We start from the raw sequence: 57,671 nt of genomic DNA, 5'->3' as shown, positions 1-57,671 counted from the left end.
AATTTCTTGGCGTAGGAACTGCTGTCGGGATGGGGTGCGCCATTGGCATCACCCTCAAGGGTAATGGTCGGCACTGTGATCACGGGAGCTTCGGCCAGCCGGTTTTCCAGACCGTCATATTCCGGCTCGCCCTGTGCCAGGCCGAGCCTCCAGCGGTAATTGTGAATGACGATGCTGACGTGATCCGGGTTGTCCAAGGCTGCGGCGCTGCGCTGGAAGATTTCATCGTCGAAATTCCACTGCGGCGAAGCGAGTTGCCAGATGAGTTTGGCGAAATCGCGCGTGTATTTCTCGTAGCCGGCGCGGCCGCGATCCGTGGGGAAGTAATACTGATACCACCATTGAAGCTCCGCCTCCGGTGCCAGCGGCACCATGCCGACCTGCTGATTTCCGATGAGATAGCCGCTCACCGAGACGATCGCCTTGCAACGCTCAGGCCAGAGCGCGGCAACGACATTGGCCGTTCGGGCGCCCCAGTCGCAGCCGGCGATCGTGGCCTTTTCGATCCCCAGCGCATCCATCAGGGCGATCGTATCCGCGGCGAGCGCCGACTGCTGGCCATTGCGCATCGTCTCGTCCGACAGGAATCGCGTAGTGCCGTAGCCGCGCAGGTAGGGCACAATCACGCGGTACCCCTTTGCGGCAAGCAGAGGAGCGACGTCGGTGTAGGTGTGAATGTCATAGGGCCAGCCATGAAGCAGGATCACTGGAGCACCTTCGGCAGGCCCCAGCTCCGCATATCCGACGCTCAGTTTTTCGGCATTGACCTGTCTGAGCGAGCCGAATGATTCCGGCCTGGCTTGCGTCGCGGACGCCCTCGCCTCGACCATCCAAGTGGCTGCCGGCGCGCTCAAGCCGAGTTCGGTGGCGGAGAACATCATTGCTGTCGCACCGACAATGCGCCGGCGGCGATGATCGACCGTGTCGGGAGCCTTACTCGCATTCATGATGAAGCCTCTATGATGACCAACAAGCGGGAACAACTAGACCGGCCGCTGCATCGGCCGACAGGAAATATTGCGCTTATTTCGACGGTGACTGCGGCGAATCCAGTATTGCAACCACTCGGCCAGGGGGCAGTGCGGCGAGCTCTGACTGAACGTCGGTAAGGTCCAGCGTTTCCTCGATTTCCCTCCGGAGAAATTCGAGACGTAGGCCATCCCCGCGCTTGGAAGCGGCTGGATGTAGCATCCGCAGGAACGGCAGCATGAGAATGACTCCTGATCTTCTGTTTGGGCGAGAGGATATGTTGCATCTGATCTTATGCTCGAAGTCGCCCTCGGCTTCAGACGAGGCCCTCACGATCCATTGCGATGCGCACGGCCGGTCGGGCAGCCATTCGGACGCGAAGGGCTTGCAAAGGCGCGGGAACAGGGACGTGGAAGCGGGCCGCCCAAAGCAGCATCACGAAAAGATAAAAATCCGCGACGCTGGGTTTGTCGCCGAACAGATAGTCGGTCTCGAGCCCGTCAGCGAAGAACTCGAGTTGGCTCGTAATCGTCGCGCTCGCCTTGGCCTTTTCGGCATCGCTGCTTTGGTGCCACATCGGCTTGAAGCTTCGGTGTATTTCAGTTGAGACGTAGGTCAGCGCTTCGAGAAGGCGGGTACGGCCCAACGGCCCCGCCACTCCCAGTGGCGGGTATTGCGACGCAATCCAGTCGAGGACGGCGATATTTTCCGTCAGCGTTTCGCCGCTATCCAGCACGAGGGCTGGAACGTAGCCCTTGCGCGTGACGGTAGTGAAATCATCCCCGGAGCCTGTCCGTTTGGTCTTGAGGTTCACACTTTCGCGCTCGAAGGGAACACCGGCCTCTTCCAGAGCGATGTGGTCCGCCAGGCTGCAGGCGAGAGGGCTGTAGTAGAGTTTCACCGCTTTTCCCTTTTCTAAACCCGATTGAATCCCGCAATTGGTCGTCGCCCGGCGGAAAACCTGCCCCGCGCCACGCGAGACAACCGCTCCAGAAACTCGCACTTGGCGGAGACGACGACTACGACACCGACAGCCAGGCGTGCCTATGCCGAGGTATGGTCGGGCTGAAGTTCGGGATCGCCGTGCGCAATGCCGGGGCGTATGCCAGCTCAGTGGCCAACGTTTATCTGGAGGAATCCAGAACCTTCCATGATGGCATCATCGCCAGCCCTGCCAGTCCTTCGCTCAGGAAATCCTAAACGAAAGTATTGGACGCACGTGCCGTTGGCACGATGGCTCACACCCGGCCACGGCCGGCATATTTCACGCGACGTGAGCAGACTGGAAAGGCGAAAGCCGTGGCCTGCTTTTGCTCGATTGCCACCAACGCGATGACGCAGCTTCCAACAATAGGAGTCGCCATCATGGCCGACCTTTCCGAAACCCCCACAGCCGAGCACACATTGCGCGTCGAAGCGCCCGCCGCGATCGAGGTCGACGTCTCCTCGCTGACGCCGGGAACGTCGCTGATCGTCGACTGGCACGGCAAGCCGGTGGTCGTGCGCAACCGCACCGAAAAAGAGAGGAAGGACGGCCAGGCAGTCAGTCTCGCCGAGCTCAAGGATCCAATTGCCCGCAACGCCAACCTGCCGGCCGATGCGCCGGCAACCGACGCCAATCGAACTATGCCGGGCAAGGAAGCCTGGGTGGTGATGATCCAGGTCTGCACCCATCTCGGCTGCATCCCGCATGGTCAGGAAGGCGATTTCGACGGCTGGTTCTGCCCCTGCCATGGTTCGCAATACGACACCGCCGGCCGCGTCCGGAAGGGGCCGGCGCCGGAGAACATGGCGGTGCCGGTGTTCCAGTTCATTTCCGACACCAAGATCCGTATCGGCTGAGGCAGGGGGCATTTCGATGAGCGGCGACAAACACTCGACCTATACGCCCAAAACCAGAATCGAACGTTGGTTCGATGCCCGCCTGCCGCTGCCGCGGCTGGTCTATGACAGCTTCATCGTCTATCCGGTGCCGCGCAACCTGAACTACGCCTATACGTTCGGCGGTATTCTCACGATCATGCTGGTTTCACAGATCCTGACCGGCATCGTGCTGGCGATGCATTACGCCCCTGATACGGGGCTGGCCTTCAACTCGGTCGAGCAGATCATGCGCGACGTGAATTCGGGCTGGCTGCTGCGCTACCTCCATTCCAACGGCGCGTCGTTCTTCTTCATTGCCGTCTACCTCCACATCTGCCGCGGGCTCTACTATGGTTCGTACAAGGCGCCGCGTGAGCTGCTGTGGGTGCTCGGTTGCACCAACCTCCTGCTGATGATGGCGACGGCCTTCATGGGCTACGTGCTGCCTTGGGGACAGATGTCGTTCTGGGGCGCTACTGTCATCACCAACTTCTTCACCGCCGTCCCACTGATCGGCGACTGGCTCCAGCAGCTTTTGCTCGGCGGGTTCGCGGTCGACAATCCGACGCTGAACCGCTTCTTTGCGCTGCATTACCTGCTGCCATTTGTGCTTGCGGGCGTGGTGACCTTGCATATCTGGGCGCTTCACGTCGTCGGCCAGAACAATCCGACCGGCATCGAGGTCAAATCGAAAACTGATGTCGTGGACTTCACGCCCTATGCCACCGTCAAAGATGCCTTCGGCATCCTCGTGTTCCTGTTCTTCTTCGCCTATTTCGTTTTCTACCTGCCGAACTACCTCGGCCATCCCGACAATAGCAGCATCGCCAATCCGCTGAAGACGCCGGCCCACATCGTCCCGGAATGGTACTTCCTGCCGTTTTACGCGATCCTGCGGGCCATCACCTTCAATATCGGGCCCATCGATTCCAAGCTCGGCGGCGTGCTCGCGATGTTCGGCTCGATCGCGGTGCTGTTCCTGGTGCCGTGGCTCGACACCTCGAAGGTGCGCTCGGCGGTCTATCGGCCCTGGTACAGGGTGCTCTTCTGGCTGTTCGTTGCCAATGCCCTCTTTCTCGGCTGGCTCGGCTCCCGGCCGGCGGAAGGCGCATACGTCGTCATGTCCCAACTGGCGACGCTTTACTATTTTGCGTTCTTCATTATCGCCATGCCGGTGCTCGGGCTGATCGAAAAGCCGCGACGGCTGCCGAATTCGATCACCGAAGCAGTTCTCGAAAAAGACAAGGCCAGCGGCAGAGGCCCGATCGCCGGGCCGGAGACCAAACATTGAACTTGGCATCGGGATCGTTCATGAGCTGGTGGAACTCTCCTCTGGTCTACATCGTGTTGCTCGGCCTCGCCGGGATCGTCGTTTGGTCCCTCATCCCCAGACGCTTCGCCAATGCGAAGCTGGTCGTCCAACTCGGCTTTTTCCTCGCCATGTCGGCCATGGTTCTCGACCTGCGCGTCGTGCCATACGAGACCGCAGGGGACAACGAGACAACCGGAGGAGCGATCCTCATCGGCTCGGTCAAGCTGCTCTGGTGGGTTCACCTTGCCTGGGCGCTAATCGGATTTGTCCGTATCTATCTCGTCTTCGAGCGAAAGCCGCGCGAGGCACGTCTCCTGCAGGACGTCGTGGTCGGTGTCGTCTACGCTGGAATGTTCCTGTCGATCCTGGCGTTTGTCTTTGCAGTGCCGGTCGGAACGCTCATTGCCACGTCGGGCGTGTTTGCCGTCATCCTGGGACTGGCGCTCCAGAATACGCTTGGTGACGTATTTTCGGCGATCGCGCTTAACCTCGGCCGCCCTTACGTGCTTGGAAACTGGATCATTCTAGGCGACGGAACCGAAGGCCGCGTTGTCGAGACCAACTGGCGGTCGACCCAACTTCTGACCCCGACCCACAATGTCGTGGCGCTGCCAAACAGCCTTCTCGCCAAGATCGGGGTAACAAATCTAAGCGGTCCGGACGAGAGCCATGGACTTGCCGTAACCGTCAAGGTGGCGCCAACGAAGACGCCGGCGATCATCGTAGAGCTCATGCGCACTGTCTTGCTGAGCTGCAATTCAATCCTCCAGGAGCCTTCGCCTTCGGTCACCATCAGAAGCCTGGATGCCGCAGCTATCGAGATCGAGTTGTTTTTTCGCGTCGCAAGTATCGACCAGCGAAGTGCCGCTCGGAACGAAATCTTCGATCTCATTTATCGCCATTCAAAGTCGACCGGCATGCTGCTGGCGGAGCCATTTTCGGGCTCGATTGCCATGACCAACCGGCCGGGCCACGAGATGGCGGCCTCCCATGGCTTCACCCCGATCGAACTCATCAATTCCATACCGGTATTCTCGGCGCTAACGGATACCGAGCAGGAGTCGCTCGCCAAAGCGGCCTCGGTTCGCACCTACCATAAGGGCGAAATCATCGCACGACAGGGAGAGATGCTGCCGTCGCTTATGATCGTACGGACGGGAGTCATCGTCCGGCAAATTGGCGAGGGCGATGATCAACTGCAGGAGATCGGCCGGCTTGCACCTGGCGATTTCTTCGGCGAGACCGGCTTGCTCGCCGGCATTGGCGAGATGTCAAGTTTGCGGGCAATGACCCCCATCACGGTTTACGAGATAGACCAGGAAAACTTTGCGCCGCTGCTGCACGACAGGCCCGAAATGGCCGAAGATCTTGCCGCGATCCTGTCGATGAGGGTGTCGGCTCTTAATGAAAGCGGCATCGCCGGACAGCACCACGCGGGCTCCAAATTCGCGCTCCTCAAAGCCATTCAGACAGTCTTTCGCGCCGCTCCGTTCAAGCGCGTTCGAGCACCTGGCTGATAAGGCATGCAGAAGGACAGAGATCCATGACCATCCGCCAAAGCGATATCACAGGCATCGATACACTCATCCAGCCGGCTATCCGTGATTTTGCGGACGGACTGAAGATAAGGCGCGTATTGCCGTCCTCGAATCGCCTGATGATCGGGCCCTTCATCCTGTTCGACCATTTCGGCCCGCTATGTTCGACGCAGGTCACGGTTTCGATACGGGACCGCATCCGCATATCGGCGTTGCGGCCGTGACCTACCTGATCGATGGCGAGATCGTCCATCGCGACAATTTGGGTAAAGTGCAGACCATCCGTCCTGGCGAGGCCAACTGGATGACGGCCGGGTCGGGCATCGTTCATTCCGAGCGCACGCCACCGGACGTTCTCCGACATGGTCTATGCCGAAATTGTGCTCACGAGCGGTGCGCGCTACCAGGTGAAACCCGAACACCGTGAGCGTGCGATCTACATCGTCGCCGGTGAGGTTGGAATTGTCGGCCATCTCGGTACGTTTCATGAGCCGAATTAGTAGCTCTGGCGCGCGGCGTTGAGATTGTGCTCCAGGCGCCTGCCTTCCATGCGGCGAGACTGATGCTGATAGGAGGTGAGCCCCTGGCCGAGCCACGTCATATCTATTGTAACTTCGTCTCCTCTTCAGCCGAACGGATCGAGCAGGCAAAGGCGGATTGGCGCGAACGCCGCTTCCCCGGCGTGCCGGGAGAGCACGAGCTCATGCCTCTGCCGGATGGCAGCATGTGAGGGATAAGGCAGCGGATGGTGACCTCAGCGCCGCGACAGCTTGACGCCGGGTGGCGCAGGCAGACCACTACGACATCAAGTAGAGATCGTTCATCGTTTCCTCATCGAGCAAACCGTCGAACCAGACGTCGAAGATTGTCTCGAGGAGGAACTCGTCGTTGCTTGCTTCGGAAAACAGCGTCAGGGACGCGTGCAACTTCTTCGCATCAACGTCACCGAAGACAGCGCGAGCGCTTAGGCCGGAGAGCCGCTGCAGGGTGCCAACGCATTCCCGATAACGGCCTCCAAGGATCGGAAATGACAGATAGGCGCTGGCTTCGTCGAGCGATGTGATTGCATATGGCTCAGGCGCAGTACCGCTTCGCCTGGTGGCCAACCTTGGGAAGATGAACTCCATATAGGGAGTGCACATCATCCCTCGACGTAGAATGGCCAGCGCGTCGTCGTAGACCGGATCCTGTGCGCTGACGAACCTCTGCAAATCATACTGGTCAGGCATTTGGATAGATCCTTGGGAAACCCTCAACATTGGTGCCCTGACTAGCCGTCGACGACATCTGCATAGTCCGGGTGCTTGGCGAAAAAGCGGCTCATGAAGGGACATTTCAAGATCGCTTTACGGCCGGTTTTGCGGAGCAGTTCGAAGGTCCCTTGGGCCAATCGCGACGCGATCCCTTGTCCGGAAAATTCCGACGGGACTTCGGTGTGTATCAGCGCGACCTGCCCGCCCTCGAGCCGATAGTAGGCCGCCGCAAACATATCGCCGGCGATCGGCAACTCGAAACGGTGCTGTTGGACGTTTTCAACGACTTGTGCATCCATCTCTATCTCTCGATTGTATGTCACGTCTGTCACCGGGGGGAGATTGGCCGGCCGCTATCGCACCGCAGGCAACCGCAGAGTGACGGTCGTGCCTGCCCCGAGCGTGCTCTGAAGGTCGATGCTTCCGCCTGACTGCTCGACAAAGCGCTTCACCATCGGCAAACCGACGCCGCCGAGGCCTTCGCTTTTGGTGGTGAAGAACGGATCGAAGGCGCAGACCATTGTCTCGCTGGTCATCCCGATACCGTTATCCGCGACACGGATATCTACCTGACCGGCGGTAGAGCTTTCAGAGGCCAAGCCGGCATCGATCGAGATGAAACCGCCGTCAGGCATTGCATCGCGCGCGTTGAACAGAAGGTTCAGAACCGCATTTTGCAACCCAAAGCGATCGCATCTCACCAAAGGCAGGTCGGACCCAACCCGAAGCTCAAGACCGAAATTGGCATCCAAGGCGCTCCGCACGAGGGTTTCGATCTCAGCCAGGCAAGCATCTACGTTTGTGTATTCGATTTCCGCGTGGCTCTCTCGAGCCAGGCTGATGGTTTGCCGGACAAGGTCCCCAGCCCGTTCCAAAGCCGTTTTGGCGCCGGCAATTACAGGCCCAAGCGCCGGAGTCGCTTGGATGCTCGGATCGCGGGCCAGGTGGTTCAACGCCGACGAGGCGACCTGAATGAGATTGCCGAGGTCATGGACGATGCCGGCCGTCGACATTTGCACGGACATACCACTTCCAAGACCATCGGGCGGGCCGTCGAAGACATCTTCTTTTATGTCCGGACGAAACATTTCATAACCCCGTTGGCTCAGTCGACACCCATTTGCTTCAATACGCTATAATTTACGGCATTTATTGTCAATTATATCTAAGACGCCTCCGATACATACTTATGTATATCCAAACGATAGACCAAGCTCTATTGATAGCCGATCCCGCTGATGTAGTTGGCAAGCAGCCGTTCCTGCAGTTCCTCTTGTTTGAAAAGCGCCTTCATCGCATCACGGATATCGAGGACGCCTAGCGGTTTCGAGTCAGCCCCTAGCACCGGCACATTCTGAAGGCCTTGCGCGGCCATGGTCTGCCAGACTGAATGAAGGTCGTCATCGGGACCACAGGACACGATGGACGTGCTCATCAATGCCGCAATCGGCGCTTCTGTTGGCCCTGAATTCGCCAGATGGCGGACAAGGTCGGACTTGCTCAGCACGCCTGCCGCCTCCCCACTGCCGTGGCACACCACGACCAGGCCTATTGCGGGCCCGGAAAGTGAGAGTGCTGCACTGCGGAGTGGAGCGTCGACATCAATCACCATGAGACGGGCCGATATTACTGGATGCAGACTGTCAATGCGCATGACGCCCTCCTGAGAGCGCCTCGCGGCCGCGGCCGGGAGGCTGAGATCGGTTCCAGTGTTGGTCGCCGAGCTCGGCGCCTTCGCCTGGCCGGTCAGAATGGCGCGCAAACAAGCGCCATTCTGACCCGTTCCAAAGATTAGCTCAGTGCTGCTTTGCTCAGGCCAAACTTCGCATCCCCCGAGCCCGGGACGGGTTTGAAGCCGATGTTCAGACGGTTCCAAGAATTGACCGCCATGACAACGAAGGTCAGATCGGAAATTTCCTTCTCGGAAAGCTGTGACCTGACCCGATCGTAGATCTCGTCGGGGACACCCTGCTCGGGCAGCTTGGTCAAGACTTCCGTCCATGCCAGGGCTGCACGCTCGCGAGGAACGAACAAGGTCGAATCCCGCCAGGCTGCCAGGTGGTAAAGGCGCAGTTCGCGCTCGCCATGAATCTTCGCCTGTTTGACGTGCATATCAAGGCAGAAGGTGCACCCGTTCACCTGCGCGGCTCGGACTGCAACAAGGTCGCGGATCGGTTCTTCGATCGACCCCTCTCGCGTCGCACCAAGAAATTCAATAAATTTCTTCAGAAGTTCCGGCGACTGCTCGGCATAACTCGCGCGTTGGGCGACGGCTTTTCCTTTCGGAGCGACCGGTGACGCTGCAATATTCATTACTTATCTCCTTGAGGTGTTTGCAATCCATTGCAGCGTAAGGATGACCGGTGAGACGAACTGTTGCTATCGTGCCGATGATATGTATTGCCACTCGATTGGGTTGGGGCGCCTAAACCGAAGTATAGGAGGTGGAAATTGGCACCTGACCGCTGCCCTCGGCAATTCGCTTTGGCGCAGGCATGCGACGGGCGCACAGCGTTTGGGTCACTTGAAGGGCGAGGCTGAACCGACCGGTGTCGATAGAACCTGGATCGAAACTGCGTTCACTCTTCGAAGGGAGCGTTCATCACAAGATCAACTGCCGAAGTCGCCTTGTAGCCTGAAACAAAGCGCTCGCCGAAGTCCCGGGCAAAGTTGTCGTAGGTGGTTTCCGGCCTGACCTCGGCGATATGGCAAAAGCATCGCGTCATCCGTCGCTTCATTTGGAGGCGTGGAAACTCACCGATGATCTTTGCAATCTCGGCTGACGAAATGAGGCTGTATTGCAAGCCGACGACATCGAGACAGATGCCGGCTGTGCAAAGCGCCACCTCAGCCTCCTTGTAGAGGCCGATTGACGGCGTCGAGTTGAGGGCGACGCTGTCCCAGATCAATTGGGCGCGCCGCTCGTCGAAGCCGCCCTCCCGAACGAAGGTGCGGGCAAGATCGGCGCCTTCCACTTCGAAACGGCGCGGCCCGGCGAAGTCCTCATTGAGCGTGACGTCATGCAACAGGGTTGCAACGGCAACAACCTCCGCGTCGTGCTGGATATTCTGAATCTGTCCGATCCGGGCCGCGAAAAGCCAGGATCGGACCACGTGGTTGAACAGGTAGGGTTCACATCGCTGGCGGGCATGTTCGATCGCTCGGCCAACAAGCGGAGTATCGGGGACCAAAATCCCCGCAAGTGTGCGGATGGCGATCGAATTCATGTCACTGACCGTCCCTTCGCGTACGCCCCGATGGTCCCGGGGGCTACGATTTCATTTCGCGTTCGTCGTAAGTTCCGTCTCGCTGGTGTCGACGACGAAAATAGCAAGCAGACGAGCGCCTTCCGTCTTGCTGGCGTTTTCGCTGACGGCATGACGGTCGCCAGGGAATTCCGAGAAACTCTCGCCGGCGCGATAAGTCTTCACCGGCCCGTCGTTGACCTGGCTTCGGATCGCCCCCTCCAGGACCGTGGCATAGATGAACGCGGATTTGGGATGGGTATGAGCCGGCGACGTACCCCCAGGCGCGTACTCGACGAGCACGGCTTTCATGCTCTTGCCGGGCACGTTTGGAAGAGCCTGGTCGTAGACAAGCTTTACGTTGGCGGCGTCATTGGCCATTGCTGCGGTGACGGAAGCGGAGGTGAGCGCGGCGCAGAGAAGTGTTTTGATCATGTCTGGTCTCCTTGTTGTGCGAATGGCGGGCCTATCCGATGATTACTTACTTCGGTGGTGTGTATCGGCTGAGCCAATCATCGAAACGCACGGCGCCGATGCGCGCGTTCTCGCCGGGCACCAGCGTTCGATCGTCGATTGCCACTTGGCCGTAGTAGAGCGCGCCGGGATCCGGGACGACTTTGCGCGGGTCGTTGGTGGCCTTCAGGAAGCGCTCGACAAGTTCGCTCATGCGAACACGCTCCGGGCCGGCAATTTCGATCATGCCGTTCAACGGCGCGGCAAGCGCGACGTCCGCCATCGCATCGGCAACATTATCAGCCGCCATGGGTTGGAAGTAGGCCGGCGACATATGAATGGTATCCCCGACGGCGCCCGTGTTTGCGATGGCGGCGGTGAATTCGAAGAATTGAGTGGCGTGAACGATGGTGTAGGGAATTCCGGACTCCCTGATCAGCTTTTCCTGAAGCAACTTGCCGCGGAAATAGCCCATGCCCTGCAGCCGGTCGGTACCGACGACCGACAGCGCCACGTGATGACGGACGCCGGCGGCCGTTTCGGCGGCAAAAAGATTACGCCCGGATGCCTCGAAGAACTCCAGGGCAGCCTTTTCCTCGAACGACGGCGAGTTCGCGAGGTCGACGACGACCTGCGCACCGGCAAGCGCGGCCGCCAGACCCTCTCCCGTAACGGTGTTGACGCCCGAATTCGGCGACGCCGCAAGCACGTCGTGTCCTTTGTTTCGCAGTCTCTCCACGGTCTTTGAACCGATCAGCCCGGTTCCGCCGATGACGACGATCTTCATGTCTGGTCTCCTGGTGTTGCGTGTCTATTTTTCGTTGCTCGATCGGATGCTGGGCGTTTCCGGCCTGCTACTGACTGACCGATGCAGCAGCATCCTCGATGAGTGACGTGACCTCGTCGGGATGCGAAACCATGAGCGCATGGGACGCACCCTCGATGACGACGGTCTTTACCGCATGCGCACGCTTGGCCATGAAGCTCATGACGGCTGCCGGGATGTTCCGGTCATCCGAGCCGTAGATCATGTAGGACGGCAGCGTCTTCCATGAGGCGACGCCCGAGGCTTCAGCCAGAGCCGCCTGCGCAACAGGGCGTTGAGTGGCAGCCATCAGCAAAGTCTGCTCTTGCGGAACGTCGGCGGCGAACTGGGCGCGGAACTTGGCCGGCTCGATGAAGAGGTCTTGTCCGCCGTCCGGCAACGCGACTGGAGCAAGCGCGCTCCCCAAGGTGCTGCCGGGAAACATGCTGGACAACGTAAGGCTCGATTCGCCGGTATCCGGCGCGAAACCTGCCACGTAGACCAATGCCTTCACATTGGGATTGCCATTGGCGGCCTCGGTGATGACAGGCCCGCCGTAGGAATGCCCCACCAGCACGACCGGCCCGGAAACCGACCGGACGATGGCTGAGACTGCTTTCGCATCGCTGGCAACGCCGCGGAGCGGATTAGCTGCGGCTATCGCTACATAACCGTCTTTGCTGAGCTTGGTGATGACTGCATCCCAGCTCGACGATTCCGCGAAGGCGCCGTGCACCAGTACGATCGTCGGCTTGGGCTGAGAATTCGCGGCCTGCGCCATCCCGCCGCCCGACGCGGCAAGCGCTGCGGTGAGGGCCAGGACTCGAGTTATGTTTCGCATTTGCTTTCTCCCGTGTGGCCTGTGGTGACCAATGCTCAGGAGAATGCGCCGACGCGGCCCGCCAACCTATTGTGCGGAAGGGTCTGTCATACAATGCCAAGGTGCAGGGTAGGTCACCAGGGAGATCAGGTGCCCTGCAGCATGATTGAGGTATCTATGCGGGGTGTGCATTGGCGGCGGTCGCCGGAACAGACACTGAGGGCGCGCGGCCAGAGAGTTGTGTTTGCAAGACGCCGCTGCCGCCGTGGCGAGAGCCTGGCGCGGTCGATCCGTTGAGCGCTGGTGAGCCGGCCGGATCGAACACGGCGGCAAAGCCTCCTCTCGTCAACGACATAGTTCCTGGCCTTCGGCCCGCATCGCCAAATGCCTTGGTATGGGTCAAACAGCCGGACCGGCCGTTATTCGCCAGTCTATTGGCGCGACATCGCAGTCGTGGCTCAGAGCACTGCCATCCCGCCGTCGACCCGCAGATTGATGCCCGTGACGAAACTGCTCGCGTCCGAGGCAAGGAACAGGGCGGCTTTTGCCAGCTCTTCCGGCTGCCCCATCCGGCCCAGGGGTATTGCCTCCGCCATCGCCTTTTCAAACAGCCCGCGCTGCTCAAACGGTATGCCTAGCTTATCGAGAATAGCCGTATCCACCGGACCTGGGCTGAGCACGTTGACCCGGATGCCGCGAGACTTCAGTTCGATCGCCCAAGCGCGCGCAAAGGCATTTATGGCCGCCTTCGAGCCCGCGTAAACAGCATGACCGTCCAGAACCTTCTCGCTGGCCAGCGAGCCTGTGAGGATGATTGCGCCGCCATTCCGCATGATCGGAATCAGCTTCTGGACGCGAAGAAGACGCCTCGCGTATTGACGGCAAATTGCGCATCATATTCTGCCTCGGAGACGTCGGCCGAGTGCGTGATGGTGTTTATGCCGGCGTTCGCCATATAGATGTCGAGCGCCCCGAACCTCTGGCGGATCTGTTGCGCTACCTCGTCAGGGTGCGACACGTCGGCCACATTTCCCTGAATGCCCAGCGCGCCTGCCCCGATCTGTGCGACCGCTTCCTCGACCGCCTGCCGCCGGCGGCCGGTAATGACGACTTGCGCGCCCTCGGCCGCAAAGATTTTTGCAGCCGATAGTCCGATCCCGCTGTTTCCGCCGGTGACCACCCCGAGAGTACGCCCATGTCGTTCCTGCCTTCGAAAAATAGTGCCGGTGCTGCTGCGATAGTCGCAACTGCTGGCCAAGAAAATTTCACGCCGAATTGAGACCGCCAAAATGAGCGGCAATCGCAAACGGCTACCGATTGATAAACTCCGGGCGCTTAGCCAGTTTGACGTCTTGCAGAGCGCTTTGGCCTTCAAGGCAGAACAAGCGCGCGGCGGCGACCCCCGACAGCGCGACGTAGTGTCGAACGCCGGCGATCGCCTCCGCGCTGCACAGGCGCAGTTGCCCGAGCGGCAGCCGTGGCGCAGCATATGTTTCGCGCCTCTGCCAGCGCTCCAGCTCGATGGCGCAGTGGTTCGGTTCCACAATCCGGGACATGAGCCGACAGAACCAGCATTCAGGCCACCGCTCGGCTATGCGAGCGCACAAGGTTTGACCTGGCGCGCCACCCGAAATGCGGTTCAGGGCGCGCGAAATATTGCCAAAGGTGGTCATCGGCGGCTCCAAGGAATTGCGGACAACATGCGGTCGTGACTGAGGGCGTGCTATCCTTTGATGAAGGCGAGCAGATCAGCATTGACCTGATCCTGGTGTGTGGCCGTGATCCCGTGGGGCGCGCCGGGGTAATAGATATCCTTTGCGCCTTTGATCAATCGGGCCGACTTGACTGCCGAGTCCTTGACGGGGACGATCTGATCGTCTTCGCCATGCAGGACGAGGGTTGGTACGTCGAACTTCTTGAGGTCCTCGGTAAAATCGGTCTCGGAGAACGCCTTGACGCTTTCGTACGCGTTCACGAGACCCGCCTGCATGCTCCAGAGCCAGAACTGATCCAGAGTCCCCTGGGAAACCTTGGCGCCCGGCCTGTTCGCGCCATAAAACAACGGTGCGAGGTCCCGGTAGTACTGCGAACGATCCTTGACGAGGCCAGCCCTTATGCCGTCGAATACCTCGATTGGCAGACCTTCCGGATTGGCCGGCGTTTTCACCATGATCGGCGGAACAGCGGCGATAAGAACAGCCTTGGCCACCCGCTTCGTCCCGTGCCGTCCGATATAGCGAGCAACCTCGCCTCCTCCGGTGGAATGGCCGACCAGCGTGGCGTCCCGGAGATCCAGCGCCTCGATCACGGCTGCAAGATCGTCCGCATAGCCGTTCATGTCGTTGCCGGACGTGGCCTGGCTCGATCGGCCATGGCCGCGCCGGTCATGCGCAACGACGCGAAAGCCGTTATGGGCAAGAAAGAGCATCTGGCCGTCCCAGGCGTCGGAATTCAGCGGCCAGCCGTGCGAGAACGTGACGACAGGACCCTTGCCCCAATCCTTGTAGTAGATTTCGGTGCCATCCTTGGTCGTGATGGTGCTCATCGTCTTGGTTCCTTTGATTGAGGGGGAAGAGGGAAGGTTTTGTTTTCGGCTCGTTGCCGAAGCAGCGCGGGGCAGTCCGGCGGCAACCGTAGAGATCAGGCCTGCCAACAAGACATCGCGGCGAGATCCGCCGACGGAGAAAAGTCCGTCTTTGTTCATCATGTCCATCCATGTGCTTTGAACATCCTGCTCACCATCACGACCGTCGAGTCGGCCTGTGCGGTCGCGTTCGGGGAGGAGCGAGCGAGGAGCGGTAGAAACGCGACGGTCGTGATGGCTTGCGAGGAACAGGATGCACCGATCCGGGCCGCGAACCTACTCTACGGAAGCATCTGTCATACGATGCCAAAGTGCAGGGCAGGCACGCCGAAGATAGGGCCGGGCTAAGGCAAGCTCTTATAGACACACGTCAATTTAGGCTTGGGTAGCGGCGCGGGGACCGACGCGGCACGGCCGGCGTCAGTTGCTGTTGCATGAAATGTTGCGAGTTTGTCGGTCAGACTGGCGCTGCCAAAGAGCGCCGCTCAGTGGTAACCGATGTTTGGCGCGGGCCTTGCCGCGAAACACCCAACAGGACCACCGATGTACATCAGGATCACCCGCAGCAGCACGAGCGTACCAACAGGCAGGAAGGCCTGGGCGCGCTGAGAAAGCACCTGAAATGGCCGGGCGGGCCGGGCGATCCTATTGGATGGGCATGGATCGGCTTGTGCCAAATTCTAGACCTCGCGCATCGGCGCGGGCAGCGTTTCCCACGCCCGGATCAGCTCACCGATGGAAGCGGCTTCCATCTTGCGCATGACATTGCCGCGGTGAAGCTTGACCGTCACTTCACTGATGCCGAGGTCGAAGGCGATCTGCTTGTTGAGGCGTCCGCGCGCCACTTCACGCAGGACCTCGCGCTCGCGCGGCGTCAGCGTCTCGACGCGCTCGATATTGCGCTTGACGATCACGGCATCCGCCCGCCGTTTGGCATCCACCGCAATGCCGGCGATCACAGCGTCAAGCAGCGTCTGATCCCGCACCGGTTTGGTGAGAAAGTCCACGGCGCCGGCCTTCATCGCCTGGACAGTCATCGGGATGTCGCCATGCCCGGTCAGGAAGATGATGGGTTTGGGGTTGCCGTTTTTCGCAAGATGGTGCTGCAGATCGAGACCGCTCGTGCCCGGCATGCGCACGTCGAGGATCAAGCAGCCGGGGCTCTCCAACACGTCGGCGTCAAGCAATTCACGGGTTGAGGTAAAGCACACCGGCAGGAAACCCGCCGACAGGATCAATTCAGACAGCGCCTCCCGAACAGAGGCATCATCATCGACAATAATGACCAGCGGCTGCTCGGCTTCAGCCCTTCGCTGCTGTGATGATGGCGTCGATCTCGGTAAGGGCAATTGGTCAACTCTCATGTTTAGCCTCCGTTTCTGGGTTGCGTAAAGCGTCGCCGATCGCCGCAAGCAGTGCCTGGCCATCGAACGGCTTGCGGAAAAGCCCGCCAATGCCCTTGGCGCGGTGCTGATCCACTATCTCGTGGCGGCCCGTGATCAGGAACACAGGCAGGTCCGGACGCGCCTTCTTGACCAAGTCACGAAGTTCAAAGCCGTCCATGCCGGGCATCCCGATGTCGGTGATAAGCATGTCCAATCCAGACAGGCCGCTGACCAGCAACGCCCCCGCCGACGAGAAGCTGCGGGCCACATACCCGGCGGACTCCAGAAGGTCCTCCAGCGACTCGAGCAGTCTTGGGTCATCGTCGACAATCGCCACGACAGGCCTCCGCTTGCTCACCCTCAGTTACCCCCTGCCCGGCGCGAGTGCGTGATCGGTATTCCCAATCGCTCGGCGATGCGCACTAGGTCGGCGAGCGACGCCGCGACCATCTTCTGCATGACGTTCCTTCTATGAATTTCCAGCGTAACTTCGCTGATCCCCAGTTCAGCGGCGGCCTGCTTGTTGAGCAAGCCGCTGACCACCAGCGGTAGCACCTCACGTTCGCGCGGCGTCAGCTCGAGATAACGTTGCTTCAACACACCCAGCTCGGCGCGCTCCGATCGCTGTACCCGATCCTGGGCAATCGCCGCATGGATTGCGGCCATGAGGTCTGCATCGCTGAAGGGCTTGGTCAGGAAATCCACGGCGCCGTGCTTGATCGCACGCACCGAGGACGGGATATCGCCATGTCCCGTCAGGAAAACGATCGGCGGATGATCGCCCTCGGCAATCTGCCGCTGCAGATCGAGGCCGTTAATATCCGGCAACTCGATATCGAGGATGAGGCAGGCAGGGACGTCCGGCTTGTCAGCGCGGATATAATCGCCCGCCGATCCGAACGCTACGGCACGCATGCCATGTGCGGCCAGCAGCTCACTGAGCGCCTCCCGGATGCGTTCATCGTCATCTACGATGAAGACAATTTGGCCGTCCGTCGTCATCACGCCGCTTTCGCTTCAATCGGCAACGTGAAGATAAACGTCGCTCCACGTGGTTCGTTCTTCTCGACCCATAAACGCCCGCTGTGCGACTCGATGATCGAACGGCAGATCGCCAGTCCCATGCCCATCCCTTGCTCTTTCGTGGTAAAGAACGGTTCGAATATCCGGTCGGGAAACTCGACGCCCCGGCCGCGATCTCTGACTTCGGTCCGGACAATATCCCCGATATGGCGCACGCGGATGCTGATAACTCCGTCATCCGCACCAGAGTCCATCGCCTCCATGCCGTTGCGGATGAGATTGACCAGAACCTGCTGGATTTGGACGCGATCGAACGCGACTAGCGGAATGTCGCTTCCGACATCAACGCTGATGCGAACGCCCCGCCGCATCGCTTCCTCGGTCACGAGGTCGCGTGCCTCTGCGATGACACTGCTGAGCGTCGCATTGGTCCTCGTCTCGGTGGATTGCTTGAACAGCGCGCGAATGCGGCCGACGACGTCCGCCGCCGAATTGGCGTCCCGGATTATGCGCTCGGCCGTAATCTTCGCGCGTTCGACGTTCGGAGGGGCGGCGGACAGCCAACGGTGGCATGCATGGGAATTGGCGACGATCGCGGCCAGCGGCTGATTCACCTCGTGCGCGATCGAAGCGGAAAGCTCGGCGAGACTTGCAGCCTGAGTGGCTTGCGCGAGTTTGTCGGAGGCTTGTCGCAGCGCTTCCTGGGCGCGCACCTCTTCGTCGATGTCGAGGGAAACCCCGTACCATTGCACAACCGCGCCGTCTTCATCACGCCGCGGCTCGACCCTGCACTCCGCCCAGCGATAGCCATCTGTTTCGCGCCAGCGAAACCGCATCGCGGAACCGCCGCCTGTTTCGAAACAGCTCAGCAACGTGCGCAGCACCTCGGGAGCATCTTCGGGATGAACCAGTTCTTGCAGCAATTCCTCGATGCGCGGCTCTCCGAGTGTTTCGAAATTGGCGATGACGGCGCGGAAATGGTCCTGGTATCGCTTGTTGAAGTAGACCGGCCCGCCGGTCGGCATCGCGCTCCAAATGCGGACCGGCACAGCGTCGATCATCTGCTGAAGCTGCAATTCGCTCCGCCGCAGCGCCTCTTCGGCTTGCATCTGATCGTCTATGTCGTGACAGAGGCCGTACCACTGCACGATCAGGCCAGCGTGATCGCGCATCGGCTCTGCCCGGCTCGACATCCAGTGATAGACGCCATCGGCGCGGCGCAGGCGATACCTCATGGAGAAGCGCTCGCCGGTAGCAAGGCAGTGACTGAGCGTATCGCCGAATGCTGCTGCGTCGTCCGGATGGACGGTGGCCGCTATCATCGCCGCCAGCCGGCCGATGCCCTGTTTGTCCAAATCCGTTACGTCAAGGCCGAGAAAGTCGACCATTCGCTTGTTGAAAAAGGTCGGCTCGCCGTCCGGCGTCAGGCGCCAAACGTGGCTCGGAACCATGTCGACAAGCTGCGAGAGCTCCCGCTCCCGGTCGCGTAATGCCTCCTGCGCGCGCACCTCATCGTCGATGTCGATGCTGGCCGTGTACCATTGCACGATCGCCCCACTCTGGTTCCGCAGCGGCTCGGCGCGGCCCTCCCTCCAGCGGTAGACACCGTCAGCGCGACGCAGGCGATACCTTATGGGATAGGGTTCGCCGGTGGCGAGGGAGCGGCTGAGCCATTCTCTCATCCTGGGTCCATCGTCGGGATGGACGGCTGCCGCGACTACGGTCGCCAGGCGGCTCGTGCCCGGCTTGTCCCAGCCCGCGATGTCGTTGAGGCCGATATAGTCTGTCGTGCGCTTGCTGAAGAAGGTTGGTTCGCCGTTGGGCGCCATACGGGCGATGTGAGCGGGGATCATTTCGACCAGCAACGAGAGTTCTCGCTCCCGCTCCCGCAAGGTCTCCACACTTTGGCGCAAAATGAGCACCGCCGCCTGATGCTGCCTGGAAATGGCGGCCACGACGAGCGCCGAAAATGCCGAGATGGCCAGAAAAAGCTGCAGCATGATCTGGTTGTGCTTCTGGGACTCGGGATCGCCGGCAAATTGGCTGGCGCCGGATATCGTGAATACCGCCGTGATCAGAGCGAGAACGGTCAATGCTACGGCGGCGCCTCGGAACTCAAAGCGCACCGCGGCCCAAAGAAGAGGCGGCATGATGATGTAGGCGAAGGGCAGATAGCCGCTCAAGGAAAGGGCGGCGATACCAAGAAAGATCAGCCTCAGGACGCAAGCTTCCATCCATCGCGCTGCCGAGAGCTGCGCCTTGCCGCGCCAGTTCTGGAACACGACCAGCGCCAGTGGCGCTACGATCAGGACTCCCGTCGCGTCTCCGATCCACCACAGCGGCCAAGCCGTCGCAAAGGTTTGCGATTGTATGCCAAACCACGAAAGCGCCGCACTTCCCACCGTCGCGCTTGCAACTGGCGCAACTCCAGCGGCCAGTGCGACGAATGCGAGAACGTCCCGCAACGTTTCCAGCCGAACTGGGCGCTTGCAGGTCTGGTTCACAAGCCATGCGCCGGCCACCGCTTCAAGAGCGTTGCCGGCAAAGATCAGGAAGGCCGCGGGCAGCGGAGTGTGGAACCACAAGAAGTTGCTGAACAGTTCTGCCAGACAGCCCCCCAGCACCCACCACGGCCAGCTATACCTGGAGGCGAAGACAAGCGTAGCGATGAAAAGCCCGCTCGGAGGCCAAATGGAAATCCCTGTTCCAGGTATGATTGCGAGCGACTGGGCGAAGCCGCAGCCCAGGACATAGGCCGTAATAAAAAGCCCCAGATGCAAGAATTGGGGACGGTGCGACCAGACGCGCGACAACCCGCCTCTTTCAAGATCGCTAATCAGGTTGCCGCGAATCAGGCCCGGTTCATTCGTCGCGAAAGGTCGGCCACTTCCCGGTCCGGATCGGTCCAAGTCATGCGTTAACGCGAGCGTTGCGCTGGAATCGGTCTCGCCAAGTAAGTCGGGCGCTGTCGTCATCGGGTGCCCCTGACGGACAAACAAACTCTGGAGATTGTCGGCGCTTCGTGTGGCACTTGCTCTTGATAGCTGGACTGGGCTGACGGACTCACGTCGCCACCCTAATCCCGCCACGCCCCAACCGCACCTCATGGAAATCCATGCATTGCACGGGGCGGCGGCGCCCCTTCACCGAGAGCCGAAAAAACCAAGCGCTTACTGAGCGCCGCCAGTTATTGCGCAGCTTTCGCTTCAACCGGGAGGGTGAAGATGAATGTCGCCCCACGCGGCACGCTATTCTCCGCCCAAAGGCGTCCGCCGTGAGACTCGATGATCGAACGGGAGATCGCGAGCCCCATGCCCATTCCGTTCCCTTTCGTTGTAAAGAACGGCTCGAATATCTTGTTAGGACGTTCGATACCCGGGCCTCGGTCGCGGACCTCGGTCTGGATCGTGTCCTCTATCCGGCGCACGCGCATTCCGAGAACCTTGTCGCCCGCCGTGGTGTCCATCGCCTCCATGCCGTTGCGAATGAGATTGACCAGGACCTGCTGGATCTGGACGCGATCGAACGCAACCAGCGGAAGGTTGCTTTCGACGTCGATGTCCATGCGAACGCGACGCCGCATGGCTTCCTCGGCCATAAGGTCACGTGCTTCGGCAACGACGCTGGGGATCGGTGTGCTGGTTCTCATTTCAAGCGAAGGTCTGAACAAGGCACGGATGCGGCTGACGACATCCGCCGCCGAGTTGGCATCGCGGATGATACGCTCGGCCGTGATCTTCGCGCGCTCGACGTTCGGGGGCTCGGCGGACAGCCAACGGTGGCATGCGTTGGAGTTGGCGACGATGGCGGCCAGCGGCTGGTTCACCTCATGAGCGATGGATGCGGAGAGTTCGGCAAGGCTCGCCGCCTGGCTCGCACGCGCAAGTCTCTCTTGTGCCAGCCGAAGCTCCTCTTGTGTCCGCATCTCATTTTCGATGTCGAGGCAGATAACGTTCCACTGCACGATGGCGCCTTCAGCGTTGCGCATCGGCGCGGCGCGCGTCTCGACCCAGCGATATTCACCATCGAAGCGCCGCAGACGGTGCCGTCGCGCATACGGCTCGCCTGTGGACAGACAATCGGCATATCTCTCTTTGACACCTGTCAGGTCGTCGGGATGAACACCGGCGTCGAGTGTGCCAGCCAGCCGGGACTTTCCCGCTTCGTCCAATTCCTCAAGATTGTATCCGAGGAATTCGCGGAGCTGCTGGCTACGATATATCGGTTCGCCATCCGGCGCGGCGCAATCGATCATTGCCGGCAGCGTTTCAACTAGCTGCCAGAGAGCCCGTTCTCTCTCGCGCAGCGCCTCTTCGACGCGCAGCTGATCGTCGATGTCGTGCGTAAGGCCGTACCATTGGACGATGCGTCCACCCTGGTCCCGCAGTGGCTCCGCACGGCCCTCCATCCAACGATAAACGCCATCGGCGCGGCGCAGGCGATACTTCATGAAGAATCGCTCGCCGGTGGCAAAGCAGCTGTCGAGTGCTTCCCTCAGGCTGGCTGCATCGTCGGGATGGACGACGGTGGCAATGAAGGCCGCCAGCCGGCTCGTGTCCGGCTTTTCCGCGTCCGCTATGTCCAGGCCGAGAAAATCTATCAGGCGCTTGTTGAAGAAGGTCGGCTCACCGTTGGGAGACAACCGCCAGAGGTAGCTCGGAACCATGTTGACGAGTTGCGAGAGCTCTCGTTCCCGGTCGTGCAACGCGGCTTGCGTGGTCACCAGGTCATGGATGTCGACGCTCACGCCGTACCATTGGAGAATGCTGCCATCTTCGTCGCGCAGCGGCTCGGCGCGAGTCTCGGTCCAGCGATAGCCGCCGTCGGCCCGCCTCTGGCGATATCTCTGAACGTAAGGCACGCCCGTTGCGAATGAATGGCGGATCGCCTGCCGTGCGGTGTCGATATCGTCTGGATGGATCACGCTCAGCGACGGCGAGCCGTCCGGGGCGGTGATGTCGTGGAGCGTGGCCCCGGTTACATCGGTGAACCGTTTGTTGACGTAGGAAGGCGTCCCTTCCCGTGTCGTACTCCAGATCAAAGCGGGCACGGTGTCGATCAGCTGCTGAAGGCGCCGCTCACTTTTGCGCAACGCCGCCTGCGCGCGCACCTCATCGTCGATGTCGAGAGAAACCCCGTACCACTGCACTACCGTTCCGTCGTCATCGCGTCGCGGCTCGACCCTACACTCAGCCCAGCGATAGGTGCCGTCTTTTTCGCGCCAGCGAAACCGCATCGCGGAGCCGCCGCCAGTTTCGAAACACCTCAACAACGTGCGCTGCACCTCGGGCGCATCTTCGGGATGAATCACCTCGTGCAGCAACGTTTCGATGCCCGGCTCGCCGAGCACATCAAAGTTCGCGATAACGGAGCGGAAATGGTCCTGGTATCGCTTGTTGAAGTAGACCGGCCCGCCGGTCGGCATCACACTCCAGATGCGGACCGGCACCGCGTCGATCATGTGCTGAAGTTGCTGCTCGCTCTGCCGCAACGCCGCTTCGGTGTGCATCTGATCGTCTATGTCGTGACAGAGGCCGTACCACTGGACGATGCGGCCAGCGTCATCGCGCATCGGCTCCGCCCGGCTCGACATCCAGCGATAGACGCCATCGGCACGGCGCAGGCGATAGCGCATCGCGAAGCTCGCACCGGTAGCGAAGCAACCACGGAGTGCATCGCCGAATGCTGCCGCGTCGTCCGGATGAACGGCGGCCTGTATCATCACCGCCAGCCGGCTCATGCCCGGTCGGTCCAGATCCGCTACATCGAGGCCGAGAAAGTCGACCATGCGCCCATTGAAGAAGATCGGCTCGCCGTCGGGATCGAGCCGCCAGATGTGACTCGGGACCATGTCCACGAGCTGCGAGAGTTCCCGCTCCCGGTCACGCGATGCTGACTCGGCCCGCTTCTGGTCCTCAATGTCTATTGTCGTGCCGTACCATTGAACGATGCGCCCCTGGCTATCGCGAAATGGTCGTCCTGAGCTTCGAAACCAGCGATAGACGCCATCGGCGCGCCGCAGGCGATGCTCGGTATCATAGGGATCGCCGGTTTCGAGGCAATGCCGCCATCTGGCGGCTACAGGATCATAATCGTCGGGATGGACGGCTCGACGCCAGCCGAACTCATCGTCGTCTTCGGAAGTGTTGAGACCCTCATGCGTGTTGCCGAGGAACGCCAGGGTGTTTGGGCTGAGATAGGTGAATCTTCCGGCGGCATCGGCTGCCCACGCGTGGCCGGGCATGCTCTCGATGATTTGCAGCGCAAGCGTTGCTTCGGGGTCGATTTCGCCAAGTGAGTTGGACGCTGCTGTCATTGGCTTCTCCTGTCGGACAAAAAAGCCTGGGGACGGTCAGCGCTTGATATAGCACTTGTTTTCAATATCTGGACAGGCGAACTCACCGCCTAAATCTAGTTCCGCCATGCCTCGGCTGCATCTCATGGAAATCCATGCATTGCGCGGAGATATCGCCGCTACGGGGGGCCCTAACGATGGCCTCGCGCGAGGAGCGACGCGGATCGATGCATCAACACCTACCACTGGGAATACGAGCCGGACAGGTAAGACGCTCGGCTGCCTCTTCGTCGGCTGCAGAGTGAAGCCGGAAAAACCTCTGCATTCGTCATCCCTGTCTCGTCCGGTTAACACGGCTCATGAGATAATCTGGATGGCTCTCCCGACCAATACATCTGTTCCAAAGTATAGGGCGTGGACGCGGTTTTAGTTCTGCGGAGCGGCTTGGCGGCCGAGCAATTGTTTGGCGACAATGAGACAGAATGAGACAGGGCGCAGCGACCGCGAACAGCAGGACGAGCGCGAAGAAAGCTTCGTCGAACGAGATCGTGGCGACCTGCTTCTCAAGCGCGCGCTGCAGCAGCGGCAGGGCGGCCTTTGTCGCCGCAGTGCTGTCGACACTGTTCGCCAGAGCGTTCGCAGTTGCTTTCAAGCGCTGGTCTACGGCTGGATCGCCATTGACGAGGTGGGACGCCAGTATCGTCCGGTTGTGGACATTCTGGTGATCAATATACGTTTGCAAGAGGGCTGTGCCGGTCAGACCGCCCACCTGCTTGCCGAAGTTGAATAGCCCGATGCCAAACGGCAGCGCATTGGCGGCAAGGCCCTGCAGCGTAACCAGCGTCAGTGCCACGAACAGAAGGCCGAGGCCGAATCCTCGCAGCAGCAGAGCAAGGGTCAGGTCCGGTGATCCGCTACCGCTCGTCGAAGCGGACAGCAGCCACATCGCGCCTGCGAAGAGCAGAATGCCAAATGGCGCAAGCGTGATCGGGCGCATCCCGGTCCTTTGGATGACGAAGCCGGACAACAGAACCTGATCGGTAGTTCGTACTGAACCTCAGCACAGGTCGTATTATCAGTCAGCCGGATTCAGGCGCGCGAACGTGCCGGCGCGAACCTCCGTATTGCCGAAGACCCTGGCAGCAATGATCGCAGAGGGCGCCCTCTTGAAGCGTTCGGTTGTCTTAACGTTCACCTATTTTGACAAGCGCGCAACGCGTTCGCTGTGCGCAGTTGCGACGGTTCATGAAAAGCAACCCGCTATCTTGCCGCCGGCTAACGCGGTGCGACACGCAGCCCGGCGGCATCGAAGAGATGCATGCGCTCCGGCGGCAGAGCGAGGTTGATCGGCGGCCCTTGCGTTTCAACGCCCTGCTGCTTGAGAACGGCGATAAGTTTGCCGTCGCCGGCAATGGTGGCGTGGACAACGGTTTCCGGTCCCAACGCCTCGGCCAGCGTTACCCGCGCTTCCACCGATCCCTTGCTGCCATTCGAAAGTTGGATGTCGTGTGGCCGGATGCCAAGCGTCGCGTCGTCTCCCGGTTTCAGCGCGACCCCGTCGGCGGCGATCGAGGCCGACAGCCCGCCTGGACCTTCGACACGCACCTCGGCGCCGCTTGCCGAACGCACCTTCACCGGCAGCAGGTTCATCCGCGGCGCGCCGATGAAGCCGGCGACGAACAGGTTGGCCGGCGCGTTGTAGAGATCGAGCGGCCGGCCGACCTGTTCGATCCGCCCCGAGCGCATGACCACGATGCGGTCCGCCAGCGTCATCGCCTCGATCTGGTCATGGGTGACGTAGACCATCGTGGTTGCCAGCCGCCGGTGCAGGCCCGCCAGTTCAGCGCGCATGGTGATGCGCAGTTCGGCATCGAGGTTGGACAGCGGTTCATCGAGCAGAAAGGCGGTCGGATTGCGCACCACCGCACGGCCGATCGCCACGCGCTGCTTCTGGCCGCCCGACAATTGACCGGGCCGGCGGTCTAGATAGGGAGCAATTTCCAGCATGCGCGTCGCTTCCGTGATCCGCGCGTCGATCTCGGCCTTCGGCATACGAATGTTTTCAAGCCCGAAGGCGAGGTTCTGGCGCACGCTCATGTGCGGGTAGAGCGCGTAAGACTGGAACACCATCGCCAGACCGCGTTGCGCGGCCGAAACGTTGGTGACGTCGACCCCGTCGATCTCGACCTTGCCGTCGGTCGGCCGATCGAGCCCGGCAATCAACCGCAGCAGCGTGGACTTGCCGCAACCCGACGGGCCGACGAGGACCAGCATCTCGCCGTCACCGACGTCGAGGTTGATACCGTGCAAGATCTTCATCTTGCCGTAAGCGCGATCAATGTTGGTCAGCGTTATCCGTCCCATGACATCCTCACTTCAGCCCGGTGCCGGCAATGCCGGAAGTGATGTAACGCTGCAGGAAGACGAAGACGAGGACGACGGGGATCATCGTCACCACGGTCATCGCCAGGATGTAGTGCCACTGCACGTTTAGCTGGCCGGCATAGGTGTTGAGGCCGACCTGGAGTGTGTAGAGTTCCTTGCGCGACAGCACCACCAGCGGCCACAGAAAGTCGTTCCAGCGCCAGACGACCGAGAAGATCGCCAGCACGGCGAGCGCCGGTGCTGCAAGCGGCAATACGATGCGCCAGTAGATCTGCCATTCGGAAGCGTTGTCCATGCGCGCCGCATCGAGCAGCTCGTCGGGGATAGTCAGCATATATTGGCGCAGCAGGAAGACGCCGGTTGGCGTCGCCACGGTCGGCAAGATCACGCCCCACAGCGAATCGAGCAGTCCGACGGCGCCCACAACCGAATAGAGCGGCACCAGGATGACCGACAGCGGCACCATCAGCGTACCGACGATCACAAGCATCGTCAGATCGCGACCGCGGAACTTGTATTTCGACAAGGCGAAGGCGGCCATCGAATTGGTGAGCAGCGTGATCAGCGTTGCCATTGCCGTCACAAAAACCGAATTGCGCAGATAGCGCAGGAAGTCGAAATGGACGAAGGGCTCGGTGTAATTCTCCGTCGCGAAGCCGATTTCGCGCACCGGCTGCCGGTCGGCGATGTTGACCTTCACGATATCGTTCGGCGCCTGCGGATCCACCATTTGCGCCACGATGCCGATGCGCCGCACCTCGGCCAGCACCTTGGTCGAACCATCCGGCAACTTCACCCTGTAGAGGGTCAGCGGCTTGTCGTAGCCTTCGACCCTCGCGTGTTGGCTGACATAAGGCATTATGGTCGGCGGGAACTCGGCGAGCTGTGCCGGCGTCTTGAATGACGAACCCACCAGCCAGACGGCCGGGCCGAACATGATGACAACGCCGCCGAGCAGCCACAGCCAGCTCACGATATCCGTCCAGTGCCAGCCGCGACCGCCGCGCCGGCGGGTCAGGAATGTCATCACGCCGCTCATTCGCGGGCTCCTTTCCGCTCACCCCGGCGTCCAACCTGCAGCTGAACCAAGGTGAGCACGACCAGCACCAACCCCATCAGGATCGAAGCCGCCGAAGCCAGCCCCGGGTTGCGCAGCAGGGAGGCGAAGCCGATCTCATAGATGTACTGCGTGATATAGAGGGTCGAGGTTCCCGGCCCTCCACCCGTCAGCACATAGACTTCGTCGAAGATCTGCACAGCGCGGATCAGCGCCAGTACGATGACGACAAGCAGATTCGGCATCAGCAGCGGCAGCGTGATGCGCCAGAACACCCGCGCCGGCTTCGTGCCGTCCATCTCGGCCGCTTCGTAAAGGTCGCGCGGGATCGCCTGCAATCCGGCAAGCAAGATCAGCGTATAGAAGCCCATATGTGCCCAAACCGAAACGCTGACCGCGGCGGTGAAAGCCCAGAAACGGTCTGTCAGCCAATTGTGCGGCTCGCCGCCCAGATCATGGACGATCAGGTTGAGCAGGCCCTGGCGCTGCAGGATCCAACGCCAGATCAGGCCGGTGACGACGGGCGACAGCAGCACCGGAAAGAAGAACACCGCGCGCCAGAAGCTGCGCCCGACGATCTCGCGGTTGAGGATCAACGCTGTCGCCATCGACACGACCGTCATCAGCGCCACCTGCACGACGACGAACAGGCCGGTATTGTGCACGGCGTTCCAGAAGAGATCCTCGTGGCAAGTGGCAGTGTCCAGGTAGTTGCCGCAATCGAGCAGGCGCTGATATTGCTCGAGCCCAACATAGGTTCGGTCCTGCAGGAAGTAGGCCGTTCCCGACGTGGCCGAATAGAAAAAGTTGATGATCATCGGCACCAGGACGAAAATGCCGAAGATCGCCATGTTTGGGGCGAGGAAGAACGCGGCCATGCCGCCGGTGCCCGTCGCTCGCTGCCAGAACTTCAGCGGCACGTTGATGATCGACGCCAGCCACACGACCGGCGCCGCGAGGGCGGCGCCAATCCATGCCTTCAGTGTCGCGGCGGCGGTCACTTCGCCTCGGCAACCTTGTCGGCGATATCCTGGTCGATCCTGCCCCAGGCATCGTCGAGGCTGAGCTCGCCGGCCATCACCTGGCTGACGCGCGTCACCAGCGCGGCGAAGTAAGCGTTGGCCCACTTCCACGGCGGCAGCGCATCGGCCGCCGGCAGGGTTTCACCGGCCGCCTTGACGAACTTGTCGAGCGCCGGACCGACGTTCTTGTCGGCCGAGACCCATTTCAGCCCGCCCTTGTCTACGACGCCCTTGTGCGCGGGCAGAAACAGTGTGCGCTCGCTGAACTCTTTTACCACGTCTTCACGGGCTAGATAATCCATGACCTTGGCGACGTCCTTGGGATTCTTCGTGTATTTGATGGCGACCAGCGCCGCGCCGCCCTTCACGCCCGAACAGCCTGCGGTACCGCAAGGCGAGCCGGTCGCCACCCAGTCGAAACTATCGCCGATCTTGGTCGATAGATTGGCGACCTGCCAGCTGCCCGAATAATAAAACGGGATCTGGGCGTTGATGAAGTCGTCGGCGGCCGCGCGATAGGTCGAGCCTGCCGCCGAAACCCAGGTATCCTTCAGCATCAGGCCCTTGGCGGTCCAGTCGACGAGCCTGCCGACGAAAGCCTTGGTGCCGTCGTCCACTTTCGCCGGCATGCCATCGGGGCCGATATAGTTCGCTCCGAAGGAGACATTCGGGCCCGAAATGCGGTGACCGGAACGGTCGATGGCGAAGGCAGCCGGAAGCTGCTGGCTCTTCGCCACCTCGGCGGCGGCGTTGATCCAGTCGTCCCAGGTCGCCTTGTCACCGGGCAGCGGCACGCCGGCCTGTTCGAACAGCGTCTTGTTGGCGAAGCCGCCGGTGAGCGTGAGCTGGGTCATGAAACCCGGGATGGCGTTGGAGCCGTCGGGGCGCATCCAGTCCAGCGTGTCAGCGAAATTGTCCTCCCAATATTTCGGATCGGCCACCAGTGGCCTGAGATCGAGCCAGTGCTGGGCAAGCTCCTTGATGTTTGTGACGCGGGCGATGTCCGGACCCTGGCCGGCTTCGAGCTGGATGGGCAACTGCTCCTGGATCACCTTGTAGGCGACGTTGTCGAGCGTGACGTGGATGTCGGGATTGTCCTTCATGAAGCGGTTCAGAATGTCCTGGATGACATCGCCCTCGACACCGTCCGAATACCACATGATGCGCACGTCGCCGGCAAACGCGCTGGTCGATGCGAGCAGGCTGACCGATAGCGCGGCCAGCAAAGTGCGGGTCTTATTCATGCTTCGTCTCCTCCTTTAGCGGGGCGGCGCCCCGATGGTTCAAGCCTGCTACGCCCTCCTCCTCTTGAGCGTCGCAGCCGATCTCCTCCCTACTCTCTGTGCTTCATGCGCATCGCCTCACCGCGCACGGTCCAGTTGGCCGGATCGAGTGTACGTCCCTCAGCCACGATCCTTGCGTCGGCGAGGAAATGCACCGTGCCGTATTCCGGATCCTCGACGATCAACTCGCCGTCGGGACCCGACCGCACCGACAGGTCCCCAAAAACGGCAGTCCAGGCGTCGAGGGCCGGCCGATTGGCATTCCGGTCACCGAGGCGAATGATCCATGTCGTCCTGCGTCCCGCCGCCCGCAACTCGTTGCCGGCCGTCGGGCCGGCCACTACCTGCGTGAGCGGAACATCCGTCTTCAGCATGACGAAGGCGTCGCCCGATTGCGCGAACGCCCGATCGCCACCCACTTGCACGGCATCGAAGGCACGTACGGGAAACCAGGCGTGCGTGAAGTCGGGCTGTTCATCCGAGCAGGAGAAGCTGACGACGGCGAGGTCGCGGTATTGGTGAAGGCGGGGCAACGTGCCTGAGCCACCCCAATATGATGGTCTGCCATATCCCGACTGCAGCACTTCGCCGGGGTGGTTGATCCAGATCTGCGCATCCGGATTCTTGCCCAGCCGGGCGTGAATGACGGTCTCCTGATAACCCCATTGGTTCCAGCGGTAGCCAGCGGCGCTGCCCATCGCATGGTCGCGCGTCTTGTAGTGGTAGAGCCGCGCGAAGCGATTTTGTCCCTGCGCAAAAGTCCATTCCCACGCCGTATCGTCGGTGAGGGAAGCAATGGCTGCCAACCCGTCCGGAACGCTCAAATCGTGATCCCGCAGGCAGAGTGCCAGCTGCGGCAGCGCGTGAAAGCGCATGCCGTAGTTGCCCTTGCCCCAAAGCATGCGGCAGATGCCGGATAATTCCAGGGAACACGCGGCGCGCAGCGTGTGCTCATAGGAGCGGCCCTGCGCCCCGGTGAGGACGCCGCGATGCGCCGAGCGGGCGACGAGTTCAAGCAGGCGTATGATTGCCTTGCCGGCACGTTCGGCGATGTCCTTGTCCGGGGCCAGCGCGTAGAGCGCGCACAGGCCCTTGAGGTCGATCGGGAAATAAGGCGCCGAGTTGAACTCGGCCATCTCCCATGCCTCGAAATGGTCGAGCCAGGCGCGTACACGCGCTGCTCCAACCGCGGACTGTTCGCGGCCAAGGCGGCCCGACCGCACGAACCGCACATCAGGCAACAGGCCCCCGGCAATATAGGCGGCGGTGTGGAAGAGCAGCGCGTGGTTCTCGGAGAAGTACCACTGCACATCATTGCCGGGCTCGTCCATCCAGTAGCGATAGCCGAGGATGGCGTTGTCGACGCGCGCGCGCAGGCTCGCTTCCAGCCGATCGCCATAGGCCTTGCGGCACCACAGCAGCGGCACCAGGATGAAGTCGGCGCAATCGTGACAATCCTCGATCGCCGGCAGCGTGCTGGAGATCATGGCGTCGGTCTCGGCGCCCTGCTGTCCGATCGCCAGGCGCGCCAGCGCGCGCACCGTATCGGCCTCGGCGTGACCGGCGACCTCGCGCAGGGCTTCATCTATACGCGCGGTAAGCGTTTCCGGCGCATCGCCCTGACGGCGCGTGTGGCATATCTCGACGCCGAAGACACGCGATACGGCATGGTCTGCGACCGTCAGCGCCACCTTGAAATGGCGAAAGTCGGCCGGCAGCTGCTCGGTATCGGCGATCGGCAGCCGCGTCTGGCCCGCCGGCAGATCGAAGGCGAAGCGCACCGGCGTCTCGATCGACATGAAATCGCCTTCGATCTCGATCTCGACTTGCGCGTCGCGCGGCAGGGCCACCCCGGTGACGAGCGCCACCTCGCCGCCGTCATAGGCGGGACGGTCGAAATGCATGTCGTCAAGGGCTGCTTCCATCGCATCGGCAACGCCGCTCTCGACTTCGATCCGCAGTGCCACCGAAGCAGCCGGACCGGATAGATAATCGAGCTGGAAATAGTAGCGGGCGTCGCGCTCGGCGAGATCGTCGAACCACACGCGAATGTCGTTACGGCCGGCCCGCAGCGCGATCTTGAAGTGCTCGGCACTTTCCAGATTGCGGCCGTAGGGCGCCATCCAGCCGGCTTCCTCGCCATTGGCAAAGAGTGTGGCGCCGCCGCATGTGCGCAGCCGCACCAGCGCCTCGCCAGTCGAGGCAGCCTCGATGGTGGTCTCGGCCCAGGTTCCAAGCACCGTCGGCCGGAACCAGAAGCCCGATAGGTCGATGCGCGGCGAGGCGAAGGGCAGCCAGATGCGCTCGGCGCCGAATTCGGCGCTGACCTGTGGTCGCTTGCCGCGTCGTTCCGCTGCGAACTGCGTGCGGCACGGATATTCGTGGGGAATGAAATTCTTGTGCTTGGTCAGGAAGAAGAAGGGATCCATCTCGCCTTGCATGGGCTGGTCGGCCACGTCGTAGCGTTGCTCGGCGATAGACCCGAGCCGCCAATAGACGATTGGCTGCCCCGCCATGAGCGGCCGGCGCAGCGTAAAATCCGTCCGAACGCTTTGCGCGGCCTCGCTCATCGCAAATCCTTCACGGCAACTGGATCGACATCGGTGTAGGCCTGGTTCTCGCCGGTCATGCCCCAGACGAAGGCATAAGGGCCGGTGCCGGCACCCATATGGATAGACCAGGCAGGCGACAGGACGACGTCGCCGTCAGCGACCATCAGGTGGCGCGTCTTGTCTGGCCGGCCCATCAGATGGATTACACGGTCGGCCTCGGCGAGGTCGAAATAGCAATAAGCTTCCATGCGCCGCTCATGCAGATGCGGCGGCATGGTGTTCCACACACTGCCCGGCGCGAGGTCGGTGATCCCCATCAGCAAGAGGCAGGACGGGGCCACTTCGGGATGGATGTACATACGCAGCGTGCGCCTGTTCGCACGGGCCTCCTCGCCGAGCACAAGCGGCCTGGCTTCGCTGCTGACGATGAGACGGTGCGCAATATCGGCGCCAGCCGGCACCGAGTTCATGTAGAAGCGTGCCGGCCTCTCCGGATCGTCGCTCTCCAGCGTCACCTCACGCGCTCCGCGTCCGACATAGACGATGTCGCGGTTAGCCACGTGAAAGCGCCGGCCGTCCACCGCGACCGTGCCATTGCCGCCGAGATTGGCGATGCCCATCTCGCGCGCGTCAAAGAAGAGCGGGGTGCCGACTTCGGCCCCGTCGCCGAATGCCAGCGGGTTGGCCAGCGGCACCGCGCCACCGACGATCATGCGGTCGACATGGGTGTAGACGAATTCGATCGCGCCAGGCCGGAACAAGCCGTCGACGAGGAACTCGGCCCTCAGCCGGTCCGTGTCCATGCCGGCAATATCGCCCGGCGACGCGCCATAGAGCGTCCGCATCATGCCGCCTCCACCTTCGACTGCAGATGACGCGCCCCTTCGGTCAGGCACAGAATGGCCAGCGCCTGCCCGTAGCCCGTCGGATGGATGGGTATATCGCGATAGAACTGCAGGTCGGCGCCCATGCGTGTGCCATAGGACACGTTCGCCACCACACCTTTGTCATCGATGTTGGCTACCACGGCTTCCAAGGCGCGGAGGCCGGCGGCACGGCACTCTGTCGAGCCGATTCCGAGCCGCGCGGCCTTCATCAACCCGTAGCCGAAGCCGGCCGTGGCGGAAATCTCCTCGTAAGATGTCGGGTCGTCGAGCAGAGTGTGCCATGCGCCCGAACCTGCCTGCACCTCGAGCAGGGCGTTGATCTGCGTGTCCAGCACGCCGAGCAGATAGGCCCGGACCGAAGGTGCAATTTCGGCGAACTCCACCAGTTCCAGGATGCCGACGGTAATCCAGGCATTGCCTCTCGCCCAACGCGCGCGGGCGAAATTGTGCCGTCCCGCGAACGTCCAGCCGTGAAACCACAGCCCTGATGCCGGGTCAGCGAGATAACGGGCGTGGACCAGGAATTGCCTTTCTGCTTCCTCGACGAAGCGACGCTGGCCGGCAGCCTGGCCGTAGGATGCGAGGAACAGCGCCACCATGAACAGCGTGTCGTCCCACAATTCGTCGTCGTTGACCCGGTCCGAAACATCATGCTGGAAACCGCCTTCGGGCGTCCGTGGCAAGGCGGTGGCCACCCGCTCGGCCCATTCGCGCAGCACCGGCTCGAAGCGCGGCTGGCGCCGGCGCCGCCACAATTCGCTTAGCGCCAAAAGGGGCGCGGTGGTGTTGACGTTCATCGCAGGGAGACCGGCAGCGATGCGTCGGTCGTACCAGGCCTCGATCGTCTGCAGCAGCCGATCGTCGCCGGTCTGCGCCCACAGCCGAATCAGCCCGTAGAGCCCGACGCCTTGCGGCCATTCCCAGCTGTCGAAGCTGACATAGTCGCCCGGCGTGCCGTCGAGATTCGGCTCATGGAACCGCCCGTCATGACGCAAGCCGGTCATGCCGGCCACAAGGCTGGCAAGCACGGAATTCAGGCGTTCGGCCGATAGCGGCATCACTCCTCCCGTTTCTCCCGCTTCATCGGAACTGTTTCACAGCCATTTTTCTTGCGCAATCTGAAAATTTTTTGCATTAATCGGATGACTTTGCCGGAGGTGACGGAGCGGATGAATATCCAGGGCAAGCGCGGCCGCCCCAGCCGCCGCATTCGACTTGAAGAGATAGCGGCGCGTTGCGGCGTGTCGGTCAGCACCGCCTCCCGTGCGCTGAGCGGCGTCGGCGGCGTGAGGGACGAGCTTCGCACCAGGATCATCGAAACGGCGAAGTCGATGAACTATGCCATTCCCGCCTCGGTTGCCGGCCGCAAGGTCATCCTGGCCGCAAGCAGCGTGGCAATGGTGGACAGTGCCCGCAATCAGTTCACCTACCATGTCCTTGATGGACTCAACGAGCGCGCCCGGTTGCTGGGCGTCGAACTCGTGACCCGGCCGGTTTCGGCGCCCGAGGACGAAATCGCGCTGCTGCGTGAATCCGAGCGCGACGACAGCGTCGCCGGCTGCCTGTTTCTGACGCTGGACGATGACGATGTGCTGACGCTGACAGCCGGATTCGCCAAGCCGATCGTGCTCGTCAACGGCGACGATCCCTCGATGCGCCATTCGAGCGTGACGCCCTGCAATCGCTCTGCCGCCATGCTTGCGGCGCAGCATCTGATCGGCCTCGGCCACCGCCGCATCCTGTTCCTGATGCGGCGTGGCCGGCGCACGATCGAGCGGCGCTACGAAGGTTGGCGCGACGCGCTGATCACAGCCGGAATTGCCGGCTTCGACGACTTCGTGGTTGAGGTGCAGGACTGGCTGCCGGAACTTGCGAGCAGGGCCGTGACCGAGCGCATCGCGGCCCGTGGCCTCGATTTCACCGCCGTGCTGACGGCCGGCGACAGCTTGGCGTTTGGTGCCATCGCCGGCGTCCAGGAGGCCGGATATTCGGTGCCTGGCGATGTGTCCGTGGTCGGTATGGACGACTTGCCGCTCGCTGCCTTCTGCAACCCGCCGCTGACGGCGATGCACATTCCCATGCGCGAGATCGGATCGGCGGCGCTTAGCCTGCTGCTCGACGATATGGCCCATTCGGGGTCGCCGCCGCGTCGCGTCGAACTTGCCTGCAATCTCGTGGTGCGCCAGTCGACGGCACCAGCCCGAAGCGGCGCCGGCGGTCATCAACTGGCCTCTTGAGCGCGCGACTTGCCGCCAGCAAAGAGCAGCGGCAAACCCTCTTGCGTCTGCAGTTCAAGGACACGTCCAAGCAGGATCATATGGTCGCCAGCCGGGAAGCGGTCGGCGACGCTGCATTCGAACCGCGCCAGTGCGCGCGGCAGCAATGGCACGCCGTGCTCGCTCCACGACAGGTCAAGATCGGCAAAGTCCGTCCCCGACTTCGAAAAACGCCAGCACAGATCGATTTGATCTTCCGCCAGCACGTGAATGGCGTAGTGCGCGGAATTGGCGAAGGCTTCGAACCGGCGCGAGTGGCGGCCGATAGACCAGAGCACCAGCGGCGGATCGAGCGACACGGATGAGAAGCTGTTGGCAGTGATTGCGACCGGGCCGTCGGCCGTGCCGGTGGTGACGACCGTGACGCCGGTGGCGAAGCGCCCGAAGGCATTGCGCAAAAGGCGTGGATCGCACACGACATGCTCCATCAGCGGCGCTCCCCCGTTCCCAATGGTGTCGCCGGGGTCCGTTCCGGCACACGGCCATAGGCGTGCGGGAGCGAGCATGTCTTGAGCTGGGGCAGCACCTTGGTGCCGAAATGACGCGCCTCGTGGAGATGCGGGTAGCCGGAAAAGATGAAGGCGCGGATCCCCATCTTCATATACGTCTCGATTTCCGACAGAACCTGATCGGCCGAGCCCACGAGCGCCGCGCCGCAACCAGAGCGCGCCCGCCCGACGCCCGTCCACAGATGCGGCTCGACATAGCCTTCGGCATCGGCGATCTGGCGGTTCCTGGCTTGGTGCGATACGCCGAGCGATCGGGCGTCGAGCGCGCGCTCGCGGATCGCCCTGCCCTGCTCGTCGTCCAGCTTCGAAACCAGCTCCCGGGCATATTCCTTTGCCTCGGCCTCGGTATCGCGCACGATCATGTGGACGCGCAGGCCGTAGTCGAGCGTCCGCCCATGGCGCTCGGCGCGTTCGTGGACGGCCTTCATGCGGCCGGCAAGTTCCTCCCTGGTTTCCGGCCACATCAGGTAGACATCGCACTGTTCGGCGCAAAGCTCGAGCGCGTCGGGCGAATAACCGCCGAAATAGAGCAGCGGGCCGCCATTTTGCTGATAGGGCTTCGCTGGCGCCGTCGAGAGTCCTTTGTAGCGATAGACCTCGCCCTCGAAATCGATGCTGTCCCTGGTCCAGGCCTGGCGCAGGATCTGCACAACCTCGCGCGAACGCTGATAACGGTAGGCGCTGTCGGCCGTCTCGCCCGGAAAGTCAGACGAGATGATGTTCACCGTCAGCCGGCCTTCCAGCATGTGATCCAGCGTCGCAATCGTGCGCGCCAGCATGATCGGCTGCATCTCGCCGCAGCGCACAGCGGCGAGCAGATTGATCTTCGAGGTGATCGGCGCGCAGCCGGCTACGAAGCTCAGCGTGTCTTGGCCGACCTGATAGGACGACGGACACAAGATGTTGCGGAAACCTAGTTCCTCGGACGTCTTCACGATCTCGGAGCAATGCGCCCAGCTCGAGCGCAACGCGCCGTGCGGCACACCGAGATAGCGATAGTCGTCCGAGCAGAGTGCGGCGAACCACGAGACTTCGGCTGCATCGAGATCCGGCGAGGTGATTGGGACGATGCTCATTGCCACTCTTCAAAAAAGAAGCCCGGGCCATTCTTCAAAGAGGTCCGGAGCTGCGAATAGGGCTTGCTTAGCATTCGTTTTGGTGTAGATCAATACTGGATCAATTTGAGCCAAACCCGAAACCGGGATGCGATTGGACACCGGATGCATTTGACAAGGGCGGACCCCGGCCACCGATCCAGCCAGATGCGCGGGCCCTTGCCTGTGCACTTGCAGACCAGCGAAATGCTGATCCGCGAAATCGCGGCCGGACGGCTGGCCGACGGGGCGCGGCTGCCGCCCGAGCGCGAGATGGCCGCGAGCCTCGGGATTGCCGTCGGCACGCTCAGGCGGGCGCTGGCAGATTTGACCGAAAAGGGCCTTCTCGACCGCATCCAGGGCTCGGGTAACTATGTGCGGGCGCGCGGCGACCTGCTCGGGGTCTATGCTTTCTTTCGCCTGGAGCGTATCGGCGGCGGCGGCCTGCCGAGCGCCGACGTGCTGTCCGTCGAGCGACTGCGCAAGCCCGCCGACATGCCGCAATTCGGCAGCGCCGGCGAAGCCCACCGTATACGCCGGCTGCGGCGGCTCGACGGCGAGCCGGCCGCGGTCGAGGAGATCTGGCTGGACGTCAGCCGCGCCGAGCGGCTCAAGCGCGAGGATTTGTCGGAATCCCTCTATCTCCACTACCGGCTCGCGCTCGGCTTTTCGATCGTTCGCGCCGAAGACCATGTTGCCGTCGCACCCGCGCCGGACTGGGCCCCGCTCGAATTCAGGCCACCGCCGGGGACGGTCGTGGGGTTCATAGAACGTATCGCCTGGGCTGGCGACGGCGCCAGCGCGGAATATTCCCGCAGCTGGTTCGATCCGGGCGCGGCGCGGTACGTCACGCGTTTCAGATAGGCCGGAGGAAGACGCAGCGTGACCAGATCATCGATCGGCTACGGCATCATCGGCTGCGGCATGATGGGCCGCGAGCATATCCGCAATATCGCTCTGTTGCCCGACGCGCATGTGGCCGCGATCGTCGAGCCGGACCCCGGCATGTTGGCGGCGTCGCTGGCGACGGCGTCGGGCGCGCGATCGGCGGCATCGATCGCCGAACTGCTGGCCATGGATGAGGTGGACTGCGTCTTGATCGCCAGCCCCAACCACCAGCACCTCGGTCAGATGGAGCAGATCGCCGCGCTTCGACCACTGCCGGTACTGGTGGAAAAGCCGCTCTTCACCGAGGGCGCCGACGAGGGGCTGATCGCGGCGTTGAAAGCTCGGCTTCCGCTCGTCTGGGTGGCTATGGAATATCGCTATATGCCCCCCGTCGCCCTATTCGTCGAGCAGGCGCGCCACGCCACCGGCGGCATCCGCATGCTGACGATCCGCGAGCACCGCTTCCCGTTTCTGGCCAAGGTCGGCGACTGGAACCGCTTCAACCGCAACACCGGCGGCACGTTCGTCGAGAAGTGCTGCCACTTCTTCGACCTGATGCGGCTGATCCTCGGATCGGACCCCGTCCGCGTGATGGCGAGCGCTGGACAGGCCGTAAACCATCTCGACGAACGCTATGGCGGTGAGAGGCCGGATATCCTTGACCATGGCTATGTGCTGGTTGATTTCGCGAGCGGCGCGCGCGCCATGCTGGAACTGTGCATGTTTGCCGAGGGCAGCCGCTACCAGGAGGAACTCTGCGCTGTCGGCGGCGACGGAAAGATCGAATGTCTGGTGCCCGGACCAGGCCGTTTCTGGCCGACCCACCTTGGCCCTGCGCCAGTGCCCCAGTTGATCGTTAGTCCGCGCAATCCGCCTGGACCACGACTGCTGGAGATTCCCGTCGACCCCCGGCTGCTCGAGGCAGGCGACCATAACGGTTCGACCTATTTCGAGCACGCCCGCTTCACCGCTGCGGTGCGCGGACAAGGCAAGGTGGAAGTGACCTTGCAAGACGGCTGGTGGGCCGTCGTCATGGGTGTTGCCGCCCAGAGATCGGCCCGCGAAGGCCGCGCCATCGAACTCGCCGGTGAATTCGCGTTGCCGACCTAGGCCGACGACGCATTACCGGACCACCGAGTCAGATGCGCCGACCGGTTGCTGCGTCGAACAGATGCGCACATGCGCGGTCGATCTCGATCCGCACCCCTTCGCCTTGCTTGAGCGCAAGCCTTTCTCGGAAGAGGCAGGAGATTTCTTCACCGGAGCAGTCGACGCTGGCGAAGATTTCCGAGCCTGTCGCCTCGAGAAGCGTGATCGTGCCCGGCACGCCCTGCCCGGTTGCCCGGATATGTTCCGGGCGAATGCCGTAGACGAGTTCGCGTCCTGCGGTATCCGCCGGCTGGGCGCCTTCCGGCAACGGCAGGACCAACCCGCCGGCGCTGCGGAACACGCCCTCCTCGATGCGGCCGGCGATGAAGTTCATGGCGGGCGAGCCGATGAAACCGGCAACGAAGAGGTTGGCCGGATGGTCGTAGAGGTCCAGCGGCGCGCCGATCTGCTCGACCAGGCCGTCATGCAGCACGACGATCTTGTCGGCCATCGTCATGGCCTCGATCTGGTCGTGCGTGACATAGATCGTCGTGGTACCCAGCCGCTGGTGCAGGGCCTTGATCTCGCCGCGCATCTGGACGCGCAATTTGGCATCGAGGTTGGAGAGCGGCTCGTCGAACAGGAAGACCTGTGGGTCGCGTACGATCGCGCGGCCCATGGCGACGCGCTGGCGCTGGCCGCCCGAAAGCTGGCGCGGATAGCGGTCAAGCAGCTTTTCCAGGCCGAGGATGCCGGCTGCCTTCCGGACCCGGCCAACGGTGTCGGCCGGATCGGCTCTCTTGATCTTGAGGGCAAAGCCCATATTGTCGGCCACAGTCATATGCGGATAGAGCGCATAATTCTGGAACACCATGGCGATGTTCCTGTCCCGTGCCCGCAGATTGTTGACCATACGCTCGCCGATGGCGATCTTCCCGCCGGAGATCGTCTCAAGGCCTGCGATCATGCGCAGCAGCGTCGATTTTCCGCATCCCGACGGGCCGACCAGGATGACGAATTCGCCGTCGGCGATGTCGACGCTGACGTCGTGAATGATCTTGGTGGCCCCGAAGGCCTTCTGCACGTTGTTGATTGTTACCGATGCCATTGGATCTTTCCTGGAAAAAGAGTGATGTCAGGACGCGCCCTCAGCCGCCCTTGACGGCGCCGGCGGTCAGCCCCGCGACGATCTGCCTTTGCGCGAACATGGTCAGGATCAGCACCGGCAACGTCACCACCAGCGCCGCCGCGGCGAGCGGCCCCCAGCTGACCTGCTCGTAGGACAGCATGTTGTAGACGGCGACCGGGAGTGTGCGCGTCTCACGGCTGGCGAGCACCACGCCGAAGACGAAATTGTTCCACGAGAAGATCACGGACAGGATGAAGGCGACGACGATGCCCGGCTTGGCGATGGGCAGGGCAACCAGCCGGAAAACCTGCCAGGAGCTGGCGCCGTCGATGTTGGCCGCCTCTTCCAGTTCCATCGGCGTGGTCTCGAAATAGCCGATCATCACCCACACCACGATCGGCACCGTCACCACCAGATGGATGATGATCTGCGGCCACAGCGTGCCGAGTATCCCGATCCATTGGAACAGCAGAAACAGCGGGATGAGATAGGATAGCCCAGGCGTCATGCGGGCGATCATGATGACGACCGCCGATCGTTCAGCCTTGAGCCGTGCGATGCCATAGCCGGCCGGTACGCCGATCAGCAGCGCCAGCAAGGTCGCCGTGCCGGTCACCAGAACCGAATTCCAGAGATAGAGCAGGAAATTGTTCTCCTCGAACACCTTTACATAGTTCGACCAGGCGAAGCGTTCGGGGATCAGGATCGGCGGATAGGCACCGTTGTCGATCTCGAATTTCAGCGACAGCGAGATCATCCAGAGGAAGAACAGGATCGCCGGCGAAACGAAAACCAGGGCAGCGAAAAACAGACCGATCTGGTTGAGCAGCCGTGAACTCATCTATTTGCCCTCCGTATCGATCCACTGCGAGCGTTGGCGCAGCATCAGCAGGACAAACGACAGGGCCACGATGACAATGAAGAACACCACGGCCATGGCCGAGCCGTAGCCGATATCGTAGTAGGAGAAGGCGGTGTTGTAGAGATAGATGTTGATGGTCTCCGACGCCGTTCCCGGCCCGCCCTGGGTCATCGCGTAGATGATGTCGAAGCTCTTCAGCGCATCGATGGTGCGGATGATGACCGCGATCATCAGGAACGGCGCGATCATCGGCAGAGTGAGATAGCGGAATTGCTGCCAGGCATTGGCGCCGTCGATCTCGGCGCTTTCGAAGGGCTCGCGCGGCACCGAGGCCAGCCCGCCAAGCACGATCAGCATGACCAGCGGCGTCCACTGCCAGGTCTCGACCCCAACCAGCGACGGGATGACCGTGTTGGCGTTGAATATCCATTCCTGAGCCGGGATGCCGACCAGCGACAGCAGGTAGTTGAGCACGCCAAGCTGAGGATGGAACATCATTGTCCAAACCAGTGCGACGGCAACGGGTGTCGCCATCATCGGCATGACGAAGACGCCGCGTAGCAAGCCGCGCAGCGGAAACCTGGCATCGAAGATCAGGGCGGCCAGAGTGCCCAGCAGCATCGGCGCTGCAACCGAGAGGAAAGTGTAGGTCAACGTATGAACAAGGGATTCCCAGAAACGTGGGTCGCTGGCCAGGCGGAGATAGTTTTCCATCCCGGCAAAGCTCCGCGACTGGCCGAGCGTCCAGCGATTGACGCTCATCCACAGGGTGAAAGCCCAGGGGAAAACGATGACGGCGCCGACGACGACGAGTGCGGGGACAACGAAAGGCCAGTAGTTGGGAGCCAGCCGGATCGTCTGGCTCCCGTCGATAACCGGCATCGTCACCCCGGTCTGTTCTGGGGTGGTGGCCGACATCAGCCCTGCTCGCTCCTGTCGAGAACCGGCTGGAACTGTTCGGTGGCCTTCTTCAGCTCCGCGGCTGGATCGGCGCCGGCAATCATGTTGGTCAACGCCACGCCATAAATGTCGCGGAATTCCGTGACGGGGATGATGACCGGCAGTGCCAGCCGACTGATATTGCCCGAGCCGACCACGGCATCAAGCCAGCTTGCCGGCATGGTGACGCCTTCACGCACCTTGGGATCCTCCAGCACGGATTTGCGGAACGGAACGCCGGCCCCGGCCTGCAACAGCCGTGCACCCATGGTTGGCGATACCGCCCACTGGCAGAACAGATAGGCAGCCTCCTTCTTCTCGCTGGCGGCGGTAACGCCAATCCCGTCGCCGAAGGTGCCCGAGGCATGCGCCTTGGGACCCTTGGGCATCACGCCGTAACCGACCTTGCCGACCACCCTCGATTTTTCCGGATTTTCCATCGGCGGGGCAAAGCCCACGCCGTCGAGCCACATGCCGATCTTGCCCTGCAGGAAGGCCGACTGTGCTTCGGCCCAGTTGAACCCGGTAACGCCCGGAGGGGCGGACTTGGTCATCAATCTTTGATAGAGCGCGGCCGCCTCGATCGCCTCGGGAGCCTCGGTGCGCAGCTTGCCCTTGTCATCTAGCGGCGTCATGTCGTAGCCGAGCATCAGCGACGTCCACACCGGCGTGTTTGCGTTCTTGAGCCCGCGGGCGACGAAGCCGTATGTATTGGTCGAGGGGTCGGTCAGCGCTTCGGCGGCTGCCACCAGTTGCTCGAAGGTCTCTGGGTATTTGAGGCCCTTGGCCTCGAACAGCTCCTTGTTCCAATACAGGATCCAGTAGTCCACCGAGAACGGTAGCGAGCGCAGCACGCCCTGGCCGTCCTTGGCAAACAGCATGCCGGCTTCGGCGAAGTCGCTTTCGACCAGCGCCGGGTCGGTGAGCGACGGATCGGCGAGATAGCCGGCGATGTCGGCCAGCCAGCCACCCTTCTCGAACTGGCGCTTCTGCACGTGGTAGCTCAGATGCACGACGTCGAAGCTCGGCTTGCCCGAGCTCAACTCGATCACCGTCTTCTGGCGCTGCTGCTGCTCGGGCGTTGCCTCGGCATTGACCTTGATGCCGGTCAGTTCCTCGAACTCGGCGAGATATTTCAGGATGGTGTCGCTGCGCGGGCTTTTCACCAGATTGACGTCAAGCGTCGTCCCGGCAAAGCGTTTCCAGTCAACGCCTGCGGCAAAGCCGGGGCGAAGCCCCACAAGGCCGGCAGCGGTTAGCGCCGCGGTTCCGGCAAGGAGTTGCCTCCTGGTTGGGTTGAACAGATTGGACGACATTTCTTCCTCCCGGTTGCTGTCGTTGTGGATGCGACGCGAACCGCGGCGCGGCTATATTTCCTCAGATCTGGAGCGCCAGCCGGCGCGCATTGTCGATATGCAGACTGATCGCTTCAACCGCTTTTTGCGGATTGCGGCTCTCCATGGCTTCGATGACCGCCAAATGTTCGCGCATCACCGGCACCACACGACCGTCGATGCGGAAACGCTCCTGGTGGATCAGCCGGATTTTCACCGAGTTGACCAGATAGGCCTTGGCGATAATCTCGTTGCCGAGCGCATTGATGAAGGTGTCGTGCATCGCCCAGTCGATGTTCTGGGCCTTGGCTTCCATTTCCGGCGTCGGCGCCTGCCCGAGAGCTTGAGCCAGCATCTCTTCATGTTCGCGCCGCATGCGGGCAAGTTCGGCATCAGAAGCGCTGGTCGTGAATAGCGCCACTGCCTCGCGTTCCATGAACAACCGAAACTGAAACGCCTCGCGGATCAGATTGATATCGATATGCGCGATCTGCATGCCGCGCTGCGGGATGGTGGTCAGCAATCCCTCGGCCTCGAGGCGCGGGACGATCTCACGAATGGCACCCAGCGGCAGCCCGGTGAAAGCGACCAGTTCGCGCTGTGACACGAACTGCCCCGGCCGCAGATCGCGGGCCAGCAAATGCCGCGTGAAGCTGGCATAGGCCTTCTCCCGGAGAGTGATCGGTTCGCTGCCGTCTTCCACTTCAGCTCGCTTCCTTGTCGGTCAGCCCGGCCTTGTCGGTCAGGCCGCCTCTGTCGCAAACAGCCTGTCGTAGGCAGCGGCAAGCTGCCGCTGTCCCTGCGGATCGATCGCCTCTAGGGGCGGGCGGACCGCCAGCCAGCGCTCGTCGCCGGTCTTGCGCGCGACCATGACCTTCACCGCCGGCGTGACCGGGTATTTGAGCAATTCGAGCACGAAGTCTTCGACGCGTGGGTCGTCGCCCCCGTTTTCGACCATTGCCCGGATTTCGCCGCTAACAAAATTAGCCATGCCGGAAATCGCGCCCTGTCCGCCGCGGCGCACGCTTCTCGCCAGATGCCGTTCGTCGCCGATGAGGATCACCAGATCGCCGTGCGCCTCAAGCAGCGCCTCACTGTAGCTCCAGTCCCCGCCGGAATCCTTCACCCCGGCCACCACAGCGGGAAAAGCGGCGCGCAGCCGGCCGATCAGCCCAAGCGGGAGCGGCACCATGGTGACTGAGGGGATGTTATAGAGCAGCACGTCGCGCGCCAGCGGACCGAGTGCGGTGAAGACGGCGGAAAACCATCCGAACAGCCCGTCCTCGCCGACATTCTTGAAGTAGCTCGGCGGAGCGAGCAGAATGTTGCGAACGCCGCGCTGCAAAGCGTGCCGGGCCTGATCGGCGGCATCTTCGGCTGCATCGACCAGCACTCCGGCGACGAGCTGATGTGGCGGAATACCGGCCGCCAGCATGGCCTCGGTGACGATCCGTCGCTCGTCGGTGCCGACCGAGGCTCCTTCGCCGGTGGTGCCGAACAGCGTCGCGCTGCTGCAGCCGGCGCCAAGGCAGGCTCGGGCATGCGCGATCATCGGCGCGAGCGCTATCTGCCCCGACGGGTCGAAGGGTGTGGTCAGGGCAACCGAAAGACCAAAGCGGGAAGCCAATGCGATCTCCGTTGAAATCCATGTGGACGTAGCGTTAGCACGCTAACATGTCAGATGTAAACGGGTGATCTTGCCAACTCGGCATCGCCGAACGGCGCTGCCGCGGCAGCGCCATCGCCGATCATTTTCCGCCGCTCGAACATCACATATGCAGCTGTCCCCGAGCCTCTGCGGGATTGGCTGGACGAGGCAGCCTAAGCTCGATCAAGTGGCGACGAGGTGGCCGTCGCCAACATCTTCGAGCTTGAGTTTCCGGGGCTCGTCACCGATGCGTCGCACAGCGCTTGGAATTTCGCTGTCCAAACGGGCGAACCTGGCGCGGCGCCGGCCTGGATCGGGAACCGGAACGGCTTCGATCAGCCGCTTTGTGTAAGGATGGCGCGGGTTGGAGAAGATCTGGTCGCGGGTGCCCATCTCGACGATCTGCCCCAGATACATTACCGCCACGCGATCGGAGATGTTCTCGACCACCGCCATGTCGTGCGAGATGAAGAGATATGCGACGCCGAATTCGCGCTGCAGCTCCTTCAGCAATCTTAGCACGCGCGCCTGCACCGACACGTCGAGAGCAGAGACGCTCTCGTCGGCAATGATCAGCTTTGGTCGCAGCGCCAGCGCCCGTGCAATGCAGATTCGCTGGCGCTGCCCGCCGGAGAATTCGTGGGGATAGCGCTCCATCTGGTCAGCGGAGAGGCCGACGCGTTCGAACAGGGCGGCGATCTGGGCATGCCGTTGCTCTCTGTCGCCGAGGCCGTGGATCAGCAGAGGCTCGGCGACGAGATCGCCGACCCGCATGCGCGGGTCGAGGGACGCGAAGGGATCCTGAAAGATCATCTGCACATTGCGGCGGACAGCCTTGCGCTCCTTGCGGCTGAGCGCCGACAGGTCGTGGCCGCCGATTGAAATGCTGCCGGTGAAAGGCACTAGTCCGGCGATCGCCTTGGCCGTCGTCGACTTGCCGCAGCCCGATTCGCCGACCAGCGACAGGGTTTCGTGCGGCGCGATCGAGAAACTCACGCCTTCGACCGCGTGCACCCTGCGGTCAACGCGGCCGAAGAAGCCGCCGTGCAGGTCGAAGCGGACGTGAAGATCGCTGACAGATACAAGCTCGGCCGGCATGTTGGCGGCATCTTGTCGGCCTTCGGCCGTCCGTCCGCCGCCGATACGCGGCACGGCGGCCAGAAGCTCGCGTGTATAGTCGGCCTGCGGGCGATTGAAGATGTCAGCCGCCCTGCCCTGCTCGATCATCCGGCCATCGCGCATGATGATGACGCGGTCCGCCATCTCGGCGACGACGCCCATGTCGTGCGTGATCAGGATGACGCTGGTGCCGTGCTCGCGCTGGAGGTCGCGCAGCAGCTCCAGCACCTCGCCCTGAACCGTAACATCGAGGGCGGTCGTCGGCTCATCGGCGATCAGCACGTCCGGGTTCAGGGCCAGAGCCATGGCAATCATCACGCGCTGGCGCATGCCGCCTGACAGTTCGTGCGGATAGTGCTCGAGCCGCCGTTCGGCATCCGGAATTCGGACTGCCTTCAGCGCCTCGAGCGCCCTCAGCCGCGAGTTGGAGCGCGACAGCGAGGTGTGTGCCTCGATCGCCTCCGTGAGCTGCCGCCCAATGGACAGAACCGGATTGAGCGATGTCATCGGTTCCTGAAAGATCATGGCAATACGGTCGCCGCGGATGCGGCGCATGCCGCTCTCGCTGAGAGCCGCGAGATCCTGATTGCCGAGCCGGATGGAGCCTGATCCGATGCGTGCCGCCGGCTGCGGCAGCAAGCCCATGATGGCCAGCGCCGTCATCGACTTGCCGGAACCGGACTCGCCGGCGATGCAAAGCGTTTCGCCGCGCATCAGGCCGAATGTCAGGTCGGAAACGACGTCGCGCTCGCCCTCCTCGCCGCGCACGGCGACGCTCAGACCTGAGACGCTGAGTACCGGTCTGACAGAGCCACTCTCCGCGGCGGCCTGCCCGGATCGTTTGATGTCCTCCACCTTCATTCAAAGACGCAGCGGGGGAAGTAGAACGAAACCACCCAGTTGGGCATGTCGACGATCTCGCTGATGCGCAGGTCACCGCAAACCGAGACGAGCATATAGGCATCTACCGGATCCATGCCGTAGCGGCCGGAGAGCAGGTCGATCATCTGGGAAACGGCGCTCCTGGCGCCGTCCATCAGATCCGGCCCGATACCGGTTGTCACCTCGTAGCCCTTGGCGTCGAGATGCCGCGACACCGGACCGGGCGTTGTGAAACGCGGCGTCCGCAGCCGTGCATCCTTGACCAGATCGAGCGTCAGCACGGCGTTCATGGGGCTCTCGATCGCCGTGCCGCAGACCTCGCCATCGCCTTGCGCGGCGTGCGTGTCGCCGACCGAGAACAACGCGCCCGCGACCTCCACAGGGAGGTAGAGAACCGTGCCGGCGGCGAGATCACGGATGTCCAGATTGCCGCCCACGCGCCGCGGCGGGACCACCGAATGCAGACCCGGCTCAGCCGGGGCATTGCCGATGGTGCCGGCGAAGGGCTTGAGCGGCACCCGGCCGCTCTTGCCGAACAGCGCCGGTTCGAGCGAGGCGGCGTCGTACTTCCAGATATTCAGTGCCGGTTGAGAGAAGTCATCCGCCAACAGACCGAATCCCGGGATGTTCGCCGTCCAGCCGAAGCCTGACGGCTTGAACGCCTCGATGGTGATTTTCAGGGCATCGCCCGGTTCTGCCCCGTCGACATAGATTGGCCCAGTGACCGGGTTCACCTTGGCAAAGTCGAGCAAAGCAACGTCGTCGACGGTGCTCTCCATCGTCAGCTGCCCGCCGGACGAGTCCAGGCACTGGAACTCGATCGTCGACCCTGGCGCCACCCGTTCGGTCGGGACAAAGGAATTGTCCCAGCCGAAATGATGGTGGCGCCCGTGGATGGTGTAGTCGCAGTTATTGCACATCGGTCACATACACATTGTCGTAGTTGATCGGGATGTGGACCGGGTCGACATAGAGGTTGTCGGCGCCACCCATGCGGGTTGATTTCATGGTGAACCGCTGCTCGTTGAAGACCGGTGCCCAGGGCGCGTCTTCCATGATCTTGCCGTAGATCTCGCTCCACATCTTGGCGCGGTCGCCAGCCTTGGCCGGGTCGACGATGGAGTCGGCTTCGGCCGCCTTGGCGTCGAGCTCCTTGTTGCAATACCACGACCAGTTCCAGCCGCCCGGGACGGCACCAGCGCAGCCGAGGATCGGGCCGTAGAAGTTCGACGGATCGGGGAAGTCGGCGATCCAGGCCATGCCGCCGGACCAGATCATCGGCGCACCGGCCTTGTCGCCGCCGGCGGCGATGACGTTGGCCTGCGCGAGCGATTGGATGCCGGCCTTGATGCCGACCGCCGCCAGATCCTGCTGAATGGCCTGCGCGATGCGCGGGTTGGGATCGGTGTTCATGGCAAACAGCTGCGTGTCAAATCCGTCGGGATGCCCGGCCTCGGCAAGCAAGGCCTTGGCCTTGGCCACGTCATAGGGATAGCCCTTGAATGCCTTGTCATAGCCGGGCATCGACGGCGGCAACGGCTGATTGGCCGGCACCGCACGGTTGTTGATCAGCTGGACGATGCGGTCCTTGTTGATCGCCATGTTGACCGCCTGCCGCACCTTCACGTTGTCGAAGGGCGCCATGGTGGTATTCATGGTGATATAGCCGGTGTGCAACTGGCCGCCCTCGACGACACGGGCCTTCTGCTCGGGATCGGCCATCACCTCCTGGAATTTCGCCGGCGGAATGCCGTCGCCGGGAACGTCGATCTCGCCTTTCTGGAGCCGCAGCAGCGCCACGATCGGCTCCTGGCCGATCTCAAAGGTGATCTTGTCGAGATGCGGCAGACCCTTGTGCCAGTAATCCGGGTTGCGCTCGAAGACCACGCGCTGGCCGAGCGTCCATTCGGCGAGCTTGAAGGCGCCGGTTCCGACCGGATGTTTGCCGAAGTCCGCACCGTATTTTTCGACTTCTTCCTTCGGCACGACATGCGAGAAGTTGATCGCCATGACATGCAGGAAGGTGGCGTCGGGCCGGGTCAGCTCGAACTTGATCGTGTAGGGATCGACGACGGTTATGCCCGCCAGGCTTTCCGCCTTGCCGGCAGCGACGTCGTCATAGCCTTTGATCGAGCCGAAGAAGCCGGCGCCCGGGCTCTGTGTCTTTGGATTGGTGACCCGATCGAGCGAATATTTCACGTCGTCGGCGGTCATCTCGCGGCCATTGTGGAACTTCACTCCGTGGCGCAGCTTGAAGGTGAAGGTCTTGCCGTCGGGCGCAATCTCGTAGCTCTCGGCAAGGTCGGGCCGCAGGTTGGTGGTGCCCGGCTCGTAGTCCATCAGCCCGTCGAACAGGCTCTTGATCATCGACCAGTTCTGCCAGTCATAGCCGATGGCCGGATCGAGCGTGGCGACGTCGTCCTTGTAGGTGATGGTGATCGCGCCGCCCTGCTTGGCATTCGGATCGACGGCGTCTTCGGCGCGTACGCTTGTCATGCCAAGCACCAGCCGCAAGCGCCGATGCCGCCACGGTCGATATCAGATATTTTCTCATGTCATGTTCCCTTTCTCTGGTTTTCTTGGTTTTCATCTGAGCTTGATGCGTGGATCGATGAACGGTGCGACAGTGTCGGCCAGGAGATTGCCGAGCACGATGGCAAAGGCCGAAACCAGGGTGACCCCCATGATGATCGGAATATCGATGCGCTGAATGGCCTGCCAGGCTAGCTGGCCGATGCCTGGCCAGCCGAACACGCTTTCGACAACCACGATGCCGCCCATGAAGATGCCGATGTCGATGCCGATCATGGCGATGACCGGCAGGATGGCGTTGGGCAGCGCGTGCCGGAAGATAATGGCGCTGCGTGCAAGACCCTTGGCACGCGCGGTACGCACGTAATCCTGGCGCAGCACGTCGATCATCGACGAGCGCATCATGCGGGCGTACCAGCCGGCACCGAGAATTCCCATGGTCAGCGACGGCAGCACCAGATGACGCCAGGTGCCGTAACCGCCGATCGGGAACCAACCGAGCCGCACCGCGAACACATAAAGCAGCAGCAGGCCGACAACGAATTGCGGCGCCGAGACGCCGACGAAGGAGGCGACCATCAGCGACTGGTCGGTGGCGGTGCCACGCTTGACGGCGGCGATGAGGCCCATCGTCAGCCCGATCACGACTTCGCAAGCAATGGCGCCGAGCATCAGCAGCAGGCTTGCCGGCAGCCGCGAGACGATAAGCTCCGTGACCTCCGAGCGCTGGATGTAGGAGCGCCCCAGATCGCCGCTGAGCAGACTGATCAGATAGTGCCAGTACTGGACGACGAAGGGCTGATCGAGGCCGAGCTGCCGGCGGATGTTTTCGACCGTCTCGGGCGTGGCGCTGCGGCCGGCGATCTGGCGGACGGGATCGGCGGGCAGCAGATAGAGCAACGCAAAGGTGATCAGGGAGACGCCGAGCAAGATGAGCACGGACTGGACAACGCGGCGGCCGAGATAGGCGATCATGCCCGCCCCCTTTGCGTCGGATCGAGGATGTCGCGCAGCGCATCGCCGACCAGGTTAAAGGCTAGCGCCAGCGCCAGGATCGCCGCACCCGGAAAGAAAACCAGCCAGGGCGCTGCCTGAAAATAGGTTTGGTTTTCGAAGATGATGTTGCCCCAGGAAGCAGTCGGCGGTTGCACGCCGATGCCGAGATAGCTGAGCGTCGCTTCAAGAAGCACCGTCGTCGAGATGCCGAGCGTGCCCCAGACGATGATCGTCGGCAAAAGGTGCGGCAGGATATGACGAAACAGGATGCGCGGGGCGCTTGCGCCGATGGTGCGCTCGGCATCGATGAACTCGCGCTCGGAGAGCGAACTTGTCTCGGTGTAGATGACGCGGGCGGTCTGCACCCAGTTCACCAATGCGATCACCATGGCGACGATCCATAGGCTCGGCTGGAGCACCGCCGCCAGGCAGATGGCGAGCAGCAGCGCCGGGAAAGCCATCATCAAATCGGTGAAACGCATAAGCGCGCTGCCGATCCAGCCGCGGAAATAGCCGGCCGTGATGCCGACCAACGTGCCGATCAGAAGCGCCACGCCATTGGCGACGATGCCGATGATCAGCGACGTGCGCGCGCCGAAAAGGAGACGGGTCAGCAGGTCGCGGCCAAGCAGGTCGGTGCCCAGCCAGAATTGGGCCCCCGGCGGCAGTGGTGCGCCTTCAAGCGTGAGCCCGTCGAACATCTGCTCGTTTGGATCGTAGCCTGTCAGCCACGGTGCAAGAATGGCGCCGGCCAAGACAACGGCAATAATCCCGAGGCCGAGTAAAGCGAGAGGCCGTTTTAGCAGACGTCGCCAGACGCCGGCGCGAGGCTTGGCTGGCATACGCCCGGCGGCCGAAAGCTCAGGCGCGATCGGATTGGTCATCGTCGCCTTCTTCTTGTGTCATCGCCACGATCCTGCGCGCGGCTTCCTCGACACTGATTTGCCAGCTCATCGCCAGCGAGCGGAGCTGCGCATAGGCACGGCCGTCCTCGGCGCCCTTCGACGAGACCTCCACCGCGCGTACGATGGTCTGGCGCTCCGCGACCCGCTGACGAAGCGAGGCAATCTCGCTGGCCAGAAGCTTGCGCGCCTCGAAACTCTGCCTTGCGATCAAAAGCGCGCTATAGACGCCGGCATTGCCGACCGGTTTCAGCAACTGCGCATCGGCCTTGTGCGACAATGCCCATTCGACGCGCCCCGGCGCCTCGGAGCCGATCAGTGCTATTAGCGGCATCGGTGCCTCGCCCGGCTTCCACGGAAATTGTTCGTCAAAGCCGAGATCGACGTCGAAGAAGACGAAGTCCGCCGCCAAGGCTTCGGCCGGCAGTTCCGGCCAAAAGCCAATCGCCTCAAGGCCGATGGCCGACAATTGCCTTGTGATCGCCTGCACGGTCGGATGTGGACGATGCAGGACAAAAGCCCTAGCGCCTCCAAGGTTCGGGATACGCGCCATCTTGCTCACGACACCACCCGCAGGCGTGGCCGCCCGAAGGTCTCCGTCCGGTCATAGCGGGAAAGGTAGGGATCGGGTGCCACGCCCTTCGTCAGCGTGACCGTTTTGAACGATGTTCCATCGATACGTCCGATTAGCACCGGCAAGGTAGCATGCTGGGTTTGCGGGTCGATGGCGATGTCGCCCAGTGGCGTTCGAAATGACGTTTCGGTAAAGACCTTGGGAAGGTCCGTCCATTGTGCACCGGGGTTGCGGGTGAGGATCTCGGCGAGCATGCGCACCGAGGCATAAGCCGCCGCCTCGAACGATGAGGCCGGCATGACGGAAGGCACTGGAGCCGCACGGCGATCCGCCCCCGAGATGTCGTGAAAATAGGGCCCAACGGAAAGGTGGCCATCGCCTGCCCCGTTGAGCGCCGGCAATTCGCATTCCGTGAGATTGCAGGACAGGATCGGGCAACGCTCCGGCCTGAAATGCGGGTCGCGCCGGCCAAGCTCCGCATACGCAGCGATGAAGGCATAAGAAGAAGGGCCGATGAGATTATTCAGAATGAAATCAGGTCTCGTCGCCTGTATCTCCGCGATCAGCCGCGCAACATCGACCTCGCCGAGCGGCAGATAGCGTTCGCCCAGCACCTTGCCGCCAGCGTCCGCAATCAGGTCGCGCGCCACGCGGTTGGTCTCCCAACCCCAGATGTAGTTGGAACCGAGCAGGAAGCCGTCGGCGGCGAAACGAGGCACGACATAGGCAAGCAGCGGTACGAGATGCTGATTGGGGCAGGCGTGTGTGTAGACGACATGCTCGTTGGCTTCGAAGCCCTCGTACGGGCAGGCGTACCACAGCGTGCCGCCTGCCCTCTCCAGGATTGGAATGACCTCCTTGCGGCTCCACGAGGTGACGCAGCCAATGATGTGACGCGCGCCGCTGTTGGCGAGAATGTCCGCGCAGCCGCTTGCATAGCGATCGATGTTGCCCTGCGGGTCGCGCTCGATCGGGATGAATTCGAATGGGATAGCGGGATCGGCGTTGACGTCGGCCATGGCGTTCATCGCACCCGCACGGCAGGATTCGGACACCAGCTGGTAGTTGCCGGACCGCGAATAGAGAATGCCGATCTCGATATGCCGTTTCAAGCAATGCCTCAAAATGACAATGCCCCGCAGCCACCGCCGCCAGGCGAGAGCATACGAGGCATTCTTGCCGCCCGGCGGTCAGAGCCGGTATTTGTCCTCACCGTATTACGCCCGCGCTCCCAGTCAAGAGCCGCCACGCGAAACTTTGGCCAGCCGAAACGGTTCGGCGCGGAGCACGCAACTCATGCCGCTGGTCGTGTAGAGTCCGCCAGGAACCAAAATTGCTGATGTCCAGGATGGGGCCGGACAAACCCGGTTCGCTACCATTCAAAGCAACGACTTTAATATCGGTTTACCTGAATCTGCTAGCAGCAATGACGCCGGTTTTTCGTCGGTCAAGCAAAGGGTTCCACCTTGCCGCAGCAATTCATCACTCCGTTCTGTCACCGGGGCGATCGCAACTGGCCGAGGTTGCACGGCTTCATGGGCGTCGAGTTGGAACGCGCGCCCGATGTTCTCGTGCCTCGCGTCGCCTTGGCCCGAAAGCTCGGTGGATGGGACTTTGGTGGCGGGAGCCGGGCTTGAGCGTCATTCGCGCCTTGCAAGGCGCCGACCTCCCGGCAGTTGCGAACATGTTTCAGCGCGTGCTGTTGAAGGAGAGGACCGAAGCGCCGGCCTCTCTCGTGGAATACATGAAACGGTTTTATCTGGATGCGCCCGGTTGCGCAGACAACCTCCGGTCGCTTGTCCATGTCAACGACGCCGGTCGCGTCTCCGGATTTGTCGGCGTCCACGTCCTGCCGATGACGTTCAACGGCCGACAACTACGCGCGGCCATCTGTAGCTCGCTCATGGTCGAGGACCATGAGCACGACCCGCTGGCCGGCGCCCGCTTGCTGAAAGCTTACCTGGATGGTCCGCAGGACATCTCCTTCAGCGAGACGGCCAACGATATTTCCGTGAAATTGTGGACCCGGCTGCGCGGCGTGGTCCTGCCGCAATACAGCCTTGACTGGGTCCGCGTGATGCGCCCCGCGGCCTTCATGCTCAGCCTTTCCGCCAATCGCATGGCGCTTGCGCGAATGCTCAATCCGCTGGCGCGTACAGTCGACCGATTTTACTGCAGAAGGATGACGTCCAGCGAACGACGCTGGTCGGGTGTGGCGGTGGACGGGGCAGGCCACGGAGCATTTCGTACATCCGAAATCGACAGCCACGCATTTGCCAGGCTCATCGAACCGTTTACCGCTCAATTCGCCCTGCGCCCGGAATGGACGGAAGACCAACTCGACCACATCCTGACCGATGCGGCACAAAAACCGGATCTGGGCGAGCTTGTCTACGTTTGTGTGACGTCGCCAGTCGGCACCAATGTCGGCGCTTTCGCCTATTACGCACGAAAGTATGAAATTGGTCGCGTGCTGCAAATCTTCGCCCTCCCCGGCCAGGCGGGCCCGGTGATTGACTGCCTGATCGATCACGCCGCCACGCGCGGCGTCAGCGGCCTGCGCGGACGCATTCAACCTGCACTTCTGGAGGCGATGCTTGGACGACGCATTGCTTTCCTGACCGTTGCCTCAACGGTGGTACATTCACGTGATCCAGAGCTTTTGGACGCGATGAAGAACTCGCAAGTCTTTCTGAACGGGCTTGCGGGCGAGCAGTGGAGCCGGCTGATCGGTAGCCGCTTCAGCTGAGGCGGGATGCGTTCAAGTTCAATCCCGCTCTATCTATTTGTTTTAGCCGCGTTCCACTTGGCTGCAAAATGCTTGGGTCAAAACCCAATCACTCTGAACGACCGAGTTCGACCCTTTGCCGTCATCCAGTTGGGAGCGTCGCATGACGCGATCTGACCCTTGTCCGATATTCGGGCTCTCATGCAGCAGGTACACAGACCCGAAAAGCTGTCTTTCAGGGGCGGCGGCAATGGCATCAACCTGCGACCTGCTGTAAGCTTGGAAAGCGGGTAACAATCCGCGAAGGATTGAGGGATGGAACGTCATCTCGCAGCCGTCCTGATTGCCGATGTCGTCGGCTATGGCCGCTTGAGCCAGATCGACGACGAGGGTACGCGTGCGCTTTTCCGAACCGACCTGAACGAAGTATTCGAGCCAAGGATCGCTGCGCACCATGGTCGCCTGGTGAAAACCATGGGAGATGGGATGCTGGTCGAGTTCCACAGTGTGGTCGACGCCCTACGCTGCGCGGTCGAAATCCAGCAACGGAAGGCGGAGGTGAACGTTCTCACGCAGCCAGAACGGCGGCTTGATTTCCGCATCGGCATCAATCTGGGCGATGTTATGGTTGAGGGTGACGACATCCACGGCGATGCGGTGAACATCGCCGATCGGCTGCAAGGGCTGGCGGAACCTGGAGGAATCGCGATTTCCGCCACCGCCTGCGACCATGTGAGGGGAAAGGTGCCGATCGGCTTTGCCTCACTCGGCGTGCAGAAAATGAAAAGTATCGCCGAACCTGTTCGCGTGTACCGTGTCTTGATCGACCCCGCTACTGCGGGCAAGATCGTCGGTGCCAAACCAGGCCTTTCTGCCGGCGACGACAGTAAGCCGCCGGTAATTGCGGTTTTGCCGTTCGAAAACCTGAGCGCCGACGACGGCTGGAGGCGGCTGGCAGACGGCCTGTCGGCCGACATGGTCGGCGACCTAGCGCGCTATCCCGACCTTGCGGTCATTTCGCGCCAGACCATGCAGTCCTATCGGGGACGGGCGAGCGACACACGCTCGGTTGGACGGGAACTGAACGCCGATTACCTGCTGGAAGGCACCCTCCAGGCGATCGGACAGCGTGTCCGCGTCGCGGTGCAGCTGGTCGACACCCGGACCGGAGCCAACCTTTGGTCGGCGCGGTTCGACGAGTCGACCGATGATTTTTTTCTCATGCAGGACAGCATCACACAGAACGTCATCAATGCCCTGGCAGGCACTTTCGGCAAGCTCGCCAATCTCGGGCGTGAGGTGGCTCGGCGGAAGCCTCCCTCGAGCCTGGGTGCTTACGACTGCTATCTACTCGGGGTGGAACTGCACGACAGATTCACGACCGATGCGAGGGCAGAAGCCATACGCATGCTGTCCCGCGCGGTGGAACTCGACCCCGGCTTCGCGCGGGCCTGGATGACGTTGGGATTGGCACATGCGGTCGATGCCTTCAATGCCTTCACGCCAGATTCAGCCGCTTCGGTCGAGCGCTGGCGAGAATGCGTGGAAAAGGCTCTGGCGCTCGACCCTACCGATCCGATGACGCGCCTTTACATGGGCGCTCTCCGCGCCATTGGCGGCGATATCAGCGGGGCCGCAGAGGAATACGACCGGGCGCTGGCCCTGGCACCCAATGACGCCGATGTGCTGTCGATGCTTGCCTCAAGCCGAGCTCTCGTGTGTGGAAATCCGGAAGAAGGCTGTGCTCTTGCCGAACGGGCGCTTCGCCTCAATCCGCAGGCTCCGAGTTGGTACTACGCGCAGCTCGCCCGGGCGCGGTTCGTCGCCGGTCGCTATGCCGACAGTCTGTCGTCGCTGCGCCAAAGTCCGCCGGATATTCCCGTCACTCTGATGTTCCGTGCCCTGTGTCACGCGCTGCTCGAAGAGCCGGCGCAGGCGCAGTCGATCGCCAGGCGGATTGCCGTCGAGTTTCCAAGGTTCACCGTCGAGAACTTCATCCGAACCTATCCCGTCACCAATCCTCTGGCCCTCGCTGCGATTAAGGAAGGGGCTCGTCGCGCAGGTATAGCGTAGAGCCGAAAACGGTGCCGAGCTGAGGAGGGGGACGCGCTTCCTGGATATGCCACTTGGTAAGCCGGGCCCCGCTTCCGGGCCAGGCTGAAGGTCTGCTTCGTAGCGCTAACTCGGCGCTGGCGTGACCCCTGCTAAGCTTCCGCTCCTGGCGCGTCCCTGGTTCAAACACCTGAGCCGCAGAACGCCAGAAACGAGCGTCGAAAGGCTGGCTGGGGTGGTGGAGAGCGGAAATTCCGATCCGTCCCTTCAACGGGAAAACGCGCCACACAAGCGGAGGTTTGCGCGCACTGCAATGAACGCTGGATGTCAACCAAGGCCAGCTTCAAGCCGAATAGACTTGGAAGCAAGACGCCAGTAAAGTTTGACCAATGGGTGCAAGGAAGGCGCCCTTGCATATGGCCAACGAATCCATCCGACGCCGGCTTGCTGCCATTTTGGCCGCTGACGTGGTCGACTACAGCCGGCTCATGGAGCGCGACGAAACGGCTACGCACACGCAGCTCATGGCGCGGTGGAAGGATGTGCTGGAGCCGCTTGTCAAACGCCATCAGGGCCGTGTCTTCAAGCGGACCGGCGACGGCGTGTTCGTCGAGTTCGGCAGCGCCGTCAACGCCGTCGAATGCGCCACCGCCCTTCAGCAGGCCATGGCCGCCGCCAACGAAAACGTGCCGCCGGACCGCGTCATCGTGCTTCGCGTCGGCGTCAACCTCGGCGACGTGATGGTCGACGACAGCGATCTCTACGGCGACGGGGTCAATGTGGCCGCCCGCCTCGAGACGCTCGCCGATCTTGGGGGCGTGGCGATTTCGGATGGCGTTCGCGAACATCTGCACGGCCGCATCGGGGTCGATTTCGTCGACAGCGGCCATCACGAGGTCAAGAACATCGAGCGCCCGGTGCATATCTGGACCTGGTCGCCGAACCGCGCGGACGGTGCCGTCAAGGCTGCCGTCGAAGCCCAGCCGCGGCTTCCGGCAAAGCCGTCGATAGCCGTCCTGCCCTTCGACAACATGTCCGGCGACCCGGAGCAGGGCTATTTCGCCGACGGCATCACGGAGGACATCATCACCGATCTCTCAAAGGTCTCGGGCCTTTTCGTGATCGCCCGGAATTCCTCTTTCGCCTACAAGGGCAAGGCGCCGGATATCCGCAAGGTGACTCGGGGGCGGGGATCAGGTGTGCCCGGTGCACGGATCGTGGAAAATCATATGCGCGTCGGCGGCGTCGGGTCTACCAACCGGCAGCCCTAGAGAAATACATTGCCCCATTTCGCCGCCTGTTTCCTCTTAGGACCCCTGCCCATCCAATTGCCGGGCGCGTAGGTAACGCGGCTACTTCACCACTCCGAAATCACATGACACGCAGC

The 57,671-nt window shown here is 62.1% G+C and carries 49 protein-coding genes and 3 pseudogenes (1 of these 52 running past the window's edge); 10 read left to right on the top strand and 42 right to left on the bottom strand.

Annotation, left to right across the window (positions count from 1 at the left end; genetic code table 11):
• Positions 1 to 947, bottom strand: partial view of an alpha/beta fold hydrolase gene (locus tag NKI59_RS23095; RefSeq protein WP_352707102.1) — the 5' portion only. 109 nt of this gene lie to the left of the window's left edge; the window shows 947 of its 1,056 coding nt (coding positions 1-947); it begins with the start codon at positions 945 to 947; its stop codon lies off the left edge, out of view.
• Between the two features lie 338 nt (positions 948 to 1,285).
• Positions 1,286 to 1,870: a glutathione binding-like protein gene (locus NKI59_RS23090; protein ID WP_352592520.1), complete on the bottom strand. Its 585-nt coding sequence runs from the start codon at positions 1,868 to 1,870 to the stop codon at positions 1,286 to 1,288.
• Between the two features lie 464 nt (positions 1,871 to 2,334).
• Between NKI59_RS23090 and petA the strand changes: the two genes are divergently transcribed.
• The 4 genes and pseudogenes from petA (at position 2,335) to NKI59_RS35155 (ending at position 6,412) form a co-directional block, all read left to right on the top strand.
• Positions 2,335 to 2,811, top strand: a complete 477-nt coding sequence (gene petA / locus NKI59_RS23085; RefSeq protein ID WP_352592517.1) for a ubiquinol-cytochrome c reductase iron-sulfur subunit — start codon at positions 2,335 to 2,337, stop codon at positions 2,809 to 2,811.
• A 16-nt stretch (positions 2,812 to 2,827) separates the two neighbouring features.
• Positions 2,828 to 4,123 carry a cytochrome b gene (locus NKI59_RS23080; RefSeq protein ID WP_352622865.1) on the top strand — a complete coding sequence of 432 codons (1,296 nt, stop codon included), beginning with the start codon at positions 2,828 to 2,830 and terminating at the stop codon, positions 4,121 to 4,123.
• A 20-nt stretch (positions 4,124 to 4,143) separates the two neighbouring features.
• Complete coding sequence (locus tag NKI59_RS23075; protein WP_352622866.1) at positions 4,144 to 5,661, top strand: mechanosensitive ion channel family protein; 1,518 nt, start codon at positions 4,144 to 4,146, stop codon at positions 5,659 to 5,661.
• Between the two features lie 26 nt (positions 5,662 to 5,687).
• Positions 5,688 to 6,412 (top strand): annotated as a pseudogene (locus tag NKI59_RS35155) (pirin family protein).
• A 67-nt stretch (positions 6,413 to 6,479) separates the two neighbouring features.
• Here the strand turns inward: NKI59_RS35155 and NKI59_RS23055 are convergent.
• The 25 genes and pseudogenes from NKI59_RS23055 to bglB form a co-directional block, all read right to left on the bottom strand.
• Positions 6,480 to 6,911 carry a DUF1810 domain-containing protein gene (locus tag NKI59_RS23055; protein WP_352707090.1) on the bottom strand — a complete coding sequence of 144 codons (432 nt, stop codon included), beginning with the start codon at positions 6,909 to 6,911 and terminating at the stop codon, positions 6,480 to 6,482.
• Positions 6,912 to 6,952: 41 nt separating this feature from the next.
• Positions 6,953 to 7,234: a GNAT family N-acetyltransferase gene (locus NKI59_RS23050; RefSeq protein WP_023674211.1), complete on the bottom strand. Its 282-nt coding sequence runs from the start codon at positions 7,232 to 7,234 to the stop codon at positions 6,953 to 6,955.
• A 54-nt stretch (positions 7,235 to 7,288) separates the two neighbouring features.
• Complete coding sequence (locus NKI59_RS23045) at positions 7,289 to 8,023, bottom strand: sensor histidine kinase (protein ID WP_352592505.1); 735 nt, start codon at positions 8,021 to 8,023, stop codon at positions 7,289 to 7,291.
• A 128-nt stretch (positions 8,024 to 8,151) separates the two neighbouring features.
• Positions 8,152 to 8,589, bottom strand: coding sequence for a CBS domain-containing protein (locus NKI59_RS23040; protein WP_352592502.1), 438 nt, complete (start codon positions 8,587 to 8,589; stop codon positions 8,152 to 8,154).
• 137 nt (positions 8,590 to 8,726) lie between these two features.
• Positions 8,727 to 9,248: a carboxymuconolactone decarboxylase family protein gene (locus NKI59_RS23035; RefSeq protein ID WP_352592499.1), complete on the bottom strand. Its 522-nt coding sequence runs from the start codon at positions 9,246 to 9,248 to the stop codon at positions 8,727 to 8,729.
• A 266-nt stretch (positions 9,249 to 9,514) separates the two neighbouring features.
• A complete protein-coding gene (locus NKI59_RS23030) occupies positions 9,515 to 10,162 on the bottom strand; it encodes an HD domain-containing protein (RefSeq protein ID WP_352455792.1) in 648 nt (215 codons plus the stop codon).
• Between the two features lie 51 nt (positions 10,163 to 10,213).
• The gene (locus NKI59_RS23025) at positions 10,214 to 10,615 is read right to left on the bottom strand and encodes a cupin domain-containing protein (protein WP_352455791.1); all 402 of its coding nucleotides are present in this window, start codon (positions 10,613 to 10,615) and stop codon (positions 10,214 to 10,216) included.
• A 46-nt stretch (positions 10,616 to 10,661) separates the two neighbouring features.
• Entirely contained in the window at positions 10,662 to 11,420 is a 759-nt protein-coding gene (locus NKI59_RS23020; RefSeq protein WP_023674205.1) for an SDR family oxidoreductase, read from the bottom strand.
• A gap of 67 nt (positions 11,421 to 11,487) precedes the next feature.
• Positions 11,488 to 12,279, bottom strand: a complete 792-nt coding sequence (locus NKI59_RS23015) for an alpha/beta fold hydrolase (protein ID WP_352592496.1) — start codon at positions 12,277 to 12,279, stop codon at positions 11,488 to 11,490.
• Positions 12,280 to 12,716: 437 nt separating this feature from the next.
• A pseudogene (locus NKI59_RS23010) lies at positions 12,717 to 13,477 on the bottom strand (glucose 1-dehydrogenase).
• A 91-nt stretch (positions 13,478 to 13,568) separates the two neighbouring features.
• Positions 13,569 to 13,931 carry a hypothetical protein gene (locus tag NKI59_RS23005; RefSeq protein ID WP_352592493.1) on the bottom strand — a complete coding sequence of 121 codons (363 nt, stop codon included), beginning with the start codon at positions 13,929 to 13,931 and terminating at the stop codon, positions 13,569 to 13,571.
• Positions 13,932 to 13,981: 50 nt separating this feature from the next.
• Complete coding sequence (locus NKI59_RS23000; protein ID WP_502894826.1) at positions 13,982 to 14,962, bottom strand: alpha/beta fold hydrolase; 981 nt, start codon at positions 14,960 to 14,962, stop codon at positions 13,982 to 13,984.
• A gap of 560 nt (positions 14,963 to 15,522) precedes the next feature.
• On the bottom strand, positions 15,523 to 16,206 hold the full coding sequence (locus tag NKI59_RS22995; protein WP_031211078.1) for a response regulator transcription factor: 684 nt from the start codon (positions 16,204 to 16,206) through the stop codon (positions 15,523 to 15,525).
• Positions 16,196 to 16,585 (bottom strand): response regulator, encoded by a 390-nt coding sequence (locus NKI59_RS22990; RefSeq protein WP_023716983.1) that lies wholly within the window; start codon positions 16,583 to 16,585, stop codon positions 16,196 to 16,198. Before NKI59_RS22990 ends, NKI59_RS22995 begins: the two co-directional genes overlap by 11 nt.
• A gap of 2 nt (positions 16,586 to 16,587) precedes the next feature.
• A complete protein-coding gene (locus NKI59_RS22985) occupies positions 16,588 to 17,229 on the bottom strand; it encodes a response regulator transcription factor (RefSeq protein ID WP_352622879.1) in 642 nt (213 codons plus the stop codon).
• Positions 17,229 to 20,063 carry a sensor histidine kinase gene (locus NKI59_RS22980; RefSeq protein ID WP_352707128.1) on the bottom strand — a complete coding sequence of 945 codons (2,835 nt, stop codon included), beginning with the start codon at positions 20,061 to 20,063 and terminating at the stop codon, positions 17,229 to 17,231. Before NKI59_RS22980 ends, NKI59_RS22985 begins: the two co-directional genes overlap by 1 nt.
• Before the next feature lie 374 nt (positions 20,064 to 20,437).
• Positions 20,438 to 23,566, bottom strand: coding sequence for a PAS domain-containing protein (locus tag NKI59_RS22975; RefSeq protein WP_352707088.1), 3,129 nt, complete (start codon positions 23,564 to 23,566; stop codon positions 20,438 to 20,440).
• A 307-nt stretch (positions 23,567 to 23,873) separates the two neighbouring features.
• Positions 23,874 to 24,572 carry an MFS transporter gene (locus NKI59_RS22970; RefSeq protein WP_352592484.1) on the bottom strand — a complete coding sequence of 233 codons (699 nt, stop codon included), beginning with the start codon at positions 24,570 to 24,572 and terminating at the stop codon, positions 23,874 to 23,876.
• Positions 24,573 to 24,820: 248 nt separating this feature from the next.
• Positions 24,821 to 25,909, bottom strand: a complete 1,089-nt coding sequence (locus NKI59_RS22965) for an ABC transporter ATP-binding protein (protein ID WP_352592481.1) — start codon at positions 25,907 to 25,909, stop codon at positions 24,821 to 24,823.
• Between the two features lie 7 nt (positions 25,910 to 25,916).
• Positions 25,917 to 26,969 (bottom strand): carbohydrate ABC transporter permease, encoded by a 1,053-nt coding sequence (locus tag NKI59_RS22960; RefSeq protein WP_023674192.1) that lies wholly within the window; start codon positions 26,967 to 26,969, stop codon positions 25,917 to 25,919.
• Complete coding sequence (locus tag NKI59_RS22955; protein WP_502901095.1) at positions 26,966 to 27,988, bottom strand: carbohydrate ABC transporter permease; 1,023 nt, start codon at positions 27,986 to 27,988, stop codon at positions 26,966 to 26,968. The genes NKI59_RS22960 and NKI59_RS22955 overlap by 4 nt, the downstream gene beginning before the upstream one ends.
• On the bottom strand, positions 27,985 to 29,253 hold the full coding sequence (locus tag NKI59_RS22950) for an ABC transporter substrate-binding protein (RefSeq protein ID WP_352592478.1): 1,269 nt from the start codon (positions 29,251 to 29,253) through the stop codon (positions 27,985 to 27,987). Before NKI59_RS22950 ends, NKI59_RS22955 begins: the two co-directional genes overlap by 4 nt.
• A gap of 89 nt (positions 29,254 to 29,342) precedes the next feature.
• Positions 29,343 to 31,862, bottom strand: a complete 2,520-nt coding sequence (locus tag NKI59_RS22945) for a hypothetical protein (protein ID WP_502901094.1) — start codon at positions 31,860 to 31,862, stop codon at positions 29,343 to 29,345.
• Positions 31,859 to 32,692, bottom strand: a complete 834-nt coding sequence (gene kduI / locus NKI59_RS22940; RefSeq protein ID WP_051406061.1) for a 5-dehydro-4-deoxy-D-glucuronate isomerase — start codon at positions 32,690 to 32,692, stop codon at positions 31,859 to 31,861. Before kduI ends, NKI59_RS22945 begins: the two co-directional genes overlap by 4 nt.
• A complete protein-coding gene (bglB, locus tag NKI59_RS22935; protein WP_352592475.1) occupies positions 32,689 to 33,789 on the bottom strand; it encodes a beta-galactosidase BglB in 1,101 nt (366 codons plus the stop codon). The genes kduI and bglB overlap by 4 nt, the downstream gene beginning before the upstream one ends.
• A 111-nt stretch (positions 33,790 to 33,900) precedes the next feature.
• Between bglB and NKI59_RS22930 the strand changes: the two genes are divergently transcribed.
• Positions 33,901 to 34,968, top strand: coding sequence for a LacI family DNA-binding transcriptional regulator (locus NKI59_RS22930; protein WP_352455781.1), 1,068 nt, complete (start codon positions 33,901 to 33,903; stop codon positions 34,966 to 34,968).
• On the opposite strand, the gene NKI59_RS22925 is transcribed toward NKI59_RS22930, so the two are convergent.
• A complete protein-coding gene (locus NKI59_RS22925) occupies positions 34,953 to 35,435 on the bottom strand; it encodes a flavin reductase family protein (protein WP_023674185.1) in 483 nt (160 codons plus the stop codon). The genes NKI59_RS22930 and NKI59_RS22925 overlap by 16 nt on opposite strands.
• Positions 35,435 to 36,592 (bottom strand): LLM class flavin-dependent oxidoreductase, encoded by a 1,158-nt coding sequence (locus NKI59_RS22920; RefSeq protein WP_352592472.1) that lies wholly within the window; start codon positions 36,590 to 36,592, stop codon positions 35,435 to 35,437. Before NKI59_RS22920 ends, NKI59_RS22925 begins: the two co-directional genes overlap by 1 nt.
• Before the next feature lie 225 nt (positions 36,593 to 36,817).
• On the opposite strand from NKI59_RS22920, the gene NKI59_RS22915 reads away from it, so the two are divergent.
• Together NKI59_RS22915 and NKI59_RS22910 are read left to right on the top strand one after the other, a co-directional pair.
• Positions 36,818 to 37,474 carry a GntR family transcriptional regulator gene (locus tag NKI59_RS22915; protein WP_352592469.1) on the top strand — a complete coding sequence of 219 codons (657 nt, stop codon included), beginning with the start codon at positions 36,818 to 36,820 and terminating at the stop codon, positions 37,472 to 37,474.
• 60 nt (positions 37,475 to 37,534) lie between these two features.
• Positions 37,535 to 38,608, top strand: coding sequence for a Gfo/Idh/MocA family protein (locus NKI59_RS22910; protein WP_502896945.1), 1,074 nt, complete (start codon positions 37,535 to 37,537; stop codon positions 38,606 to 38,608).
• A gap of 28 nt (positions 38,609 to 38,636) precedes the next feature.
• On the opposite strand, the gene NKI59_RS22905 is transcribed toward NKI59_RS22910, so the two are convergent.
• The 13 genes from NKI59_RS22905 to NKI59_RS22845 form a co-directional block, all read right to left on the bottom strand.
• Complete coding sequence (locus tag NKI59_RS22905) at positions 38,637 to 39,695, bottom strand: ABC transporter ATP-binding protein (RefSeq protein WP_352592463.1); 1,059 nt, start codon at positions 39,693 to 39,695, stop codon at positions 38,637 to 38,639.
• Between the two features lie 40 nt (positions 39,696 to 39,735).
• Positions 39,736 to 40,557 (bottom strand): carbohydrate ABC transporter permease, encoded by an 822-nt coding sequence (locus NKI59_RS22900; protein WP_023674179.1) that lies wholly within the window; start codon positions 40,555 to 40,557, stop codon positions 39,736 to 39,738.
• Positions 40,558 to 41,460 carry a carbohydrate ABC transporter permease gene (locus NKI59_RS22895; RefSeq protein ID WP_352592669.1) on the bottom strand — a complete coding sequence of 301 codons (903 nt, stop codon included), beginning with the start codon at positions 41,458 to 41,460 and terminating at the stop codon, positions 40,558 to 40,560. It lies immediately after the preceding gene.
• Between the two features lie 35 nt (positions 41,461 to 41,495).
• Positions 41,496 to 42,833, bottom strand: a complete 1,338-nt coding sequence (locus tag NKI59_RS22890; RefSeq protein WP_023674177.1) for an extracellular solute-binding protein — start codon at positions 42,831 to 42,833, stop codon at positions 41,496 to 41,498.
• 61 nt (positions 42,834 to 42,894) lie between these two features.
• On the bottom strand, positions 42,895 to 43,554 hold the full coding sequence (locus tag NKI59_RS22885) for a GntR family transcriptional regulator (RefSeq protein ID WP_023674176.1): 660 nt from the start codon (positions 43,552 to 43,554) through the stop codon (positions 42,895 to 42,897).
• Between the two features lie 39 nt (positions 43,555 to 43,593).
• Entirely contained in the window at positions 43,594 to 44,478 is an 885-nt protein-coding gene (locus NKI59_RS22880) for a dihydrodipicolinate synthase family protein (protein WP_352707085.1), read from the bottom strand.
• Positions 44,479 to 44,682: 204 nt separating this feature from the next.
• Entirely contained in the window at positions 44,683 to 46,479 is a 1,797-nt protein-coding gene (locus NKI59_RS22875; protein WP_352592458.1) for an ABC transporter ATP-binding protein, read from the bottom strand.
• Positions 46,476 to 47,420 carry an acetamidase/formamidase family protein gene (locus NKI59_RS22870; protein WP_352592455.1) on the bottom strand — a complete coding sequence of 315 codons (945 nt, stop codon included), beginning with the start codon at positions 47,418 to 47,420 and terminating at the stop codon, positions 46,476 to 46,478. Before NKI59_RS22870 ends, NKI59_RS22875 begins: the two co-directional genes overlap by 4 nt.
• Positions 47,410 to 48,996: an ABC transporter substrate-binding protein gene (locus tag NKI59_RS22865; protein ID WP_502901093.1), complete on the bottom strand. Its 1,587-nt coding sequence runs from the start codon at positions 48,994 to 48,996 to the stop codon at positions 47,410 to 47,412. The genes NKI59_RS22870 and NKI59_RS22865 overlap by 11 nt, the downstream gene beginning before the upstream one ends.
• Before the next feature lie 90 nt (positions 48,997 to 49,086).
• On the bottom strand, positions 49,087 to 50,007 hold the full coding sequence (locus NKI59_RS22860; protein WP_352635303.1) for an ABC transporter permease: 921 nt from the start codon (positions 50,005 to 50,007) through the stop codon (positions 49,087 to 49,089).
• Positions 50,004 to 50,870 (bottom strand): ABC transporter permease, encoded by an 867-nt coding sequence (locus NKI59_RS22855; protein WP_198023515.1) that lies wholly within the window; start codon positions 50,868 to 50,870, stop codon positions 50,004 to 50,006. The genes NKI59_RS22860 and NKI59_RS22855 overlap by 4 nt, the downstream gene beginning before the upstream one ends.
• A 19-nt stretch (positions 50,871 to 50,889) precedes the next feature.
• Entirely contained in the window at positions 50,890 to 51,492 is a 603-nt protein-coding gene (locus NKI59_RS22850; protein WP_352707082.1) for an ANTAR domain-containing response regulator, read from the bottom strand.
• Entirely contained in the window at positions 51,489 to 52,616 is a 1,128-nt protein-coding gene (locus tag NKI59_RS22845) for a transporter substrate-binding protein (RefSeq protein ID WP_352592444.1), read from the bottom strand. The genes NKI59_RS22850 and NKI59_RS22845 overlap by 4 nt, the downstream gene beginning before the upstream one ends.
• Before the next feature lie 521 nt (positions 52,617 to 53,137).
• On the opposite strand from NKI59_RS22845, the gene NKI59_RS22840 reads away from it, so the two are divergent.
• From NKI59_RS22840 to NKI59_RS22830, 3 genes and pseudogenes are all read left to right on the top strand, one after another.
• Complete coding sequence (locus NKI59_RS22840; RefSeq protein WP_352592441.1) at positions 53,138 to 54,253, top strand: hypothetical protein; 1,116 nt, start codon at positions 53,138 to 53,140, stop codon at positions 54,251 to 54,253.
• 294 nt (positions 54,254 to 54,547) lie between these two features.
• Positions 54,548 to 56,305 (top strand): adenylate/guanylate cyclase domain-containing protein, encoded by a 1,758-nt coding sequence (locus tag NKI59_RS22835; protein WP_352707079.1) that lies wholly within the window; start codon positions 54,548 to 54,550, stop codon positions 56,303 to 56,305.
• Between the two features lie 395 nt (positions 56,306 to 56,700).
• Positions 56,701 to 57,477 (top strand): annotated as a pseudogene (locus tag NKI59_RS22830) (adenylate/guanylate cyclase domain-containing protein); the annotation flags it as partial.
• Positions 57,478 to 57,671 lie beyond the last annotated feature (194 nt).

The sequence above is a fragment of the Mesorhizobium sp. M0598 genome (genome assembly GCF_040320865.1).
GTDB lineage: Bacteria > Pseudomonadota > Alphaproteobacteria > Rhizobiales > Rhizobiaceae > Mesorhizobium.
This window is presented reverse-complemented; position numbering and strand designations above follow the sequence as displayed.

Coding starts and splice junctions, on each gene's coding strand:
- NKI59_RS23080 (WP_352622865.1), top strand. CDS start 2,828: ATGAGCGGCGACAAACACTCGACCTATACGCCCAAAACCAGAATCGAA.
- NKI59_RS22910 (WP_502896945.1), top strand. CDS start 37,535: ATGATGGGCCGCGAGCATATCCGCAATATCGCTCTGTTGCCCGACGCG.
- NKI59_RS22975 (WP_352707088.1), bottom strand. CDS start 23,566: ATGACAGCAGCGTCCAACTCACTTGGCGAAATCGACCCCGAAGCAACG.
- NKI59_RS23025 (WP_352455791.1), bottom strand. CDS start 10,615: ATGATCAAAACACTTCTCTGCGCCGCGCTCACCTCCGCTTCCGTCACC.
- NKI59_RS23015 (WP_352592496.1), bottom strand. CDS start 12,279: ATGCGAAACATAACTCGAGTCCTGGCCCTCACCGCAGCGCTTGCCGCG.
- NKI59_RS22890 (WP_023674177.1), bottom strand. CDS start 42,833: ATGTCGTCCAATCTGTTCAACCCAACCAGGAGGCAACTCCTTGCCGGA.
- petA (WP_352592517.1), top strand. CDS start 2,335: ATGGCCGACCTTTCCGAAACCCCCACAGCCGAGCACACATTGCGCGTC.
- NKI59_RS22905 (WP_352592463.1), bottom strand. CDS start 39,695: ATGGCATCGGTAACAATCAACAACGTGCAGAAGGCCTTCGGGGCCACC.
- NKI59_RS22895 (WP_352592669.1), bottom strand. CDS start 41,460: ATGCCGGTTATCGACGGGAGCCAGACGATCCGGCTGGCTCCCAACTAC.
- NKI59_RS23020 (WP_023674205.1), bottom strand. CDS start 11,420: ATGAAGATCGTCGTCATCGGCGGAACCGGGCTGATCGGTTCAAAGACC.
- NKI59_RS22925 (WP_023674185.1), bottom strand. CDS start 35,435: ATGGAGCATGTCGTGTGCGATCCACGCCTTTTGCGCAATGCCTTCGGG.
- NKI59_RS23075 (WP_352622866.1), top strand. CDS start 4,144: ATGAGCTGGTGGAACTCTCCTCTGGTCTACATCGTGTTGCTCGGCCTC.
- bglB (WP_352592475.1), bottom strand. CDS start 33,789: ATGCCGCTATCGGCCGAACGCCTGAATTCCGTGCTTGCCAGCCTTGTG.
- NKI59_RS23035 (WP_352592499.1), bottom strand. CDS start 9,248: ATGAATATTGCAGCGTCACCGGTCGCTCCGAAAGGAAAAGCCGTCGCC.
- NKI59_RS22855 (WP_198023515.1), bottom strand. CDS start 50,870: ATGCCAGCCAAGCCTCGCGCCGGCGTCTGGCGACGTCTGCTAAAACGG.
- NKI59_RS22835 (WP_352707079.1), top strand. CDS start 54,548: ATGGAACGTCATCTCGCAGCCGTCCTGATTGCCGATGTCGTCGGCTAT.
- NKI59_RS22920 (WP_352592472.1), bottom strand. CDS start 36,592: ATGAGCATCGTCCCAATCACCTCGCCGGATCTCGATGCAGCCGAAGTC.
- NKI59_RS22995 (WP_031211078.1), bottom strand. CDS start 16,206: ATGAGAGTTGACCAATTGCCCTTACCGAGATCGACGCCATCATCACAG.
- NKI59_RS22985 (WP_352622879.1), bottom strand. CDS start 17,229: ATGACGACGGACGGCCAAATTGTCTTCATCGTAGATGACGATGAACGC.
- NKI59_RS22950 (WP_352592478.1), bottom strand. CDS start 29,253: ATGAATAAGACCCGCACTTTGCTGGCCGCGCTATCGGTCAGCCTGCTC.
- NKI59_RS22960 (WP_023674192.1), bottom strand. CDS start 26,969: ATGAGCGGCGTGATGACATTCCTGACCCGCCGGCGCGGCGGTCGCGGC.
- NKI59_RS22860 (WP_352635303.1), bottom strand. CDS start 50,007: ATGATCGCCTATCTCGGCCGCCGCGTTGTCCAGTCCGTGCTCATCTTG.
- NKI59_RS22915 (WP_352592469.1), top strand. CDS start 36,818: ATGCTGATCCGCGAAATCGCGGCCGGACGGCTGGCCGACGGGGCGCGG.
- NKI59_RS23045 (WP_352592505.1), bottom strand. CDS start 8,023: ATGTTTCGTCCGGACATAAAAGAAGATGTCTTCGACGGCCCGCCCGAT.
- NKI59_RS22900 (WP_023674179.1), bottom strand. CDS start 40,557: ATGAGTTCACGGCTGCTCAACCAGATCGGTCTGTTTTTCGCTGCCCTG.
- NKI59_RS22875 (WP_352592458.1), bottom strand. CDS start 46,479: ATGAAGGTGGAGGACATCAAACGATCCGGGCAGGCCGCCGCGGAGAGT.
- NKI59_RS23005 (WP_352592493.1), bottom strand. CDS start 13,931: ATGACCACCTTTGGCAATATTTCGCGCGCCCTGAACCGCATTTCGGGT.
- kduI (WP_051406061.1), bottom strand. CDS start 32,692: ATGATGCGGACGCTCTATGGCGCGTCGCCGGGCGATATTGCCGGCATG.
- NKI59_RS22865 (WP_502901093.1), bottom strand. CDS start 48,996: ATGACAAGCGTACGCGCCGAAGACGCCGTCGATCCGAATGCCAAGCAG.
- NKI59_RS22965 (WP_352592481.1), bottom strand. CDS start 25,909: ATGGGACGGATAACGCTGACCAACATTGATCGCGCTTACGGCAAGATG.
- NKI59_RS23030 (WP_352455792.1), bottom strand. CDS start 10,162: ATGAATTCGATCGCCATCCGCACACTTGCGGGGATTTTGGTCCCCGAT.
- NKI59_RS22870 (WP_352592455.1), bottom strand. CDS start 47,420: ATGTGCAATAACTGCGACTACACCATCCACGGGCGCCACCATCATTTC.
- NKI59_RS23055 (WP_352707090.1), bottom strand. CDS start 6,911: ATGCCTGACCAGTATGATTTGCAGAGGTTCGTCAGCGCACAGGATCCG.
- NKI59_RS23050 (WP_023674211.1), bottom strand. CDS start 7,234: ATGGATGCACAAGTCGTTGAAAACGTCCAACAGCACCGTTTCGAGTTG.
- NKI59_RS23040 (WP_352592502.1), bottom strand. CDS start 8,589: ATGCGCATTGACAGTCTGCATCCAGTAATATCGGCCCGTCTCATGGTG.
- NKI59_RS22930 (WP_352455781.1), top strand. CDS start 33,901: ATGAATATCCAGGGCAAGCGCGGCCGCCCCAGCCGCCGCATTCGACTT.
- NKI59_RS22945 (WP_502901094.1), bottom strand. CDS start 31,862: ATGAGCGAGGCCGCGCAAAGCGTTCGGACGGATTTTACGCTGCGCCGG.
- NKI59_RS23000 (WP_502894826.1), bottom strand. CDS start 14,962: ATGAACAAAGACGGACTTTTCTCCGTCGGCGGATCTCGCCGCGATGTC.